Raw genomic sequence first — 57,671 nt, 5'->3', positions numbered from 1 at the left:
ACCAGATGAAGACGAGGTGGACAAGGAGTCTAACGCCGACCGAAAGCAAGTGGATGGCTGCGACCAAGAAGATGCTACCAAGATATACTGAAAGCCACAGTCCCCCATGGTTTCAGTATATCACAAGTCTGCAAATAAATCAGCCTTGTATACGCCATCCGCCAACATTTTCTTGAAGCTATCCTTTACAGCTGCGACATCTTCGTGATAGGTCATGCCGTACCAGGTGTCGTTGGTCTTCAGAACCTTCACGGACATCTTTCCCTGCTCCAACAGTTCACCGATGAAGATTGGAATCAGATACTCGGCTTTCTGAGGATTGCTCGGTACTTCTTTCTCGAAGAACTCTTTGAATCCGTCCTCCAACACATCCAGAAAATCAGGAGTCAATCCCCACATATTCATGGATACCAGAGAATTCACATCAACAATTACACCGTCTGCCTCTGCTCCATCAGCAGTCTTTACGATGTTCTTGGTTTCCACAACCTCAGTCAAGTTTCCATTCTCATCCATCTTGCAGATACCGCGAGTCACGCCGCCATTATCGGACAATGTGTTCTTCAGTACAAAACCTGCCATACAGGACTTGCCGCCATTTACCAAATACTCGTGGACTGCTTTGAAACCTTCTTTGCCATAGTAATCATCTGCGTTGATCACAATGAACGGGGTATCAATCACTTCCTTCGCTGCAAGCACAGCCTGACCAGTTCCCCACGGCTTTGTCCGGCCTTCCGGAAGTTCTCCCGGAATATCGTTGATATCCTGAAATGCGTAGTTCACAGTTACATCATGAAAAGAGCAAATGGAGGCAATGCGATGAACTCCTTCTCGATATCCTTACGGATGATAAATACCACATGATTGAAACCAGCTTCAATCGCATCATGGATTGAATAGTCCATGATGATATGGTTTGCATCATCGACCGGCTCCAACTGTTTTATTCCTGTTCCAAATCGGCTGCCGATTCCGGCTGCCATGATAAGTAATGTTGTTTTCATAATCTCTCCTTAATGTGCTCGTGCTGCTTTAATTGGGCATACCTTAATGCACTGATAGCAGCGAACACATTTACTTTCATCTATCTGTGGATATTCAAAGCCTTCTTCGTCTTCCACCATAGATATAGCTTCTTTCGGGCAGATGGCATAACAGGCCGTGCAACCACAGCATTCTTCTTTTCTTTTATATATTACTGGAATTTCTCTTTCCACCTTTTACCACCAACTTCTTGATTTTTTTCTTAATCTTTCTCAAGAATGATTTAGCATCATTCTTGAACCCAATGCCACCGTATTTCTTGGCAACATACTCAAATGACTTGTTTTCAAAGTCACTCCAAAACTGATCTCTATTTTCCGGTTTCGGAAATGGAGCTTTAAGAGGCGGCTGCAAACTATCTTCCAGCTTTGTCGGCTTCCAAATCAGCATCTCTTTTACTTTTTCAAAATCCCTTTCACCAGCTTCATTATTTACCAACACCAGCGAAACACCTTTGTTATCATCAAATTCAGGAGCTGCTTTTTCGATACCCCAGTAGTCCGCAATTGTAATATCACCGGGATGCATCACCGACTTATAAGGGCATTCATAGCAACTTGGCCGTAATATTGTATGTCCATAGAAGAGCTCTTTGAATACCCGGCTGCTTGTAAATTTTCCATTTTCAAAATGAAACGTTTCCACATGGTCATGCCATCCAAAATCTTTTTTATTACGAAAGTCTACGCTTGCAATTTTAGAATGGTTTTTCTTCTCTTGCCAACACAGATATGCGTCCCATACTTTTTTACTTGGCACTCCGTGACAGACGATATCCACACAGAACAAATTATCATACTCTTTTCCAAGGTATTTTTTCAATCCTGCCACCTGACAAGAAGTTCCAGAAAAAAGCACACTTCTCTGTGCGTCAAGATCTACCTTCACATTTTTGAATGTATCACCCAACCTACTCTGAATATATTTAGAGCCTCTCATCCGATTGCGTTCTTCCGTACTATCAGCGCGAATATGTACGGCATTGAAATCATCCGTCAAAACACATCCGTAAATTACACCGCCGATGGACAATACTTGATCAGACAGGGCCGTAAAAATACCACCCGATCTGGAAGCTGCTCTTGTTGCTTCATCTTTATGTTTTACTGCATATACTTTAGGCTGCTTCCAGTTCATTATGCTGCCCTCCTTTCGGAGTAATCAGCATAACAGGGACTACTTTCTGTGTACCCCCCCCCCTCAAAATTTTGAGGAGTTTATTCTTTACTTTTGTTTTCATTGGAACTGTTCCATATTTCTTCATAACGAAATCAATTCCTTTCCTTTGATAATTGCTCCAGAACTCTTCTCTTTGTTCAGATTTCTTGGTCGGTGCTTCAAGGTTCGCCTGCCAACATTGTGTTGTGTTGCTTAATCTATAATCCAAATCTCCTTGAATTTTTTCAAACAGTTCTTCTCCTCGATTTGTATGAATCAAGAATAGCGAATTGCCGTTAGGGTCATAGAAGTCTGGAATCGTATCCTCAATATGCCAGAAATCGCCAATGGTCATATCTGTTTTTCTTTCTGTGGTGGCATACGGACATTCATAACAGGACGGTCGCAATGCACACCGATTATAAAACACTTTCACATAATCTTTAATCGGCTTCTCTGCTCCATTAACTTTCACATAAGCTGTTGGGGATTTCCAACCATTTCGCTTATCTTTGAATGTGAGATAAGTTATCTTGCCATCCTTCTTCTGAATCAACTCTGCATATTCTCTCCACAGCTTTGGGCTTGGTGAGCCATGACAGATAATATCTACTATGTACACTCGGTCACGGATTTCTTTTATTTCGCTGAACTTCCGAAATCCATCAGCCTGGCACCCCATGCCGATAAAGAGTAACTCTTTTTCTGGGTTCTCCATCAGCCAACGATAGGCTTCCCGATAAATATCACCGGGCTTGCTCTGCATATATTTTGAACTTTTTGCTCTTTCACGTTGCTTTTCATCCAGAATCATCTGAAATTCAGTCATATGATTCTCATAGTTATAGATTGCTGCCACCACTGCATTGTCATTTTTCAGGAAAAAGTCAGAAAGTGCAGTAAATGCGCCGCCAGAAGAACTGCTCATCAAGGCAGATTTGTCTTTTAACCTTCCTGCATATACTATTGTATCTATCAAATCCACCATAAGCTGTTCCTCCTGTGTATTATTTGCTTTTTATTGCCATCTTGACCTTTTGTAGAATGATAAGAAATACAAGTGTTGCACAATAAACCACAATCGGTGCAATGCATCTGTAAATCGATTTTATGCCGAGTTTACCAGTTACGATTGAAAAGACCGTAATAAAAATCGGATGAATAATATAAAGCCATGTGGAATATTTTCTTCCAATTACAGTCAATTCCTTATTATTCCAATTGCTCTTGAGAGCATACACAAAGAGACAGATTGCCAAGGAAGTCGTACTCAGGTAATGATCTCTTGTTGCATTCAATCCAGCACTCACCAAAACAAATCTTTCTGCAAGACTGGTTATTGTAAAAACTACAATCAGCACCTGAAGTATTTTTCTATTCCATTTTTCAGAGCACCGTTTTTCTCTGATGAGGTTTCCAATACAAAAATACGGTATTCCTACACATAGGAAATTTCTGACCAGTATGTACGGAAACTCCTGATGAAAAATGAGCAGCGAATACTTTCCAAACGCTAGGTCTGCAATAAGCAGTACCGGCGTCAGATAGTAGAGCAACTTTCTGCAGTTCGGCTTGTCCACCAGTAAAACAATCACTAGCACATAAAGAATTGCTCCTAAATACCAAAGGTGTCCAGCCAATGGTGATTCATTCAAAGCTAAAAACTCAATTATGTTTTTACCAGTAAAAATAGACCGAATATAGGCTACTATGTTCTCCCCTCTGAGGACATTGAGTGCAATATTCCAGATAAAGAAAATCATATTTGCTTCTATAATCAAGCCGCCTATTTTCTTGATTTGATGCTTTTCCTTATGCCGTGCAACAGTATCCGAATAGAAGTACCCCGTAATCATAAAGAAAACGGGAACTGCTACTCTGGTCAGTGTCGTAAAATATGCACCGACTTTTCCTGGAAACGGAACATGAATACAAACAATTAAGAAAGCGCATAATGCTTTCAAAATGTCAATATTATCTGCTCTGCTCTGCTCTGCTCTGCTCTGCTCTGCTCTGCTCTGCTCTGCTCTGCTCTGCTCTGCTCTGCTCTGCTCTGCTCTCAAAATTGTCGCTCCTTTTCTTATTCATTTCAACTCCTTATTTTCCAAGACGACTTTTTACTAAATTCACGCCAGATTTCAGCATGTCCACATTCGTCAGCATTGCATAAATTGCTGTGATGCAGAGTGCAACAAACTGGATTATCTTATTCCCGCAGTAGTATGTTCCAATCAGCATGCCACCAATGAGAACACTACCGACAATAATTGGCTTCCGAATCTTCATATGTACGGTCTTGTTTACATCAATATAACGAATGACAAACATCGAAAGGAATGCAACCAATGTGGAAACAGAAGCTGCAAACACCTGAATCTTGTTAATTAAAATCAGGTCTACTGTAATATTGATAATTGCCGCTGAAATAGAGGTATAAGCTATCTTCTTTGCATTTTTTTGAGCCACATAAACGCAACTATATAATCCAACCAATACCCGGAAAAGCATCGCATACATCAAAATCAAGATCTGATTATACGCAGCATCATACTTTGTATTAATCAGTATCGGAAATATAAACGGCATGCATGCAACAATACCGAAGCATGCCGCTGCAAACAGCTTAAAGAGTGATGTCATCGTTTCTGTTAAAAACTCATCTCTATCTTCGTCGCCGTAGTGCAAAGATACTGTCTCAGTCCAGGACAAATTCAAAATATTATAGAAGTTAATAAATACATTAGGGAACTTATTTGCTATAGAATAAATACCATTAGCCGCAGTTCCTAAAAAGTGTGCAATTATTGTTCTGTCTGATGCATTTACAACCCACCAAGCCAAGTTGTTCGGAATCAGTGGGATAGAATAAGTACTGACTCTTTTGAATACTTTTGGCTGAATACGCTTAACAGAAAAATATTCCCATGCCTTAGACGCAACCACCAAGTATAACAGAGTCAGAAATTGCGCAACCAGGGTGGACATAAACAGTCCTTGAAGCCCCATTTTCAAAAAGACCAACGCAATTACATTTAAAACTGTTGTTGCTGAAGCTGATATAAATGAAGCAATTGTGTATTTGACACTATATCCCAATCCTCTAACAAATTGAAGGAACAATGCCGTGTAGACATGCAACACTACATACAACAACAAAAAGTATGCATTTTCAATTTTCAAAAATGGCTCTACGCAAATGAAAAGAATGATATAAACAATGCTTTGTACTGTACTAGACAGCAACAATGTAGAAAACAGCTTTTCCTGTTCTTCTTTGTTTCCACGGTGATCCAGCATAAATCGGAATAATCCCTGATCCAGCTGCCAGTTTACCAATGGAAGTAATAATGTTGAATATGTTACTAATAAATCAAACGTGCCATACTCTTCCGTTGACAAAATTGCCGTATATAAAGGAAGAAGGAAAAAACTGATGCACTGTGTGCACAGCTTTCCCACTGTAAGTATGGCCGTATTTTTTGCTAATTCTGTTTTACGACTCATTAGTTAGTGTCTCCTATAACAAGTTCTGCCTTAATATAGTTACGCAATATCAAGGCAGAACTAACTTATTTTAATATTCTGTCAATGTAATCCAGTGACTTTTTACGTTCATTATTCAATAGTGAATTCACTGCATTCCATTCAATTTCTGGTATAAGCGTTTCATTTTCAGTTTTTCCTTTTACAAGCCCGCATTTATGCAACTTAAAAATGTCAAGAATATTAAGAACCCTGTCTTTTCTTTCAATTTCCGTTTCCACATAAAAAGGCGTGTTCAAAATAATGGAAAAAGCTGTAGCATGAAACGAATTCGTTACAACACATTTTGCACCTGCGATCCATTGTAAGAATTCTGCTGGACCGACAGCTCCAATGTGCTTCACATCACGATATTTAAACCATGTTTCCTGATCCCACAGCATTAAGAGCTCATACCCTGTTTCTTTGCTTAGTTTTTTTGCAAATCTCAATGCTGGTTCAGCTGTTTTACTATATCCCATCTTAAAGAAAAGGATATAATCTTTTTTTACTGGCTTTGCAGCTAATTGCATCCAGCTATTTTTCGGTGTAAGAAAAACTGGATCTAACACCACTTCTATGTTTTTTTCTTTCATTCTCTGTTCAAGAGCCGTTTTTGACGCGCTTTCTCGCACAGAAATATGTCTAAATTCTTGGAGGCACTGAATCATCTTATTTGATTCTTTCAATGAAAAATCTGCGCCACCCGTACTTGCTGCATATGCCACTTTTTTTACAGAGGCATCAATTTCCGGCAAGAAATAATGCATATCATATTTTGTAAGATTATAGTTCCAAACCTGATCTGAGCCTACAACAATTTCATCAAGGGAATTGCAAATATTCTTAAAGTCATTTTCACTCAAACACTGTTTTGAGCAAACTATGTTTTCTTCCCTGAAAGCTTGGAATTTTAAATTACGTTTAATTTTATCCGGAATCCGCAAGGCACTTTTAATAATTGCTTTTGGATGGTTATCTTTGAATGGACTGATTGAGTAATCTTTACGAATAAACTCCGGCTCATAGTCTATCAGCTCACATTCCACGTTTCCGCGTTCCATAATTGTTTTTTGCAAGGACACAGCCTGCAGTAATGCTCCAAAATTGTTTGCAGAATGAAAAGTTAATATACCAACCCTGTTCATACGATTGCACCTGCAAATTCTTTTTCACATCTATCCAACACAGCCGCAATTACCTGATCCATGTCGTAGTACTTATACTCGCCAAGACGACCGCCAAAAATCACCTTGTTTTCTGCGTCTGCCAGTTTCTTGTACTCAGCATAAAGCAAGCCGTTCTTAGCATCATTAACCGGATAATACGGCTCATCTCCCGATTTCCACTCGCTGCTGTACTCACGGCTAATAATGGTCTTCGGCAAATCATTACCGTCCTCGTCCTTACCAAACTCAAACCATTTATGCTCAATGATGCGAGTCCACGGAGTTTCACGGTCGGTATAGTTCACCGCGGCGTTCCCCTGAAAATTAGACTTGTCCAAGGTTTCCGTTTCAAAGCGAACAGAACGGTATTCCAGCGTACCCAGCTTATAGTCAAAATAAGCATCAATCGGTCCAGTGTATACAACCTTATCAGCCAATGCATCCAACTCATCCTTGTTCTCCAGATAGTCTGTGTTCAAACGAACCTCGATGCCATCCAGCAGATTAGCAATCATCTTGGTATAGCCGCCAACAGGAATTCCCTGATAAAGAGCATTGAAGTAGTTGTTATCGAAAGTAAGACGAACAGGAAGGCGCTTGATAATAAAGGATGGTAACTCCTTGCAGTCGCGTCCCCACTGCTTTTCAGTGTAGCCCTTAATGAGCTTCTCGTAGATGTCACGACCAACTAGCGAGATGGCCTGTTCTTCGAGATTCTGCGGCTCACCAGTAATCTCCTTGCGCTGTTCCTCGATTTTGGCGGCAGCTTCCTCCGGAGTCACAACACCCCACATTTTATTAAAGGTATACATGTTGAAGGGCAGCGAGTACAGCTCGCCCTTATAGTTAGCCACAGGACTGTTGGTAAAGCGATTGAATTCTGCAAACAGGGTGATGTAATTCCATACTTTTTTGTTGTTAGTATGGAAAATGTGGGCACCGTACTTGTGAACGTTGATGCCCCCAACATTCTCTGTATAAATATTACCTGCAATGTTCGGACGCTTATCTACTACTAAAACAGATTTTCCATGAGCCTTGGCTTCATGTGCAAAAATAGCTCCGTAAAGGCCAGAGCCGACTACTAAGTAATCATACGTATTTTTCATCCCTTGTTCTTCCCTTCTTTACCACATTAATATAAAACGACAATGATGCTGCAACGCATATTATATAAAAATGGAATGTACGATCATAAATCATATTACCCGTCAGTCCGTAAATTAAACAAAAAATTTGAATTGCAAATGAAGTCACTAAAACTGGTCGATATGCGTTGTATTCCTCATCATAATTCAATAGCTGAATGTTCTTAAATGTAATTATAACCGAACTCACTGCAGAGATAACAAAAATTGAAAATCCAATTATTCCGGTTTCGGCCAACAACTCCAAATATATATTATGACACCCTGTCGTTGCATCTACTATTGAAGATGCCAAACTTGAGTAGCGAATTCCAAACCAGCCAATTCCCATTATTGGATGTTCCAAAAATGTTTGCCATGCATATGTCCACATTGAAATTCGAGTCAGACTTGATGAATCCGTTCCAACATTTTGAATCTTTAAAAGTGTATCTCCCAATTGCGGAATCATTTCAGTAATAACTGGCCCAACAATTAATAAAATCACCACCACGAGCATCAATCTAAATGTTTTTTGAAAAACTTTTGCCGGATTAATTGCATAATAAGTCAGAATTACTGCTGCAATTCCAAACATCAAATGTGCTCTTTTTGTTGTAAGAAGTAATGCTCCTATTGAAATTACTGCTAAAATAGCTATAATCCTTTTTTTCTTTTTTTCTACATCAGATAGCAGGCTTGCTATTAAAGCAAGACAAACTATCGTAATATATGTACCATTTTGTGAATAGTGATCCGCAATGCCTGCTCTATATCCATATGCGCCATAATATGTTCCCGGCTGGTATGCTTTATAGGTCAACCCTATAAATTTTTCATATAAACCATTATTCAAAAAAAACAGCCATGTAAAAAGCACATTGAAGCACCCAACTAGAACTATTAATTGAGGAATATTTTTTATCCACTGTTCACTATACATCCCCACAAATACTATTGAAAGACATAAAACAATTCTTAAAGTGTTCAAATGTGTTCCTGCGGCAAGTTCCTTATTGTTAACAAGAACAACAGCAATATATAATATCCACAATAAGTAAATGTCCTGTTTCTTAATCTTTCTATTTAAATATACAAAAGCTCCTAATGACGACAGCCCAAGAACTGTAAACCTAATATCAGAGATTAAAACCTTTGATAACAAAGCCCAGTAGTTTGCTTCTATAAGAATTAAAATCACTGTAAACTCTGCCAATGTATTTCTACTAATTTTCAAGTTCACTGTTGTTCACCACCTCACCATCTTTTCAGGTTATATAAAGGAATAATAAATCCTGTTTTATACATTAATAATTTTAGCTTGTATTTGCCTTTTATATGACTTAAGTTCAATGCTTCAGTCCAAACACTACTTTGCATTAGTTTTCGGATGGATTTCATTTTTTCCTGCATCGTCAAATTCAGTTCTTCCGCAAGATAATATTTAAAAACAATCTGCTTTAATTTTATGAACAGCCAATCTCTATATGCATTGCAAATTTCTTCTTCATCTACTCTGCTAATAATAGGCGTTATTTTCTTTATTGCCTTTGTAATAGCTTTTTCTATACTAGAACTAAATTTGTTCATCACACTATATTCATTCTGAATATAATAATACCAATAATTATCTACAATACAGATTCTTGCATTCTCAATTAATTTAAGCGCCCAGAGTGTATCTTCCGCAATTGAAAGTTCCTTATCAAAAGGGATTTTCAATGCCGTTTCTTTTCTAATCAAATGTGCCCAGCATCCCTCAAAATTAAACATCCATCCATCTTGGTTTCTTCCCCAGCTGCCGCAATTTTTCTTAAATATATGTTTTGCGTACTCTTGACGTAATTTCTCATCATCCAAACATAGCATTCTCCCTGTTCCGGGGTTTACTATAACGTCCATATTTTTAGCGTCACTTCTGTTAGTCTGCAGGATTCTTCCAATTGCCACATCACTATTTGTTTCAGTTATTGTTTGATATGCACTTTCCAGCGCATTGGAAGTAAACAAATCATCCGCATCGGCAAATAACACATAATTTCCATTTGCCTTTTTTACTCCATAATTTCTAGCTTCGGAAACGCCTTCATTACATTTATGATAAACACTAATCTTTTTGTCTTTAACTGCGAGATCATCTAAACACTCGGCTATAGCAATCTTGCTGCCATCATCGACAATAATAATCTCATAATCCGTAAAAGTTTGAGTCTTTATGCTTTCCAGACAGCTCTTAACATCCTGTATTTCGGTATTATATACAGGTATAATAACACTGATTTCCATATTTTATTTCCTTAAGTCATTTTCAAACAACCTTTTATTAAGGTATGGACGCGATGAATGCAATCCAACTATCTTAGCTGGTGCCCCCGCAACCGTTACACCGTTTTCTGTTACAGATTTATTCACGACTGAATTTGCCCCAATTATAACATCATTTGCAACTTGGATTTCTTCAAACACCTTAGCTCCTGTACATATGTATACATTGTCCCCAATAGTCGGTCCCCCCCCTTGAATCTCCAATATTTACGCCTTCTTGAATTCTACAATTTTTACCGATTCGTGCTCTTCCATTAACCGTAATCGTACCCCAATGAGATATATAAAGTCCTTCCCTAAATGTATTAATAGGTATTGAAAATCCAAGCCTTACGCTACTCCGATGAAAACGGAATCTAATCCACTCTTTGTATATTTTCCAAAACAAGCCATTCTTACAATTAGTAATGTACTCTCTCTTGCGAAGCAACCGCTCCCAGCGCCACACATCATCTGTTCCCAATCGAGGTCTTTTAACATTGTCTGGAATTCCTAATGCTAATTTGTCCTGTTCTAAATAGTATTTATAATCTTGCAAAGACTGTATCATTTTGTTCTCCCAGCGCCATTCCTATTTGCTCGCAATGATTTGTTCGTCCGTTGTACCATAGTAAGAATTTATTGTTTTCTTCATCAAGTACAATTGAAGGTTTATACACTGCATGACTATCCCACTTTCCTCGTTCTGGACTAAGAATTGGGTTACTTTTTGAATAGATCCAATTTGAAATTCCATCATCGGAATATGCAAGACAAATTCTGGCTACATTAATATTTTGATATGCTATGTAAGCCATGCAATACCGTCCATCCTTCATCCTAACCACATCGCAGGCTCCTACTTTGGCTTTCTGATATAAAAAATCAGCATTTGATGACATGACTGGTATTGGGTTTTTCTTCCAATGTATTCCATCGGTGCTTTCTGCATAGGCAATCACATCCGGTTCATAGCTTTCTCCTGCTGCATACCACATTTTAAACATATTACTGCAGTCATCATACATCACACACGGGTTCATGACAGATTTCTTTTCAAATTCCAGTTCAGGTTTAATAACTGGATTGATTTCATATCTGTCGTACTTTCTCCCGTCTGCACTTGTCGCAAGCCCAATGTAACTTTTACCCTCGCTTTGACCTGTATACCATAAATACCAACGACTATTCCGATGCAAAAAACACGCGCGATTCACATCTTTTTCCCATTCGCTAGTTGGTATTCCAGTTATCGCCACACCTATCTTTTTCCATAAAGTACCTTCAATAGACTCATAAAGCTCAACTGATTTAGTACGCCGATTTGAAACACCCATCATATACTTTCCATTAATTCGTCGAACAAATGGGTCAAATAAGCTCCCACCGTGTTCATCACTTAGCACGGGATTATTCTCAAACTTATTCCAGCCTATTCCTGTTCCATCAAAATCGTACGCATGCTTTTGATTTATAGTTCTCGTTATTTTTTTTTCAATTCGACTTAATAAATCATTGTGCATTTTATTTGTCCTCAGCAATTTGTCTAATCACATGAATATAATTTTGAGTAAAATATTCAACTGTGAAATTATTATCAAATATCTCTCGATTACACTTGCCTAGTTTTTCGATATCTAATTTATTCATTTTCTTCAAATGGTTAATAGATTTAATAGCATCTTCAACCGTATCATAAAAAGATAAGCCACTTTTTTCAAATTTTTTGAAATATTTATTACCACCTGTGTTGCTCAATACCACAGGAACTCCCAGTGAAAGTACTTCAAGCAAAACCAAGTCAAAATAAGTTTCATGATTGGGAAGAACAAAAACATCTGAAGCAGCAATTAAAGAATGCGGATCATTCGTCCAACCCACCTCAATCCAGTGTGAATTATCCAATCCTTTCATCGGTTCCTCTTTGCCAGCAATCAAAAAATATGTATTCTGGTTATTGAGAAGTTTTTCTCCCATCTTCTTTAAATCTGCATAACCCTTAATTTCATTATGTCTTCCAACATAAGAAACCACAAACGCATCTTCCGGTATATGATATTTTTTTCTATATTCGGCTCTCGTAATTCTTGCACTGCATCCAACTATACCCGTTGGTAAATACAAGATTTTTTTATTTTTTCGAATGGAAGCATACTCGTTCCAAGTATGATAATAAGGCTCTTCAGCCTCCTCACAAGGAAAAACAACATAATCTGCACGTTTAAATGCAAATTCATCCATTTCAATTAATCGATCAATCGGTCTTTTCAGTAACCGGTAATCTATCGGATTCAACTTTCCAATTCGTTCCTGATTATACACACACGGAGAATGTGAGGTTAAAATCACTTTTCCGGTATAGGTTTCCAGAAATTCTCTATTACGATACATATCTTCTGTCCAATGAAAGTGTATCATATCGTATTCTTTCATTGTGCTATCTACAGGTATTTTCTTTTTTAATAATTGTGTGTCTTTTAAAGCTCTCCGCAACTCGAGAATTCGCTTTGGCATTTTCTTTTTAAGCCCAGTGTTTTCTTCGAGTGTCATAGAGCCATTATTATAAAAGTCTATCTCCAAGTCACTATCTTTATAATTAAAATCCTTCAACCCATTCCAAAGATTATAAAGATATCCAGCTGGTCCTCCAGATGGTTTGAGTTTCCTTTCCGGAAAATAAATTAAAAGCTTCTTCATTTCCTTACCTTTCTTATTGCCAAATTACAACTTCTGTACGGCATTTTTGTCCAAACAATTTGTGTGTTCTTTCTACTGCACCTAAAAGTTTCATCGCTTCATCAAAGCTTCCGCCATTATTCAGCATCCAATTAGCAGTTTTCCCCGAAAATTTTATTCCATTTTTCTTTCCAATTGGCAGATATTTATACAGTTGCATTATCGCTTTATTAGACTCGCAAAATACCGTTCCAAAATTTGGTGCACTGTTATCTTGCTTCTTTTTACATAATTCTAAACGTTCTTTTCTTAGGGCCTCACTAGTTTCTAAGGATGTCTTATTAAATTTGAATCTAACAGCCAATACGATTGCATCACTATGCTGAAAATTTGACATTCTATAAGAGAATTTACAATCTACTTTCTCCATCCAGTAAACCTGTCCCCTGCAGAATACTTTAACACTCTCAATATAGTCACTGATGCACTTATTAAAACTCTTTCCTCGTCCCGCATTCATGACTACAGCACCACCAACTAATCCCGGGACAGAGTACAAATACTCTATACCACCATATCCATCAGCGTTGATTGTCTTAATTAATTTCTGTAATCTGACAGAAGCTCCTACAATATAAGTACCATTTCCTTTATCTTCAATTGTCGAGCTGAATTCTCTAAGATTTACAACACTATCAAACACACGCGTATTGATAATAATGTTTGACCCACCCCCTATAAAGTACTGAGGATGCTTGTCTTGAATCAAATTTATGAGTTCATCTTCTGTTTCAGGAGTGTATAATTTACTGGCCGTGCCTCCCATTTTAAATGTCGTCAATTTTTTTAGGTCCGCATTGTTATCTATTTTCATTAATCCACACTCTTTCTTCGATCTGCAATTACTTCACCAAGTGTTACAAAAAAACTCTCGGCACATCTTCTCTCTTTATCCAATCCACAAGAAATTCTATTTTTAATTGTTGACGACATCTTCATACTCAAGCACTCATCTATTTTATTCATGAGCATGGTCCAATCTACACTCTCCGAGTTTACGGTTGAAAAATAAAAATCAGACAACTTCATTCTTTCAAGTGCATCAGATATCTTATTGGGCATCCCATCTATTGATTTCTCAGCACTGACAGCTATAACAGGGGTTCTATTAAGTAATGAAAACATTGTACCGTGAAAATATTTTGATATTGTCAGCTGAAACAATCCAAATATGATACTCCACTCTTGTGGTGTCAAATCAGCAACATACGGAATGTCTGCATATTTATTGTAAGAGTATAATGATACTGTTTGATACTTTTCTCCGTATTTTTCCTTAATCTTTTTTGCAAGTTGTGCTCTAAAGTTTCCATTCAAATTCGACATCATAAATGCAATTGTCGGCTTATTTGGATCAAAACGATACTTCTTTTTCAGTTTGTCAATCAATGCTTTTCTATCAATTGGACTCAAATCTCCCGCAAGTAACGACGGATCACAATTATGATATACTTTAAGTTCAGGTGCTGCATACTTCACAAGCATCTCTGTCTGAGCATCTCTAACTCCAATATATTTAAACGCGCTAAATGATTTTTTTAAATACTCCTTTTCACTTGACGCAATATCTGAAAAGCTTGAAACAGCAAGGCCATTGCACGAGGCTGCATATGACATAAGTGTACTTGATTCACACCCTATTAAAAAATACGGATTAGGAATTCCTCTTTTGCTAAAATTCCATACCGCATCGCTTCCACTAATCAAAATGTCGTACTTTCCATTTATATTCTTCATCACCATTTCATAATCATCAGATATTATTTTTTTATCCGATAATGGAAGTTCGTCCCACCCCTTTTGGAAAGCCTTATACATTTCAATTCTTTCTCTTAAATGAATCAGACTCTCTTTTCCTCTATAAAGGGTAATCATCTTATAGTAGCGATTCATCTTTTTTGACATATAGTCTACAATTTCCACACTCACATCTGGAAATCTTTTTTTTATCTCTTCCGCAAGATAGTAAGCTTGCATCACTGCACCATAATTTAAACTTCTATGATAAGTTAGTATTCCAACTTTGACCATGTTTTCATTCCTCTCGGTTCCAAGCAAATTCTCATTGAACAATAAATGTATCTGATTTTGTGGTAAATTTTTGAAGAGCTTTTTTAGTTATAGCCATTCCCTTATAAATGGGATTTTTTGTATACGACTCAAAACGATTGGCATAATATTTCATATTTTCTTGACCGGACAAATCAGAAAGAACATTTAATAGCGCAATGTCCAAATCATGGTAAGCTGGACTCGCAATCGTTCCAACCAAATCATACATTGACCAATAACCGCAATCATATTTATCTATTTTTGTTGCCATTGTTTTGCAGGATTTATCGAAAATCCCTTTAATCTTTACATTTCCTGTCGCAATATAATAATCATATAAGCCAAACAATGCAAAAGCCCAACCATTTAACACCGAGCTAACTTTTCCGTTTTCTGGAGGATATTTTTCAAAGGAAATATCCTCACCTTTCTCAATCATCGTTCCTCCATTTATTACAGGCGTAACCATAAAATCAATAGCCTTTTTTGCGCTATTCAAAAATCTTTGATTACCAGTCTTCAAATATGCACGGAGCATTATAGAAGCACCTTGTCCCTGTGCCATACAGGAACTGTTATCCCTATAACTACCCATTGATGATCTTGCATCCCATTTCCCACTAACTTCTTGCCTATCATAAAGATACTCCGCTAATTTAAGAAATATCTGTAATTTATCGTAGTCATTATTAAGAAGGAATAAGTCGTAGCACCCCAAAGCATATTGCGAAATTGTAACCAATGAGTATACTTTTTCTCCTGATGACATCAAATTGTACGGGATACCATTAGAATCAAGTAAAGTCGCTGGTGTCACTTTATTAGTCAAATCATTATAGTATCCTTTAATTTCATTTTTTTTGTAACAACGACCAATGCCTTGTTGAACCGCTGCTGCACTTGTTCCTAAAATAATTTTCGTCCAGCGTTTTAACATTGGAATAATCTGTTTTTTTTCCATAATTCCCTCAACTATTATTGCTTATCTCATAAATCTTTTTTGCGAAATCTGTATAGTTTTTTTCAGCGTTATATTTTTTCTCCCAGAGCTCGCGTGCAGCAATCCTACGCTTGCGATACGCCTCTTCCGATTCGTTCAAAAGCAATTCTATTTTTTTCTGTAGTGCCCCTTTTTCGAAGTCTTTGTCTAATAAGAATCCATTTTTCTGTTCTTTATCAATTATTTCCGCAGATCCGCCTACATCTGTGGCTATTACAGGAATACCAAAACTACTAGCCTCCATTAGACTAACCGGAAGCCCTTCTGAATAGCTTACATTAACAAATACATCAACCTTATTTGATTTATAATAATCATAGACCTGTTGATTCTGCATTCCACCCAGAAATTCGAAATCAATGTTCTTCAGTTTTTCCTTTGCATATTCCCTAATTGAATCATAATACTTTGTCTTTCCTTCTACTCCCCCACCGATATGCGTCCAAAGGATTCTTTTATCGCCTTTTTTCACAAGCGCTAAGTCATCTATTAATCGTTCAAGTCCCTTTACTTTTACCACACGTGAACATGACACTATGTGAAACTCCCCATTACCGCGCTTTGGTGAGAGTCCATAATCCCTTGTTCCAAGATAAGCAGTTTCAATCACAGATTCAATATCTTGATATCTTGTTTTTAAATGCATTGTCCCATTATCTGAGCATGGAAAAACATAATCTACTTTATTTAAAAGGTATTTTCTAAAAGGCAAATAATTTATTTTATTAGCATCTTCATATATGTCATATCTATGTGCTCGCGAAATCACTGTTATTTTCCCAGAATAATTCATTTCCTTTTTTATGTACTCTTTTAGCCTTACAGCAACCGTAGCATTAGCAAAGAACCAATAACTATATATAACAATCTGATCATAGTCAGAAAAATTTTGCTGCTTCAAGATTTCTATCGCTTCATTTTCCAGCCTAACACACCTTGATTCAAAGTTACATAAAAAGCATCGCTGTATTAAATCGAGTTTTCTTGTTGCATATTCTTCAGATTCACTTGTATCCGGTTTTAATAAATGTAAAGGTGAAGCAAACAAGTCTTTCAGACGCATGCTTTTTCTGCTTCCCGTTGCAGTAATATAAGCTTCTGTTTTTTCTGGCAATGCTCTTGTCATCGCCTCCCCCTTACTGACATCTTGAGCCAAAACCATTATTTTATCATAATACGGAGTATGCTTATTAATCTCGCTCTCTAAAAAAGGCTCCCCGAAGGCATATGGATATTTTCTTGTCAAGATAATCAGTAATTTTCTCATTCTTATTAGTTCCCCTTAATGTATATTCGCTTCCACACTGCAAGAAAAGCATATCTCACAAAACAGTAACAGCTAAATGGCAGTGACAGCTTTTCAATATCTCTATACAAGCTCCAAACGCCTTTTACTGCTTTAATCTTATTACTACTCAAAGAGTTTTCTGCTCTACGATATTCTGCAAGGACTTCATCCAGCCCATAGCACTTGTATCCAGCTTTTAATACCTGAAGCCATGTTGCCGCATCCTGTCTCCGACGAATATCTGGCATAACAAGATATTTTTTATCAACAATACTTGTATCTACCATAATACCAACTGTCTGTAACAAGTTATTCGTCAAGAATCCCACATAATCTACTGACGGTAGCATGTGTACTTCTTTGTTTAGTGTATTTCCCTCATCATCAATAACCTCGTAGGATGCGCAGGAAAAACCACACTTATGCTCATTCATAAATTGAATTTGTTTTTCAAGTTTTGACGGTTTCCATATATCATCCGCATCCAAATAAGCAACATATCTTCCCGTAGCCTCATTAAGCGACCGATTTCTTGCCTTTGCAGCGCCGCCATTTGTATTCTGCTTCAAAATACGTACACGCGGATCTTTTTTTGAAATTTCCTGTACAATCTTAACAGTATTATCTGTAGAACAATCATCTACAATAATCATTTCCCAGTTCGAATAAGTTTGATTTTGAACAGATTCGATTGTCTTTTTTATATACTTTTCACTATTCCATGAAGGAGTTATAATTGAAATTTTATCTTGCATGTTCTCTCCACACTCTACTTATTAATCTCTACCAAACAAATCTCTGGTGTAAACCTTATCCTTCACATCATCCAGACACTTGTCATAGCGGTTTGCTATGATGGCGTGGCTCATTTCCTTGAACTTATCCAGATCATTAACCACTACTGATCCAAAGAAAGTCTCACCATCTTTCAGGGTCGGCTCGTAGATGATAACCGTTGCACCCTTTGCCTTGATGCGCTTCATAATACCCTGGATAGAACTCTGACGGAAGTTATCGCTGTTGCTCTTCATGGTCAAGCGGTACACACCGATGGTCACAGATTTTTCCTGTTCCTTATCGTACTCGTTATCCTCGTCATAACCATAATAACCAGCCAGCTTTAGGACTCGGTCAGCGATGAAATCTTTACGAGTTCTGTTGCTCTCGACAATAGCTTCGATCAGATTCTCCGGCACATCTGCATAGTTAGCCAGCAGCTGCTTGGTATCCTTGGGCAGACAGTAGCCGCCGTAACCGAAGGACGGATTATTGTAGTGGCTGCCAATACGAGGGTCAAGGCATACACCGTCGATAATCTGCTGGGTGTTCAAGCCCTTGCTCTCTGCATAGGTGTCTAATTCATTGAAATAAGCAACACGCAGAGCCAGATATGTATTGGCAAACAGTTTGACTGCCTCTGCCTCGGTGAAGCCCATGAACAGGGTGTCGATGTTCTCCTTGATAGCACCTTCCTGCAGCAGACCAGCAAACTCGTGTGCCGCCTCAACCAGACGCTCATCGTTCAGATCAGTGCCAACGATGATACGAGAAGGATAAAGATTATCGTACAGTGCTTTGCTTTCTCTTAAAAATTCCGGGCTGAAGATGATGTTCTTGCTGTTGAACTTCTCACGCACGGAAGCGGTGTAGCCCACAGGGATCGTGGACTTAATAACCATGATGGCGTTCGGGTTATATTCCATGACCAGCTTAATCACAGCTTCGACCGCAGATGTGTCAAAATGCTGGGTGTGGCTATCGTAGTTGGTAGGTGCAGCGATTACAACAAAGTCCGCATCGGAGTATGCAGCCTTTGCATCCAGCGTTGCGGTCAGGTTCAATTCTTTCTCTGCAAGGTATTTTTCAATATAATCATCCTGAATCGGAGACTTTCGATTGTTAATCAGCTCAACTTTCTCCGGAACAATATCAACTGCGGTTACCTGGTGGTGCTGGGAAAGCAAGGTGGCAATGGATAATCCCACATAACCAGTGCCCGCAACGGCGATTTTGTAATTCTTCATGTTATTTCCTCCTCCGTCCCTCATCGGGCATATCCTCTAATTTTCTATGTACACATCCATATGGATGGCATTTCTCTCTAATTTCCACTGTGTGATAACCACACTCGGCTAAGTGTTTTCTTATACTGTCGTATCCAACTACCCCAGCAATCATATTTCCCTTGTTTTCTACTTCATAAAACATCCGTTGAGTACACTCGTCTCTATTTCTCTATAGCCGAAGTGTTGCTTTATATAATCGACCCCGTATACCCTGCAATGACGTTTTTTCTAAGTGTTGGATTGTTGAATCGAACCTTGTCGGCGCATGAGTTTTGTTAAAACTGTATATATCATCCAGTCCAATTCTCACCATTCATTGTTCGTTATGAACAAATCATTCACTTTAACCACTCAAAACATGTAATTATCATCACCATCCGTGCTCTACTCAACAGCTGTTTTATGAAGTAGAAATCATCTGTTTTTCTCTATTTTTCATGACTCAACAAACCGTTATGATGTAGGTGTCATTAGTGGGTCAGATAGTGTACTCAGCAGCAGTTTCAGACGTTAATGATAAACTCATATATTTTTGTTGTTTTCTCCTGTTTTCCGCCATTTCCTCATAACTTCTGAAAAAGTTGTGCCAATTTTGTGTCACAGTGGTCAAAAGTTCAGCGTTCTGTATAGATTTTTGGCATTTGCAGTTCATATAGCTGTAAAATACAACCAATTTCAGTGCCCTATATAGTGTGCAAAACAGGTTCTTTTTGGCGATACTACGTCAATACGGTTTGTTGAGTAGACATTTGTAGGAGCCGCGATTACTACAAAATCAGCATCGCTGTATGCTTCCTTTGCATCCAGAGTTGCTGTTAGATCCAACTCTTTTTCTGCCAGATACTTCTCAATGTACTCGTCTTGAATCGGAGATTTCTTATTGTTAATTAACTCCATTTTTTCAGGAATAATATCTACCGCAGTCACCTTATGGTGCTGGCTAAGAAGCGTAGCAATGGAAAGGCCAACATATCCCGTTCCAGCAACAGCAATCTTTAAATTTTTAAATTCTCTCATTTCTCTATCCCTCTAATTCTTATTTATAAAACTCAGCGTACCACTCAGCGAAATTCCGCAGACCAGTCCGCAGACTTGTGCTTGGTTTGTAGTCGAAGTCCCGCTCCAACGCACTAGTATCTGCGTAGGTCACAAGTACATCGCCCGGCTGCATCGGAACAAGTTCCTTGTGCGCCTCGAAGTCGTAGTCTTCTGGCAGCACTTTTGCTCTTACTAACTCTTCAGAAAGGATCTGCACGAAGTCCAGCAGATTCTCCGGGTTTTGATTGCCGATGTTATAAACTGCATATGGCGGAATCGGCAAACCATCTTCACCATTCTTTTTGTCCGGTGCTTTCTTCATTACACGGACAACACCCTCAACGATGTCATCCACATAAGTAAAGTCACGCTTGCAATTGCCATAGTTGAAGATTTTGATTGTTTCGCCCTTGACCAGCTTATTGGTGAATCCGAAGTACGCCATATCCGGTCGTCCAGCAGGTCCATAGACCGTAAAGAATCTCAGTCCGGTGGACGGGATGTTGTACAGCTTAGAGTAAGCATGGGCCATCAGCTCATTAGATTTCTTGGTGGCTGCATACAAAGATACGGGGTTATCCACCTTATCATCTGTACTGTACGGAACCTTTTTGTTTGAACCATAAACACTGGAAGAAGAAGCATACACCAGATGCTCCACTCCTGTCTGTCCGTTGTCATAAGAATGCCGGCAGGCTTCGAGGATATTAAAGAAACCCACCAGATTAGATTCCACATAAGCATCCGGATTGGTGATGGAGTAGCGTACACCAGCCTGTGCCGCAAGGTTCACCACTACAGCCGGTTTATACTTTTCAAACAGATCTGTAATTAAAGCCTTATCAGCAATGTTACCATTCACAAAAGTGAATGTAGAATACTTATCCAGCTCATTGAGACGGAACTCCTTCAATGCCACATCGTAGTAAGTATTCATGTTATCAATACCGATCACTGTAGCCGAAGGAACTTCCTCATAGATTCTTTTCACCAGATTTGAGCCAATGAAGCCAGCTGCACCAGTGACTAAAATCGTCTTATTTTTCAAATCTATTGTACTCATTTCTATCTCCTCCATCCAATTCTTTCCACAAAAACAAATCCCGCAACAGAGTATGCGCCTTTGCATTCTATGTTGCGGTCAAGTTCAGTCTTTTCTCTGTAAGTTTTTTCGATACCGTTCCCCCCGGTGCATGTTCTTATCTTAATTCATCAAACTATTTTTCGATGTCGGGCGGCTTCCGGTCTTATCCGGAAGCGCCCGCGCCGTTGCTTGCCATGCCAAGATGTAGATATAAACAACTGTAGTCACCACCGACAGTCCCGCTTCTGTCCGGTACAGGTACCAGATCCGTCCTGCAGCTTAACCCCGTTTATTTCTCCGTCTTCAAAATCCGTGACAGTTCTGCCACGTTTTTGGACGAATCCATAGCTGCATAGGTTACGATCACTTCGCCATTTCCGGTTTCTGTCACCTTTTCAATCAGTAAGGAGGCTGTCACATCCCCGTCATGGGAATCGTAAGCGGTTACGCCTTCCAGCAGCTGATCGGTATCTGTGCCGATTGTATAGGTCTGCTTGGTATCCGGCAGTGTGATCACCGGCGCTGTCCGGTCCATTTGTAAGTAGAAGAATGTGCAAAGCGCAATTAAAGCTGCATCTGCAATAAAAAATCCGATGGTCAGACCTTTTGTACTCATTTTGCATCCTCCTTTTCTCCCGTGTTCTGTTCCGGTACAGCAGTTTCTGTCTCAGCAGCTGTCGCGTCGGTTTTGGAGCCCGCATCCAGCGGCAGTTCACCCTGTGCTTCGTCTGCACCATCCTGTCCGTGGCCGTAATAGTTGCCATAGTAATGGCCATAATATTTTCCATAATAAGGATTCTTATTGGTGTTGACCTTGTTCAGGACACATCCAAGAATCCGGCAGCCTACCTTGTCCAGCTGTTCTTTTACATTCTGAGCAAATTTGTAGCTGATGGCTCCGCTTTCGACAACGAGTACCGTTCCATCGCAGATCGCACCTGCAACCGCGCCGTCGATGACGCTGCCAAGGGGCGGGGTATCTACGATGACATAATCGTATTGCATCCGCAGCACTTCCAGCATATTTTTGAACGCATCGCCTCCCAGAAGCTCACTGGGGTTGGGCGGTACAGGTCCTGCAAAAATAATATCGAAATTGTTGACGTTGGTTCTGCAGCATACATCGTCCAGTTCCATCTGTCCGCTCAGGTAATGGGACAGTCCGTATTTTTCACGGTTTGCTTTATAACGGCCCCGCAGTACAGATTTTCGCAGATCTGCGTCAACCAGAATCGTCTTCTTGCCGCTTTCTGCAAGGGACAGGCATAACTGGAAGGAAACACTTGTCTTTCCTTCGTTTGGCGTACAGCTGGTCAGGGAAATCACTTTGACATTTTTTCCCGCAAAGCTCAGATTGGTACGCAATGTTTTATAGGCTTCTTTTGTTCTGAAATCCAGACGCTCGATGGAGCGAATTATTACGTTCTGCATATTTCCCTGTCACCTCACTTTCCGCTTGTCGCCTGTTTTTTATATTTTTTCTTTTTCTTCTTGCTTTCAGCTTCATTCAGCGGAATCATCGCAAGGGTGGAAATTCCAAGATATTTTTCCACATCCTCTTCCGTCTGAATCGTATCGTTCATCAGGTGGGAAAGGATGACGATGGCTGCTACAATCAGGATACCAAGCATTCCGCCCAGCGCCGTGTTCTTTCTGGCGGAGGGGCTCGCCTTATGGGTCGGTACGTTTGCAGTTTCTACGATATTCACTGTTTCGATATCCATAACGTTGCGGATATGGGTCGAGGCTGTTTCACGGATTGCATTAGCAATTTTCATCGCCGTAACCGGATTGCTGTCCGTCACCGCAATAGAGATCACTCGGGTGTCCGCAGGTGTGCTCACTGTAACCTTATCGCTTAACTGCTCATAACTTAACGGCAGATTCAACTGCTCGATTACCGCTTCCAGTACGAAACGGCTTTTGATCAGTTCCGAATAGTCCTTAACCAGCTGCGTGCCTGCCTGCAGGTCGCTGTAGGTTACATTTGCGTTGCTACTGTCCTGTTTGTTCAGGATATAGATTTTTGTTACAGACTGATACGTGGGCGTCATCAGGAATTTGCTTCCCCCAAAGGCCAAAAGTGCTGTAAACAGTCCCACTGCAATCATCAGCGGAAGCTTTCTCCAGAGTACCAAAAAAAGTTCTACCAGATCGATTTCGGTTTCCTCGTTGCTTCTCTGGTTTTGATTTTCCATGTCTCGTTCCCCTTTTTCTATTCGATGTCTTCCATATCTGTATTGTCCAGAATGTGTGCTGCGTTTTTGTAGAGCAGACGTGCCGCATATTCCGGGCTGCAGTGTCTTTGCAGCCATGAGGCTCCTTCCGCCATCGATACAGACCGTTCTCCCTCTACTCTGTGGGCGTCCGTTCCGATCAGATCTGCAAGCTCTTCTTTTATCAGGCTGCGTGCTGTGCGCTTTAGCTGTCCGCCCAGCAGTCCCGGAAGCTCTCCTGCGTTGATCTGGATCCGGCAGCCCATGTCCTTTAATTCTTCGACCCGGTTGAAATCCTTTACCACGTTCCGATAGCGCTCGGTGTGGGCGACAATCGGACGGTAGCCCTCGCAGAGCAGGTCATACAGGCAGTTCCGGATGTACGCCCATTCTTCGTCCGGTGAAAATTCTGTCAGAATATAATCTGATCCGGCAAGGGTTCCCGCCTTGCCCTGTTTTAACAGCTCGATGGTATCCATACAGCAAAAAATCTCACCACCGCTGTAAAGTCTGATGTCGATTCCGTTTTCTTTCGCAGCCTGCTGCAGCTTCTGTGTCCGTTCCAGTGCGGAAGCAGCGGTAATGCTGCGTCTGTTCGGTTTCTGATGCGGAGTCAGGATAACTGCTGCAACGCCCTGTTTTACTTCCTGGCGCAGCATCGCCAGGCTCTCTTCCAGATTTCTCGCGCCGTCATCCACCTCCGGTAAAATATGACAGTGAATATCTATGTACTGATTTTTCTTCTCCGGCATCTCAGGCCTCACCTCCGGAGTTTTTTTTGCTGTCCGAACTGCTTTTTACGGTCTCCGGTACTGTCTCGCATTCTGATGCAGCCTCCGCCTGTGCTGCCCGAAGTCCGTCGGCAAACAGCCACAGCATCCGCAGGCAGTAATCCTGTAGAATCTGAGGCATCCCGTTGAGTCCGCGCATCAGCTGTTCTTCCTGACTGACTGCGGATTTTTTCTCTTTCTCGCCATAAATCAGCGTATCCAGACTCACTCCATACAAGCGGGACAGGTTAATCAGTGTTTCCACACTCATGCCGCAGGTTCCCCGCTCGATATCCGCATAATATTTATTGACGACACCGAGCCGTTCTGCCACCAGCTCTCTGCTCCAGCCGAGCTCAACCCTACGGGAGCGCAGCCGCTCTCCGGCAGCGATCCGGTCATATGCCGGCTTCTCCTGCTTTCTCTTCATCTTGTCCCCCACTTGTTTCTTTCTGTTCATCCTAACGTATTTCTACTCTAACAATTATGTTTTTTGTCGAAATTACAAACTTCTTTCCAGTCACTTTATTATACCATCTAACGTCTTCTTTGCAAGCAGACAACGTAGCCAATATTTATGTCATTTTGATTAAATTTCTATGAAAAGTGTTAAAAATTGATAGAAAACCTCCTCTTGTATCTCGTATTTCGGATTCTTTCCTTTTCAATTGGCATGTTTTTCCTGGAATCCTGTTCGCCTGAATATACTCTGTTTTCCCCACTATTTTCCGGCTTTTACCCCCCCCCGATCAAAATTTAATCATTTTTACATTGTTATATCGTATATTCTTGTTCTCTATTTTTAATGTTCGTTAAAATGTGTATTTTTGTTTGTTTTATAGTTGGTTTTGCTCTTTCTGCAGTTTTTTTCATTTTATTGTACAGACGCTTTTTCGTATTTTTTAGTCCTGCATGACTTGTTTTTGTCCAATCCGACTAGTACAGCGTTTCGTAAATAACTATACCAATCGCGTAGGATGTGGATTCGAGTGTGCAGGTATAAAAACGCAGGCGTAGCGGGCTACGCTGAGGCTTTTATACCTGTGCAATCGGATTCACAGGCAAGTGAGTGGTATAGTTATTTCGAAAACGATGTACTAGTTTCTATTTTCACTTTTTTCTTTCCAACATGCACCTGTATTGCGCCGACCTCCGCCGTGGAATACCAGCGGATTCCCCGCTCTTCCAGGCGTTTCAGCGTTTCCGGCGCCGGATGCCCGTACCGGTTGTTTTTGCCGCAGGAAATCAGGACCAGCTCCGGCTGTGCCAAATCCAGCAGTGCTTCTCCCGTCGCGTTGGATGCGCCGTGGTGCCCGGCGTCGAGGATGGTGCAGCGGAGGGGATTTTGCGCAGCGGGCTGGGTTGATGGTGCGCACGGGAGTGCCTGCCCCTGCGCAGAGGGCTGGGTTGACGGTGCGCACGGAAATGCCTGCTCCTGCCCAGCGGGCTGGGGCTGCTCCACGGCGGGTCTCGCCTGCTCCACCAGCCAGTCTTCTCCGCTCTTTTCCAGATCTCCGGTCAGCAGCATCTGAAAATCGCCCTGTGACAGGCGCAGCACCAGCGACGCATCGTTGCGATCCTCCGGCACTTTTTTCGCATAGGGGTGCAGGCAGGAGATCTGCAGCGCGCCATCGGTCATGCGCTCTCCCGCAGAAAGGTATTCCACGGAGACCTCCGCCTCTTCGATCTGCTGCAGCAGCGTTTCCAGCACTTCATCCTTCAGCGCCACATCCGGCAGAAAAATGCGCCGGATTTTGACCCGGCTGCTTTTCGACCACTCCAACAGCTCCCCTACCGCGCTGATGTGGTCTTCGTCCCAGTGCGTGATGAAAATTCCTTCCACGCTCCGCGTCCCGATATATTTCAGCCATGGAATAATCTGGTACTGTCCGGTCTTTTTCTTCGACGTACTTCCGGCATCCACCAGATATACATGATGCTCCCGGGTTTCGATTCCAACGCACTCTCCCTGCCCGACGTCCAGCATCGTGACGTTCAGTTCGCCCGGCAGGCGGATCAGGAAAATCCCCATCAGACACACAGCTGCTGCAAGCCGGAGATGCGGACGGAGTTTTTTGCCTGACACAGCCAAAGCGATCAGTCCGATTGTATACACGGCCAGTGCCTGCCAGGTCGGATATCCGGTGTGCAGGATACTGCCCGGAAGCGCCGTTGTAAACCGGCACAGCTGCTCATAGCAGGAAAAAATCGCTTCGATGGCGGCGCAAAGAAGGTGCTGGGGAAGCTCCAGGCAGTGGGCAAGCGCAGTCAGACGGGCGACCAGCTGCAGTCCGATCAGGCACGGCAGCAAGATTCCCATCAGCGGAATGACTGCCAGATTCAGCAGTACCGACCACGGACTCCATTCATAAAAATGAATCAGCAGAAACGGCAGCATCGTCATGGTAATGCCCAGACCGGCAAGGATATTTTTGCGGAGGAGACGGCAGGTCCGGGCGATGACAGCCCGGGCAATATTCCATCCGGTAACTCCATTGGTGACTCGCAGTGAAGGTGCTGCGTCCTCCCAGCCATCCTGCAAAACCGGAATCATTACCGCAATCCCGAGCACTGCCGAAAAAGAAAGCTGGAAGCCTGCATCCAGAATCCGCTGTGGCTTGGGCACAAGTAGAAGCAACGCCGCCACCGCAAGGGAGGTTGGCAGATCGGGCGTGCGTTTGAGCAGTCCCGCCGCCAAAAACAGCAAAAACATGACAAGAGCGCGCCGGGTAGAAATGCCCATTCCGGTCAGCTGCGCGTATACAATCAGAATCCATGTGGAAATTCCGGCGCTCAAAGTAACCGGAAGCCGTACTTTTTTCAAAAGTCCGAACAGTCCTGCGCCGATCAGGGACAGGTGCAGTCCGGAAATTGCCAGCAGATGGCTGATTCCTGCGCCCTGGTATAGCGCTTTTACTTCGCTGTCCATTCCTTTTTTCCGTCCGAGCACCATGGCGGATGCGGTCGCACCGTTCTTTTCCCCCAGCAGCTTCCGGAACAATACCTCCGATTCGTAGCGCAGCTGTGAAAGAAATTCTTCCAGCCGTCCATAGTTTTTTGTCTGAGCGGTAATTTTTGTTTTTCTCAGCGCAAACAGGCAGTCTTTTCTCCGATAATAGGCTGCTGTGTCGAACTCTCCAGGATTCGTTGCCTGCAAAAATGGCGACACTTCACCGAAAACCCGAACATAGCTGCCTGCCTTTGGCAGCGCTTCGTCTTCCTGCAAATAGCACAACGCACTCGCGTTTTTCCCGAATATTTCCTGCATTTCATTGATTTGTGAGGTTGTTTTCTGAGAAGAAATAAGAATTGACATCTGGTCCGCATCTGCCGAACCGGATATCTGTGACAGGTTATCGGTCGTTTCCGCCGAATCCCCTGAAAAAACAAAAGATGAGGCATCTGCCTCGATAGAAAGGTCTTTTAAATAAAAGCTGGCGTTTTCCTGCGCTCCATCTACAGGCTGCCAGCAGTCTGTGACTTTACCCGTCAGGCACAGGGTTTCGCCATCCATGGTTTCCAGCCAGGTGTCAAGCTGTGTAAGCGAGGTGCGTCCGCCAATGGGTGCTTTCTCTGACGTGTCTGTGCCAGCGTCCGTTCCCACCCACTCCGGCAGCAGACGCGCTGCCAGATAGAGGGTCAGGAAAATCAGGATTGCCGCGCACAGCGGTCTTCTGCAGTTTTTTATGATTGTAATTCCTCCGTTTCGTAAACCAGATCAAGGTTCCGGTCAAACACGTTAGACAGTGAAATTTTTTCCCGGAAAATCATATCCGTATTCCCGTTTACCGCAATCTGCACCTTGTTGATGTTCGACAATTCTACCAGAGAGTTGACAATGGAATAGATCTGAACCTCTGCGGAAACATTGTAGGTCTGTGTCAGGAAACCGTTATCCAGGTTTACATAACATGTCCCATCCTTTACCGTCACGCCCAGCACCTTTGTCGCAGGGTTGATGACCGGGTAAAGCTCTTCGTTTTCTGCATCCGGTCCGGCAATCAGCCGCTCTACCACCAGCTTTTCCATGGAAATGTTGCTGCTGTATACAACCGGGTTTGTCTGGACACCGATCAGGCGCTCGCCGTCTTCATTGGTAAAATAAAGAAGCAGACGCGTTTTTTCGTATGCATTGATTTCATTTCCTGCGTTGTCGATAAACAGATCCGCCGTCATAGGACCGACCACGTTGCCAAGGCTGTCCGTCAGCGCTTCTCCGCCGACCGTCACCGAAACATAGGAAATTCCCTCCAGCTGCGTCATCGTGCGCACAATTGCAGCCCGAACCAGCACTTCTGAGGACGGAGACAGCTTTTTATATTCCACACTCATGTCCAGCACCAGCTGATCGTCTTTGACATTCCAGCTGTTAATCGCAAAACCGCTGATCGGCGAACGTAAAGACAGCTCTACCGGATTTTCCTTCAGTTGGGAAATACCCCATTCCGCCTGTTTGGAAAGAGTGTCGCCCTCCGGCTCTTTTTCCACTGCCGTGATTTTCGTTTCTTCTTTATTAATATAATAAACGCTGACCGTATTTGCAGGCGTCTCTTCTTTCTTCCCGCACCCGGCAAATATTCCGGTCAACAGCAGACAGCCCAAAAGCAGCGCAACCGCCCGCATTTTTCTGATCTCTGACATAATCTTCTCCAAATTTTCTGAAATCACTTGATGTAAGACAAGGGGATTTTCACCGTAAAGGTCGTGCCCTGTCCTTCCACGCTGCTCACTTTGATCGAACCACGGTGCAGCAGAATCGCATTTCTGGTGATGGCAAGTCCAAGGCCGGTGCCGCCGATTTCACGGGAATGCGATTTATCTACTCTGTAAAAACGTTCATAAATATGCTCGTAATCCTCCTCCGGGATACCGATGCCGGAGTCGGAAACCTCTACTGTAAAAAATTGATGATCCGCGTCCAGAAGCACCTTGACCCAGCCGTGTTCTTTATTGTATTTAATCGCATTTTCCACAAGGTTCGTGAAAATCTGAGATATTTTGACCTCGTCCACCTCTGCCGTAACCGGGCGCAGGCTTTCCAGAACCACCTCGATGTCCCGTTTGCGGGCGATGGGACGCAGGCGCTTTAGCGTCGTTTCCAACAGCTCATTGATATCCACTGCGGAAATGTCCATTGAGCCTTCGGTTTTGTCCATTTTTACAAGGGAAAGCAGATCGTTGATGATTTTATTTTCCCGCTCGATTTCCTCCGTAATGTCCTGCATAAACTCCTGATACAGCTCCACCGGCACGTCCGGCTGCTGATTCAGGGAATCCGCCAGCACCTTGATCGAGGTCATGGGTGTTTTCAGCTCGTGAGACACATTTGATACGAATTCCTGCCTGGAATCGTTGATGACCTTCATTCTGCCCAGCAGCTGGTTGAAGGCATCCACGATATGCTCGGTTTCCAGATAATCCGGTACGGAAATCGGCTCGTCCGTGAAACCGTCCTTGACCTCACTGATCGCCTGGGTTACGCGCTTAAAGGGCATAATCAGGATGTGCGAGAAGAAAAAGACGATGCCGATAATGATAATTCCCATCACGATTTCCAGAATCAGGGCTTTCCGGCTCAGGATGTCCAGCGTCGTCGCAATGCTGTCTGTCGATGCACTGGCCAGAATCACGCCGCGTACGATGCTCGTCTGCCCTTTTTCCCCGTCTACCGTCTCCGTAATCGGAACCGTCATCTCGATATAGCCGTTCGTCTTGTCGTAGCGGGTCGTACTTTCCCCGCGGAAGCACTTGATCACCTCCTCGGAAATCATCGTTTTCCCCTCGCTCATGGCGTAGGTGTCTTTCACAATGCGGAAATTGCTGTTGATAATCAGCACACGACCGTCATACAGGTTGGACATCTGCTCCAGCTCGGCATTGACAACATCGGAGGTTGGATTTTGCAGGTAGTTGTAATTGACCAGGTGATTTGCGATAATCCGGTACTGGGACGCGACGTCCGAGCCGCGCAGATTAACCGCACGTTCTTCGTAATTATTCAGAATGCCCAGCCGCATGATGTCGCTGGGCACGATTCCGATGATCAGCATCAGGAGGAAAATGTAGGCCTTCAGGCTGCGGAAGATCGGAATTTTATAAGTGAGCCGCCGGAATAATCCGGGGGTTTTGCTGCTTGTGTTCATGAATGCCTCCGGGGGAAGGGGTGTAAAAGGATGGGGCTGGCGTCCGGGACGCTGCCGACGGGAAACCGGACCTTTTGCTTCGCAAAAGCCCGGTTCGCGTTGCTCACCGGGTTACCGTCTGAAATCCGGCGAACTTTTCTGCAAGCAGAAAGTTCGCCATTTTTCATCCGTAGTCCGGTTCTGCTTATACGCGGAAGAAGTACCCCACTCCCCATTTGGTGTGGACGTAGCGGGGTTCGCTGGGGTTGGTTTCAATTTTTTCGCGGAGGCGGCGGATGTGGACGTCTACGGTTCGGACATCCCCGGGATAGTCTGCGCCCCAGACGAGGTTCAGCAGTTTTTCACGGCTGTAGACTTTACTCGGATTGCGGATCAGAAGCTCCAGCAGGTCGAATTCTTTTGCAGTGAGATTGACCTCTCTGCCGGAAATGCTGACGCGGCGGCTTTCGCAGTCCACGCGCATATCTCCGCTTTCCAAAATGCTTTCCGGCTTTGCGATCTGTCCTCTCGCAGAAGTACGGCGCATGATCGCCTTGATGCGCGCCTTTACCTCAAGGATGTTAAAGGGCTTGGTGATATAATCATCTGCACCATATTCCAGTCCCATGATTTTGTCCATGTCGTCGTTTTTGGCTGTGAGCATTACGATCGGAACATCCGAAAACTCCCGAATCTGCTGGCATACTTCGGTTCCGCTCAGTTTTGGCAGCATAATGTCGAGCAGAATCATATCAAATTTCTGCTCTTTCGCACACAGCAGTGCCTCTTCTCCGTCATATGCGCAGGTCACTTCCATTCCGTCCTGCTCCAGACTGAACCGGATTCCTTTTACAATCAGCTTTTCATCGTCCACAACCAAAACTTTCTTTGCCATGTTTCTCCCTTTTCCCGACCGGACAATCCGTTTCTCGCTGTTTGTCCGGATTCTTTCTGTCTATGATTAAACTGTAATTTTGTCTTTGATTTTTGAAAATGCAGCCTGCTTGATTCCGCTGATTTTCATGATATCCTCAATCTTTGCAAACGCTCCATGCTGCTCCCGATAGCTTATGATCGCCTTTGCCCGGCTTTCCCCGATTCCAGGCAGCGTCATGAGTGCAGCAACGTCCGCTGTGTTGAGGTTGACCAGACCGTTCTCCAAGGCCGGAGCGCTGTTGCTTCGCACATTTCTGTCTGTCGTTTGCATATCGCTGTCCGGCGAAGTCTGGATCCCGGCTTTCTTTTCTGTCTGTCCGTCAGCGCAGCTTTCCGATTTTGTCATGATATAAATCTGACAACCGTCCACGATTTCTTCCGCCAGGTTGCAGCATGCTTCATCCGCTTCCGGTAAAAAACCGCCTCCGGCCTCCACGGCGTCTATAATTCTGCTGCCTGCCGGAAGCTCATATACCCCCGGAGCGGATACTGCTCCACAGATATGCACCACAAGGGTTTTTGCTTCCTCTAAGGAAGCATCGGAGAGCTCTGTCCGATCTGTGCTTCCGGCACTTGGCTCAGCCTTGCGGTTTTGATCCGTGTCCCCGGCATTTGACTCAGCCTCGCGGTTTTGGTCTGTATTCCCGGCATTTGGTTCAGCCTCGCGGTTTTGGTCCGTGTCTTCGACCTTTGATTCTACTTTGCGGTTTCCATCCCCATAGGCTATGCTTTCCTTTTCCGACAAAAAGAGCTCTTCCCGCTGTGCCCCACAGGCCCCTAGCGTCGGGCATAGCGTTGCCCACAGAATTCCCCATAAAACCACTCTCCAAAGCCGGTCTGTTCTTTTTTTCTGTTTCCAGGATCTCAATTTTTCTCCTGCGGCGCGGCATGCCGCAGCAACTGTTTGAAATATCGGCATTTTATCCTCCATTCCGCAGGCGCTTTGCGCCGAAGGAACCGCGAGCAGAACTTCCAGTTCTGCGCTGCGATCCTGGCTACTTTGTGACGCCTGCGGCACAAAGAGCTGTGTGAAAAATAAGCGATCACGCTTATTTTTCACACCATCTCCTTTTCCATATTCGAAAAGGCCCCATTTCCTGCCGCATATCAGTATTGTATGTCAGAACCGGGTATTTGACAAGCCGGAAAGCTTTCCAAAAATGCTTCCGTCACAGCCCCTATTTCCTGTATTTTGCCAATACGGAAAGCATTTTCCCAACGTCCAGCGGTTTGGGCAGATGCTCATTCATTCCTTCCCGCTTCACCCGTTCTGCATCCTCCAAAAAGGCGTTGGCCGTCAAAGCAATGATGGGGATACTTTCGGCATCTGCACGGCCGCTGCTGCGGATCGCCCGCGCCGCTTCGTAGCCGTCCATTACCGGCATCATCAGATCGGTCAGGATCGCATCAAAGGTACCTGCCGGCTGCTCCAGATAGCGCTCCACCTCTTCTTTTCCATTATATGCCTTTGTGATCTGTACACCTGCATCTGTCAGAAAGGTTTCCGCGATCTCCATATTCAGCTCATTGTCCTCTGCAAGAAGCACACGCATTCCGGTAATATCCGCACTCTGATCCCCTTCTTCGATCTTCTTACATTCCTGTTCTTTGGGTCCTTCAAACAGGAGCGTGACCGTAAATGTGGTTCCAGCTCCCTTCTCGCTCTCCACCGTAATCGTTCCGCCCATCTTGTCGACCAGATGTCTGACGATGGACATTCCCAGTCCGGTTCCCTGGGTTACACTTTTCTCATCGGTATTTTCCCGTGAAAAGGGTTCATACAGGTGGGGAAGAAATGCTGTGCTCATGCCGATTCCGTTATCCGAAATTACGGTTCGGCAGGATATCCGGCTTTCCCCGATCGCCTTTATAGTCACCTGACACAGGACATGTCCGCCGGCATCCGTATATTTGATCGCATTCCCCAAAATATTGATAAAGATCTGTCTGACATGCAGAGGGCTTCCAAGCACACAGCCGGTTGCTTTACCTTCTGTCTGTTCCTCATACGTTAAACGGACTCCCTTATCTGCTGCCCGGGGTTCCACGATCGTGATAATTTCCCGCCAGAGCTCTTTTAAGCAAAAGGGTTCTTTTGTAAGCTGAAGGTTTTCTTCATCCAGCTTGTTAAACTCCAGTACATCGTTGATCAGCTCCAGCAGATGATTTGCCGCAACCTTTTCCTTTACACGGTTTGCATCCACCAGCGCTCTGTCCTCCCTGTGGCGGTCGCTGATTTCGATCATTCCGATAATGCCGTTTAACGGTGTCCGGATATCATGTGACATTCGGGACAAAAATCCGGTTTTTGCTGCATTTGCACGCTCTGCCGCCTCCTTTGCCTGCTTTAACTCCTCTTCATTTTTATCAATCGCAGCGACCGAGCGCTCCGTAATATAAAAAATGATCAAAAAAGAAAGCACCAGTACCAGAAACATGGTTGCTGCAACATAGATCAGATTTTGGTTCGCCTCTAAAATACCGTAGGAAACTGCAAGATTATATTCCCCATATTTTTCATAGACCAGATACTGCTTTCTGCCACTGATTTTCGCACTGGTCCGATACCGCTTTCCTTCCTGCAGTTTTCCTCCTTCCAGCCGATCGGAATCCTGCAGCTCATAGAGCAATACATCCTGCCGCGTGGTTGCTAGCATTTTTCCTGTGGTGGCATTTAGCAGAAAAATATTCATTCCGGAGGTGATCGGCATCTGCCGAACCAGATTTTCCACGCTGGCACTGTTCATTTTTGCAAGCAGTCGGCTGGGGGTAATGCCAATCTGGATCATGGCCGTGCCGGAAGAATTCCAGACGATGGCATACATCATCATTTTCCCTTCTGCAGTATTCGGCACCATATCCTGACACATGGAAAGCTTTTTATCTGTCAGCATGGGCTTAAAATATCCCATTTGCTCGCCGGAAGAAAAGCTGTAGCCAAAATACTCCGGATTGGTTCCTGCAACGATACAGCCGCTCGTATTGAAAATGTGGATTTCGTCCACACGCAGCTGTTTTGCGATCTTACGGTACTCCACTGTGGTCTGATATAGTCTTCCTTCCATTTCAAGGAGATTTGCCACCGTCTCTGCCCGCAGCGTATATTCTTCCTTCAGGGTTTCCAGAAGCGTCTGATAGCTTTCTTTATTTTCTTCGATCACATCCTCCAGCTGCTGCAGGATCATCTCGCTGGCGTTCCAGGCATTATGCCGATTGCTCAGCATCTGAAGAGAAACGCTTCCTATCCATATGATAATAAACGATGTCAGAATGATTCCGTAAATCCGTCTGGTCCGATTTCTATTTTTACTCATAAAGCGGCGCTCCCTTCGTGAACTGTACACTAAGTATAGCATTTTTTCGATGTTTTACATAGTGTCTTGTGTTTCTTTGCAGACAAGTCTATACTGACCTTGTGTAGTATTAAAAACGGAGGATTATTTTTCTTTATGAGTAAGCAGGCAGCACAAAACACAACAAATCAGATCACTGAAGGAGTCATCTGGAAGCAGCTTCTGATTTTCTTTTTCCCTATTTTATTTGGAACATTTTTTCAGCAGCTCTATAACACTGCGGATGCGATCATCGTCGGCAACTTTGTCGGTAAGGAAGCGCTTGCCTCTGTCGGGGGCTCTGCTTCCACGATTATCAACCTGCTCGTCGGATTTTTCGTCGGTCTTTCTTCCGGTGCAACTGTTATCATTTCCCAGTATTACGGCGCAGACAACCGGCGCAGGGTCAGTGATTCCGTTCATACCGCTATTGCACTGGCGATTGCAGGCGGCGTTGTAATTATGCTGATCGGTCTTGTTTCCGCACGCTTTGCCCTGACCGCGATGGGAACGCCGGACGACATCCTTTCCCTTTCCCTGACTTATATGAAAATTTATTATCTCGGCACGATTCCGTCCATGATCTACAACATGGGCTCCGGTATTCTGCGCGCTGTCGGCGATTCCAAACGGCCGCTCTATTTCCTGATCGCTTCCTGTCTGGTCAACATTGTGCTCGACCTTTTATTTGTCGCCGTGCTCGACATGGGCGTTGCCGGAGCTGCGATTGCGACGATTGCGTCCCAGTTTTTCTCCGCGATTCTGACCCTGATCGCCCTGCTGCGCACCCAGGATTCCTATCGCCTGATCGTTTCCAAAATCCGGTTTCACCGCGATCTTTTATTTGATATCATCAAAATCGGTCTGCCTGCCGGTCTGCAGTCCGCAATGTATTCGATTTCCAACCTGTTGATCCAGTCCTCCATCAACTCCTTCGGAACCGACACGATCGCCGCCTGGACCGCTTATGGAAAAGTGGACAGTATTTTCTGGATGATTATGGGTGCTTACGGCGTTTCCATCACGACCTTCGCCGGACAGAATTTCGGCGCCGGAAAATACGACCGTATCAAAAAAAGTGTCCGCATCTGTCTCGGTCTTGCTGCCGTGACCAGCCTTTTCCTCAGCTTTATCGTTTTGAATTTCGGCGGAACGATCCTGCTTTTATTCACACGCGATACCAATGTCATCAACATCTGCATCGGCATGATGCGTGTCGTTTCTCCCGCCTACATCACTTACATCTGCATCGAAATCCTTTCCGGTACCTGCCGCGGCTGCGGGGATTCCTTTTTCCCGATGCTGCTGACCTGCTTTGGGGTCTGTGTCCTGAGAATTCTCTGGATCACGATTGCCGTTCCCCTCAGACACGAGGTCGCAACAGTGGCATTTTCCTATCCACTGACCTGGACCATTACATCGATCTTGTTTATCCTCTATTATAAGCGTGGAAAATGGATGCAGAAGGATACCCTGCGCAATGCGCCCCAGGGGCAGGGTAAGAACGCGTAAGCGCTTCCGTAAAAAAATCCCGGCAGAGCCTTTTTTAGGGGCTTTGCCGGGATTTTCTGTTACAGAACTTTTAGCAATTGAATCAATTTTTGCGATTTCTTCGCTCTGTGATTCGTTTCTTTTACTGCAAATCTTTTAAATCCATTTTCCACTTCATAAAACTGCATCAGATGCTCTTCATTTTCTGCCTCCAGAAAAAATACCATGCCTCCGGTCATATACTGTAATTTCAGAATGGTATCAACAGCTGCCTGAAGCAACTGCTTTCCTGTAATTTTCCGATTTGCCCCATTTCTAAAATTTTTTCCCAGCTGAGCAATCAGATACGCAGAAAGTGTATATGTAAGTTCATTTTCCCGTTGCTCACTGACTCTGGCTATTTTACGTTTCGTCGTGTTACTGAACTTCTCCGCACTGGCGCAAATCGGTTTAATCGCCAGCGTAAAGTAGCCTACCAGCGAAGCATCCTGACTGTGGAATACCAAATACGTTACTGACTGATTCTTCTTTGTAAATTCTATCGCCTGTTCCTTTAAAAATCGTTCAACATCGGCGTTTTTACTGCAGGAAAATTCGGAGAGAAGTTCTTTCAATTCCTCCTCTCCAAATCTTCCATTTTCTGTTGCAGCCAAATACTCACGAATGTTTAACACTGTAACCTCGTTAAGCATTTACCTCTTTTCTCTTCGCCATAAACTTTCTGATGTCTTCTGCTCCGCGCAGATGGGTAATTCTCAACTCATTTTCCGTCTTTCTGCAGAGAGATTCCATATAGGAACTTTCAATCGCATCCGCAAACAATTCTGCCTGTTTTTCTCCAGAAACCAAAAAGTTCTTTTTAATACTCGAAGTTGCTATATTTAACACCTCCCCTTATAGTATGCCGCACCAATTATCATATCTCTATTATATGCGTTTAAAACATTTTTTCAATACAATCCAAGCTGTTTACTCTGCGATTTCCGCCGATGCTTCTGCAGCAGTTTCCTGCTTCAACACCTCCGCTGCCTGCTTTGCTCCGTCTGCGTTGATCGTGATATTGCGGTTCACTTTTGCATCATAGGTTCCTGCTTTTACAACTTCCGCAAGGTCGATGCCCACGGTTTCTTTCATGGTTTCAAACAGCTTTGTCATCACTGCCGGTACGTTTCCTGCTACCTGGTCCACACCGTTTGATCCGTCCGAACCGCCGATGATCGTGATCTTGTCGATCTGGGTCAGAGGCTCTGCGATCTTGCCTGCGATATCGGGCAGCACCTTGATCAGCATTTCCGCCATTGCCGCGTTGTTGTATTTCTGATAAGCCTGCGCACGTTTTTCCATCGCTTCCGCCTCCGCAACACCTTTGGCGCGAATCGCTTCTGCTTCCGCTTCGCCGACCATGCGGATACCTTTGGCTTCCTGTTCTTTAGAGAACAGATCTGCTTCCGCCTTCGCACGCTGCGCCTCTGCAGCCTTTTCCGTTTCAAATTTCTTTGCTTCCGCTTCTTTCTGGCGTTCAAACAGCTCTGCTTCCGCTTTCTGCTGACGTTCGAATTTCTCCGCTTCCGCTTTTTTCTTAACCTGTGCATCCAGCGATTTTTCCATCGTTTCTGCTTCACGCTGTTTTAAGAGCACCAGACGTTCCTCTTTTGCAATGTTGGCATTTGCCGCAGTTACTTCGATGGTCTTTCGCTGTTCCTCTTTCTGGATCTCATATGCCGCATCCGCTTCCGCTCGCTTGCTGTCCGCGTTTTTCTGAAGCTCTGCCTTCTGCATATCCAGCTCGTTGTTCTTGATGGCGATCTCTCTTTCGGAATTGATCCGCGCGTCGTTGGACTGACGATCCGCTTCCGCCTTTGCTACCGCGATTTCTTTTTCTGCCTCAGCCTTTGCAATCGCTGCCTTTTTCTTGATCTGGGAAATGTTGTCGATACCAAGGTCATCAATGACACCGTTGGAATCCGTAAAGTTCTGCACATTGAAGCTGACAACGTCCAGACCCATGGCAGCCAGGTCAGGCTCGGCATTTTCCTTTACCAGGTCCGCGAATTTCTGGCGGTCGCTGACCATTTCCTCCAGACGCATGCGGCCTACGATCTCACGCATGTTGCCTTCCAGAACCTCTCTCGCTACCTGCGCAATGTACTGGGTGTTCTGATTCAGGAAGTTTTCTGCTGCCTGCTTTAATTTTTCGGGCTCGCTGGAAACCTTGACGTTAACTGCTGCGTCCACCTGAATGTTGATGTAATCCGCCGTCGGCACCGCTGCTTCTGTCTTCACATCGATCGGGATCAGCTTTAAGCTCAGCTTGTCAAGACGTTCCAGAAACGGGATCTTGATACTCGATTTCCCGATAATGATCTTTTTGCGCAGGCCGGAAATAATAAATGCCGTGTCCGGAGGTGCTTTCACATACCCGGAAGCGATAATTCCAAGCAGCGCGATCACTGCGATTATGGCAACAACAGCTCCTAAACTAATTCCTGTAAACATACTCATTCTCCTTTTCTCCACCGGTCTGGTGGACTCGTAAAGTAAATAGCTTCGGTCGCTGTCAGGCGACTTTTCCGGAAAAGTGCTTTTCCCCCGGAGGGTTTTGTTTCCTATGGACACCCTTTCCAACGAAACAAAAAACGAGGCCTCTATTACAGCCTGACAGCTGCAATAAAAGTCTCGCGCGTTTCATTTAATACGGACATCTGCAGCAAATCGATTATCATCTGGCTGCTTGTCGGGGTGACGGTTTCAAACCACCTCTCGGTGCTGGCTACTCCCTTTTATTGTTGAAATAAATTATAGCACTTTTTTATATTTTGTCAACACCCTGTCGATATATCGTTCTATCAAAGAAATGTTTGCGTCAGACCGAATACATATTTTGAGGCACCGCATTTGGAGAATATCTGGGAATGATTTATGATTTCTATTGACATAAAAATCTGCTCTGCCTATAATAATAGTAGTAGGAAAAGCGTGCTTTTCCAGTGGGCTAACACTAAAATCTGATATGCTTGTCAATCCTGTGATTGACCGTTGGCGGACAACACTAAAATCCGATATTTTTACCGGTATTTTACCGGTCGTTGGCAGACAACATTAAAATTAGCCACAAAGAGGGAGTATATAGTACAATGGTGCTATTGCTCTCTCTTTCCATATCTATTATTTATGATCTTTCAGGAAAATCTATGTATATGTAGTCTAACCGTTATTCTTTATGGAGGATTTCCGAACTATTTATGAAGTTTACAAAAGAAGACGCACGTAAAAGAGTTCTGAATTGTGCGAAGCAATATCAACAAAACCTTTTGCATAAGAAGTTGCTTATCATTTTCAGAGAAAGACAGGATAATTCCATTCGGTTTATAGAGGTCATATTTCATGAGAGAAATTACCAACACCTGACCGGATTGGAAATGAAGGGATACAGCGATTTTTTTGTTTTTCAACTGTCAAAGACAGGATTGTAGCACTTTTTTATATTTTGTCAACACTCTGTCTCCCGCTGTCAGGGTTGTTTCATGAAGCGATAAATTCAAACATTTTTGGCTATTCAATTATTCTTCGTGAAACAACCCTGCTTATACAGGCAAGACATTTTATGCAACTTTTTTATGCTTCTTCCCGTTTATGCTATTGCTTTGCCAGAACATGAAAATAAAAAGGAATCTCCGGCGCACAGGAGCTGCACGTTCATCTAAGCTCCGGCCAGTACTTTACATTTGCTTCTATCAAATCGTCCAGTATTAACTTAGCAACCGCCGCGCTTGGAACTGTTTTAGACATGGTAATCGCCTGCCACATTTTTTGATAGCTTTTCTCAACCCAGGCGTCAACAACCAGCTTTTCCGCCGCTACCTGCTGCTCCATAAGCCCTTTTTCGAATACCGGTATTTTCCCGACCTTTAATGGTTCATATCCATTCTTCCCTACAATACAGGGAATCTCAATCATTGCGTCATAGGAAAAATTTTCAATCGCGCCATGATTGGGCACGATTAGCAACATTCTTTCCTGTGTGTTATATGCCAGCGCTCTTGCCAGATCAACAATATACTCCGCATGATTTCCCACTTCGAAGCCGCAATTTTCCACATTCTTTGTCTGAATAAGCCTTCGAGCCTCTTCAAACACCCGTTTTTCTCTCCCCTCCCTTACTTCATCTGTTCTTGTGTAATTTAAATCTGAGTGCTTCACCACATAGTCCGGGTATAAATAATACTTTAAATACGTATTTGGAATGAAATTCGGGTCAACCGCATAGACGTCTTTCGCCTTATTATAAGTATCCGTCCAGCTTTTATCATCTGTATGCCCATCTATTTGGGAAGTATTAAACCCGTTCTCTTTCACGTAGGCCTTAATTACCGGCATTAAATCCTTTCCGTTTTTATCCCTTATGTCACTCCACCAGCCAAAGTGATTCAGCCCAAAATACCTGGTAATCATCTCCTTTCGGGATTTCAGCCCGCAGATGACAGCCATTCGTGCCTCTATTCCAACGGGCATATCACAGATATTGATGATTCTTGCGTCCGGCCTGAGCCGGTTTGTTGCTTCCGCAACGATTGCCGCGGGATTCGAATAATTCAGCATCCACGCATGCGGAGAGTACGTTTCCATATAATCGATTAACTCGATTACAGGTCCGATGGAACGCATTCCATATGCCAGACCTCCCGGTCCGCAGGTTTCCTGCCCTACCACACCATATTTCAGCGGTATTTTTTCATCCTTTCCGCGCATCTCATACTTACCAACGCGGATATGTGCCATTACAAAATCGACATCAGTAAATGCGGTTTCCGGATCAGTTGTATATGAAAATTCAATTTCAGGAGCCTTATGCTCAATAAGCACGCCACATGCTTCGCCAATTATTTTCTGCCTCTCCTCATCGTTGTCATAGAACTTTATTTTTCTGATGGGAAACTGCTCTCTTTTTTCTAACAATAAGAGCAGAATTTCCGGAGTAAACGTACTTCCGCCCCCGGCAATCAGAATTGAAAATTTTTTCATTATCCCTCCTCCTTTTTTAACATAGGATCATTTTTATCAAAGCCATAAAAATAAGTAAGCAAAAACGTTACTACACACGCAATAAGAGCGCTGATAAAGAACAGGATAAAATTCTTAGTCCCGCCCTGGAAGAAGGAAAGCGCGTTTCCTATAAGGGGAAAGCTGGGTCCCAGATAGTAAACTACATCGGTAAAAGCCGCAAATAACCCGCCGCAAATTCCTCCGACCGCCAATGCGATTAATGTCTTTTTATATTTCATACCGATTCCGTAAAGCACCGGCTCACTGACACCTCCCACATTGTGGGTGATAAATAACTGGAATACATTCATTCGTTCTTTTTTATTTTTGATTTTCAGTAAAGCAGCCAGCTCCAACCCCAACAACGCCTGGTTTGTAAGCGTCGCCGGAAGAACAGTCGTGTCATAACCTAAGGAATATAAATTAGGAAGGATAACCGCATATAAGATCGGCATATGCATACCGGTCAAGATCAGGAACGGCCACAAGCCGCCTATGATTCCCACCAATAACGGGGCGCTGTCAAGCATTAAAATAACCTGGGCAATCCCCTCACCGATTAAAGTTCCCAACGGGCAGAATAAACATAATTCCAGCGGTAACATGATAAACATTTCAATAAACGGCTTAATTGATGTAGACAACATCTGCGGAATAACCTTACTGATCAGCATATCTACATATTTTAAGGCAAAAACACTTAACAGGATCGGAAAAATTGTCGTTCCATAGGTTCCGAGCTTACATGGTATTCCCAGTATTGTAAACGCTTCGCTTGTAGTTGCAATTTCAACAAATTCCGGAACAAGCATCATTCCGCCAAGATACATTCCTAAAATAACGTTAAGCCCGAGTTTTTTCGCGGCGGTGTAGCCCAAATAAATCGGTAGGAAATAAAAACATGCATTATACGCAAAGTTAAACGTTATATACAAATCACTTGTCGTTTCCCATATCGCTAACACATCCGGACCGCATACTACGGCAACCGTTTTAAATAAACCTGCGGCACAATACGCCGGAATCATCGGTGACATGACAGCGGACATAAATTCAAATAACTGGGCAAAAAACTGTTTTATCCCTTTTTTTTCTTTTGGAGCGTCCAGATTCTCGGCAATTTCCTCCTGAGTTCCAAATCCCCCGATTTCTACCACCTTTTTATAAAGCTCAGGAACAGCCTGCCCGATAATGATTTGATATTGTCCCCCTGACGTGACAACCCCTAAAACACCCTGGATCTTTTCAATTTCTTCCGTATTTGGAATACTTGAATCCTTTAATTGAAAGCGCAAACGGGTAACACAATGATATACATTAATAACATTATCCTTGCCGCCTACCTTTTCCAGTAAAGTAACAGCTAACTTATGATAGTTTTGATTCATTGAATTTTGCAGGAAAGACCCCCCTTTCCTGATTCCTCCTCTCATTTTTTTTACAATCATTGAGGATATGCAACCACCCCACCCGGTATAAATGGAATACAGGTTCCTTTAAGCTCTATGCAGTCAAATCAGAAAATGAAATTAACTCAATCCCGTTTTCTAAAATAAAGTCCTTCATTTCTGTTGAAAGGTAGAATTCAAGATCTCTCATTCTCTCCAAGCTGCAGGACGATAATTTTAACAGATCAGCATCAACAAAGCCCGGGTGGCAGACAAGCGCCACATACTCAAATCCCTTTAGATATTCCAGGTTGTCAAAAAATAATTTCATCGGATCGCGGTTCAACTGTTCCATTGCATGAAACTCTTTTCCTCTGGTTGACAGATTCATTAATTCGTCATTTTTTATCGGCGCGTCACGAAAGTCTATGATATTATATTTTTTGTACAGATCATCACAAAACGGAACTCCTGTCTCAGCTGATAACGTCCGGTACGCTTCCTCCATAGAGCCGGTTTGAATGGAATGCCCACACAGATAGGCAGGCGCTTTCCCGCATAAATCAACAAAACGCTGATACTGTGCCGCTATTTCTTTATATACTTCATGAAACGGTAATAACTCATTCTGCCCTTCTTTCGTAGCCCATTTTGGATCATTCACTCTGATTTTTGAGCTGATAAAACGGCCATTTTCATCAACCAAATGTGGAATTTCCCTGTAATCTGATACGCAGGGACCGCAAACCAGATTAAAGTCTATTCCAAAACAGCAGGTTTCCCTTTCTTTTACAAATTGTGCCGCCCATGGGGCGATCTCCATATTCGTAAACATGCCCGAGCTTGTTAAAATCCCATGATCAAATGCTTCGATGATTCCATACGTAACACTTTTTGTAATTCCATAATCATCACCTTTAACCAAAAGCTTCATTTTTCTTCCTCCTTTATTGCAGATACATCGTTTTCGTAAAACAGCCTTTTAAATGAAAGCTCAAATTGCCTGTATTCAATTTTCAAGGAGCACTTAGCAAACCGAACGGCAGAAAAATATTGACATGTCAGTATTTCTCAGTACACTGATGACGCATAAGGATTACAGTGCGATACAGCTAATGTACGGTTCCTGCAAAAATAAAACCCCAGCACTCTCATGCTGAGGTAATGCCCTTGCGGTTACAATCCTCTCGTGTACATAACCGAGTAACATGTATCATAAGATACAGCAATTCGTTACTTGTACAGCTTTTCTTAAATTCTTTATATAAATATTGATCAATATTATATACGCAGTTATAGATATCGGGATAAGTATTTTTCATATTATCATACAGTTCATCAATATTACCGTCCATAAATTCTTCATTATTTTCTTTTCTTAGGACATAATATTTCAAGTGAATTTTAAACCTGAAATAATTGAAGTCATTTTTATCAAGAACAATGCCAAAATAATCCTCTATAATTTTTGTTACGTTTTTAATGATTCGGGTAATTTGACTCTGGTGCTGCTGATCATCCTGATTCGTTTTTCCTTCCAGTGCATTCAGCAAATGCATGGTTATACTTGTAACCTCCCCTTTATCCAGGCATACCTGATATTTTGCATTAATATTTTTGACGATCCATTTTGCCAGCTTTGTCAAGTGGGGATATTCAAACTCAATTTCATAAGAATAAGGTAGCGATATTTGCATTCCCTTACGATATCTGGTAACTGCAAAATTGATATGATCTGCAAGGATAAACACCAGATTAGGATTCAGATTACCGCCAATTTTACTCTCTATGGCATCAACGATACGGCTTGTAAAAAGGAACATGTTCTCCGGAATCTCCGACAACAAATTGTAATATCGGTAATCTATATCATAAAATGAACGCTCTATTTTTGACATATCATTAATACTATAAGGGAGTTCTCCAAAGCCGATACCCTTGCCAAACAAGACTACCTCGTGCCCGTTTCCGTCAACACCAATGGCTACATTATTATTGATTTTTTTGACAATCATCATAGCAATACCTTCTTACCCTTTCATTAGTACTCCCTTTTATCACTACGATTTCTTCCTGCGTATCAAGCTGTTTTCAACAGCGTCCTGTAAGTTGCTTTGAAAAACCAAGCAATAAATGTTTATAAAATAAAAAAACTCTTTGCGCACCCATCCCCTTAGGTGATGCCTCAAAGAGTTACAATCCCTTGTTACATGTAAATGATATCACTATTTAAAACAGTTGTCAACCGGATTTTTTCTCCTGTAGCGCCTGACAGCGAAAAGGGATGCCGCCCGACAAAACAGCAGCTTCAAATCCCTGTTTGTCGATCCGGCATCCCTTCTCTTCTTTTCCATTTGCCTGCATGCGGTCAGTGGGACTCGAACCCACACGGTTGCCCATTGGCACCTAAAACCAACGCGTCTGCCAATTCCGCCATGACCGCTCACCGCTTCGGCAGCCGGTTGTTTCGACTGCCGAAGGTTTCTCTTTCGTATAACTTAATTATTATATCGAACTTTTGAAACTTCTGTCAAGCATTTTACGGCATCAGCTCATAGATTCCACGATTCTTGTTGTCGCGCACGGACAGCCAAAGGTAATTGTTATCATCGTCCACATCCTGGCAGACCGGTACCTCCTTGCGGTTCGAACCGGCTCCGTAGGGGCTCCAGATTCCCGCGTCCGCAAAGCCGTTCCACTCTTCCTGATTGCCGTCCCAATTTAACGTCGTCAGGTACATTTCTCCGCTGTAGAAGCCGCTGCGGAACGTTCCGATCACATTCTGGATGTAGCGCTCCTTTTTGGCAGCCTTGCTCATATCCAGCTCGTAATGCTCCTGTCCTTCACCGTCCGGCAGGTCGTTTTTCCATTCTCCGGCATACATATGCTCGCGGTACGCGCGGTCCGACGTGGTGTCATCGTCATAATAAACGTAAAAGCGCACCCACTTGCCGTTGCCTTCGCGTTTGCCATTCGACCACTCACCGTAGTAATAGGCGTTATCCGCATAGCAGGCGATTCCGGTTCCGTCCGGCTGTCCCGCGCTGCTGCGCTCGCCATAATAATAAAAGCTGTTTGCATCCGAAATATCCGACGACATCCTCATATACCAGGGCAGCATCGCCAGATCCTCCACCGCGTCCATATTATCCTGTTCCCAGTAACCGGACATCTCCAGAAGCATCTCTTCGTTTGTCTTGTTCGCACTCTCCGCGCCGGATAACGGATCGTTTCCGCTCACCGTCCGGAGGTTGCCCTCCTGCTTGGCACCCTGACTTTCCTTCCCTTTGCCTGCGGGAAGTTTGCTGTCCGGATGCTCTGTCAGCGTCTCATCCTCCTGCTGTCCCCTTTCCGCCGTCTGCTTTTTCCCCGCCGTTGTTTCTTCCGTCTGATCCGCTGCGTCCTTCGTCTCTGATTCTGCAGACTCTGCCTGTTCCTCGCTGTACCATATCTGCGTGCTTTCCGTTTCTGCGATCTCTGCCCGTGTCTCCCTGCGCTGATGCAGCCGTACTGCGCACAGCGCGATGATAATTACCAGAAAAAGAGCAATCGCCGCCACCGGGATCAGATCCCTTTTTTTATCGTCCATGTCCGCATTTCCTCCAGTTGGTTTATTGTAACATAGGCTTTCTTTTTTTCCTATTTAAACTTTATTAAGAAAAACGAAAGCTTTTTCTGTTTCTTATATATATGCGTTTTCCTCCCTTGACATCCCTCAAAGTCCTGACTATTATGGAACAGAAAACGAATTTACCTTACACGAAAAGAGGAGTTTTATGAAAAAATGGATTGTCTGGCTGAAAAAAAACAGTCCCTGGATTTTTCTGCTGATCGGCCCTGTTCTGAATTTTTATCTGCTGGAATGGTACACGCATAATCCGTTCCAGACCATGAAACCGTATATACAGGGGATGAATCTGGCGCTGTTTGAATTTGCAGCACTGTTTTTATTTGCACTGACCGGCAGGATCAGCCGCGCACTCGGCATCGAAACCGCCTTCTGCGCCGTTTACGGTCTTGCAAACTACTTCGTCCTGGAATTTCGCGGCGCGCCCATCCAGCCGTGGGACATTCTTTCGATCTCGACTGCTGCCAGCGTCGCGGACAACTACGAATACAAATTGAACCGCACCGCAGTAATCGTGCTGATCTGTTTTGTCCTGCTTCTGGTTCTGGAATTTTTCCTGAAAAAAGGCTTTCCGAAAAAAAATAAAAAAGCCCGGATTGCCCGCGTCTGCCTCGCACTTTCCTGCGGTCTTTTATGCTTTGGCTACACGAAAATGCTGCACAGCGAGGACATCGTCGAACAGAAGCTTCACCTTTACAACAAGCTTTTCACTCCGACGACGATTCAATTTAAAAATGGTACTGTAACTGCGTTTTTAATGGAGCTTCAGTACATTTCTGTCGATAAGCCCTCCGGTTACAGCGCAGAAAACGCCAAGGAGCTGCTGGCATCCTATGATACCGGCTCTCAGGAATCCGATGGAACACCTTCGGACAATGCACAAAAGCCGAACATTATCGTCATCATGAACGAGGCGTTTTCCGATCCGTCCGTGCTCGGCGATTTTACAACGAACGAGGATTATATGCCCTTCGTGCACAGCCTGCTCGACGGCGCGGATAACACGATTTCCGGTCACTTAAATGTCTCCGTTAAGGGCGGCAACACTGCCAACACAGAATTTGAATACCTGACCGGCGCTTCAATGGCGTTTCTTCCTTATGGAAGTATCCCGTATCAGCAGTATGTGAAAAAAGAGACGCCTTCGATGGCCTCCTATCTTTCCTCCCTCGGCTACTACACGATTGCGATGCACCCGTACCGCGCCGCCGGCTGGGACAGAAATCTCGTTTATCCCAAGCTCGGCTTCGACGAGATGCACTTTCAGGAGTTTTTCACAGATTCTCCGCTTGTGCGCAAATATGTCAGTGACGAGGGCAACTATGAAAAGATCATAAAGCTCTACGAGGAAAAAGATGCGGACACGCCGCTGTTTTTATTCAACGTGACGATGCAGAACCATTCCTCCTACAGCGACTGGGCGGATTACGACAACTTTTCTCCCGATATCACGGTAGAAGGCTCGGATTCCAAGTTGCTTCCGGCGTACCTGTCCTTGATCAGGCTGTCTGACAGCGCCATCCAGAACCTGGTTTCTTACTTTGAAGCACAGGAGGAACCTACCATGATCGTCTTTTTCGGAGATCATCAGCCTGCCGATTCCGTCGTACGTCCGGTCTGGAAATTAAACGGCAAAGATGACGCGGACTTAACCGACGAGGAAGAGGCGCTGCGCTACAAGGTTCCGTTCTTTATCTGGGCAAACTTCAATATCGAAACGGAAAACGATCTGGAAATCAGCGCAAACTATCTTGCGGCAAAGACGCTGGACGCCGCCGGGCTTCCAAAATCCGCTTACGATAACTTCCTGTCGCAGCTGCGCACGGAAGTACCCGTCATTTCAGCCAACCATGTAACGCTGTCCGACGGAACCTTTACCACTGCATCCAAGCAAAAAGATCTGCTTTATGATTATCAGACCCTGCAGTATTACCTGCTTTTTGACTAAACCGCGGAGGATTTCCTTTTTTATGAAAAAAAAGATCTGTTTCTTTTCCTTCCTGCTGCCGTTTCTTTCCATGATGGCGATTTTTATCGGCAACGGCATTTATCCCTTCGGAGATCAGAGCTTCATGCACTCCGACATGTACCATCAGTACGTCCCCTTTCTGGAAGAATTTGTCCGGAAAGTGCGCGACGGCGAACCGCTCTACTACTCCTGGCGCATCGGTATGGGCTCCAATTACCTGTCTCTTTACGGCTACTACAGTGCAAGCCCGTTCAACTGGCTGATGCTCCTTTTGCCCGAAAAATATTTAATCGAATTTATGAGCTACATGGTCGTTTTCAAAATCGGTCTGTGCGGCTTCACCTTTTCCTGGCTTTTGACAGAAAAATTCCACACAAACGACCTTTCTGTCCTGTTCTTTTCCACATTTTATGCGATGTCCGGCTTCGTTGCCGCATATAACTGGAACGTCATGTGGATGGATACCCTCGTCCTCGCTCCGTTGATCGTTCTCGGTCTGGAAAAGCTGGTCTTCGAAAAAAAATACAGCCTCTACTGCATCACCCTCGGGCTGTGCATTTTATCGAACTATTACCTTTCCATCATGGTCTGCATCTTCCTGTGCCTGTACTTTCTCGTGCTCGTACCGAACCTGTTTGGCTCTGATGGCTGGAAAGCGTTCCGCGCAAGGCTGCTTGGCGCAATCGGACGTTTTGCTTTATTTTCCCTGTTGGCTGGCGGTCTCGCCGCTGTGCTGCTGATCCCGGAAATCGCTGCCCTGCATGCGACTGAATTTTCCGAATTCAACTTTCCGGAAAAGATCAACTGGTACTTTTCCTTCTTCGACGTAATCGCGCGGCATGCGACCGGTGTATCCCGGGAAACCGGTCTGGATCACTGGCCGAATATTTTCTGCTCCAGCGCAGTCTTTTTCCTGATTCCGCTCTATATCGTCAACCGAAAAATCCCTCTGAAGGAAAAGCTCGGCAGACTGGTATTATGCGCCTTTTTCATCGTCAGCTTCTCGGTCAATACCCTGAATTTCATCTGGCACGGTTTCAACTACCCGGATTCGCTTCCGGCACGTCAGTCCTTTTTGTACATCCTGCTCGTGCTGCTGATGTGCTATGAGGCGTTTTCAAAGCTCGACGGCTTTACCATGCGCGAGCTGTTTGTCTCCCTCGCCTGCGGGCTCGGTTATCTTTTACTGGCAGGAAAGCTCGTGGAGGACGACGCCTTTACCCAGGGCACCTTTGTGCTGAGCGCCTGCCTGCTTGCTGCCTACGTGCTGCTGCTCTATGCCTGGAAAAAAGGGAAAGAAAAACAGCCTGCAGACAGCCTCCCGTATCAGCGCGCGATTGCAATCGCCGTGCTGGCGCTGGTCGCTTTTGAATCCACCTACAACATGGCGCTGACGAGCGTTTCCACCACCAGCCGCAGCAGCTATCTGGAAAGCATTCCCGCCTACCGGGAGTTAGTTGCTCGTAATGAAGAAAAAGATTCCGATTTTTACCGCTACGAAAAGCTCAGCCGCGTCACCAAAAATGACGGTGCGCTGGCAGGCTATCCGACAGCGTCGCTGTTTTCTTCCACCTCCAACGCGGCGGTTCAGGACTGGTACGACCGCATGGGCATGAGCGAAAGCAAGGTATTTTACTGCTTTGACGGTCAGACGCCGCTTTCCGCAGCGCTTTTAAATGTCCGCTACCTGTTTTCCCGCTCCGATGCAGAGGATTCCAGCCTCTACACGCTGATCGACGAGCAGGACGGCGTTTACCTGTACCAAAACAACTATACGCTGCCTGCGGGATTTATCCTGCAGGATGGACAGGATCTTTCTTCCTCTGATTTTTCTGAAGAGACCTCCGACCCGTTCGAGGTACAGAATCAGATGGCGGCTTCTGTTTCAACCTCCGATCCGCTCTTTGTTCCCATCGAATCAGAGGAATCCGGCAATCAGGCTTTCTTTGATGTATACACGGAGGGGCATTACTACGCTTACTGTAAAAGCTCCAAAATCGATACCGTTTCGATCTCTTCCGCCAGCGTCAACAAAACGTATAAAAAAGTCAAATATGACTATATTCTCGATCTCGGCCGTCACGAAACCGGCGACCATGTAACGCTGACCAACGACGGAGATAGCGTGCTGAATGCCGTTGTCGTGCGCCTGGATGAAGCGGTTTTGTCCCGCACACTGCAGACGCTCTCTGAGCAGCCCTTTACGGTAGATTCTTATGATTCCAGCCATCTGACCGGACATGTCGACGTCACCAAAGCCGGTCGGCTGATTTTATCCATCGCAAACGAACCCGGCTGGACGATGAAGATGGACGGAGAAGCCGCAGACTACGACGTGTATGATGGTGTATTTCTATCCGTTCCGCTGACGGAGGGCAGCCACACGATTGAGCTTTCCTACCGCCCTGCAGGTCTGACCACCGGTCTGATCGTCAGCCTGATCTGCCTGCTTGTGTTTATCGGAATCGGAGTTGCTCAGAAGCGTTTGGGAAAAAAATCCTGACACCCGGCTGATTTTATGCTATAATTTTTAACTGGTGCAGCGTTTCGTACCTGCACCATAAGACGTTTGAGTCCTGATTCCCTGAGCTTCTGTCAGAAGCCAACGTCCGTTACACTTTTTTACAGATTCCTAAGATTATTGAAATATGCCGCCCTGCGGCAGAAAAGAGGTAATATGGAACACTTAATCATCCCGGAGAATTATTCCTCCGCCCTGAACCTGCACGATACCCAGATCGGTATTAAGACGGTGAAGGACTTTTTCCAGAGTCTTCTGGTCCGTCATTTAAACCTTCTGCGTGTCTCTGCTCCGTTATTCGTCGATCCCGCTTCCGGCATGAACGATAACTTAAACGGTTATGAGCGCCCGGTTTCCTTCGGCATTCTCGAGCAGAACGATTACCGCGCAGAGGTTGTACAGTCCCTTGCAAAATGGAAACGCTACGCGCTCAAGGAATACGGATTTTCTCTCGGCGAAGGTCTTTACACGGATATGAACGCCATCCGCCGCGACGAAACGACTGACAACATCCATTCCATTTTCGTCGATCAGTGGGACTGGGAAAAGGTCATCGACAAAAAGGACCGCAACCTGGAAACCTTAAAAGCAACCGTCCGCGACGTTTACAAGGCGCTGCGCAAAACGGAAATGTACATGGCGATCCAGTATGATTACATCGAAGAGATTCTGCCCCGTGAGATTTTCTTCATCACCACCCAGGAGCTTGCAGACATGTTCCCGGACAACACGCCCAAGGAGCGTGAATATTTCATCACCAAAGCAAAGGGCGCTGTCTGCATCATGCAGATCGGCGATAAGCTCGAAAACGGCGAGCCCCACGACGGCCGTGCACCCGACTACGATGACTGGGCATTAAACGCCGACATCCTCGTTTACTATCCTGTTCTGGACATCGCCCTGGAGCTGTCCTCTATGGGTATCCGCGTGGACAAAGAGGCTCTGCTGTCCCAGCTGGAAAAAGCCGGCTGTCCCGAGCGCGCAGAACTTCCGTTCCAGAAAGCAATCCTCAACGAAGAGCTGCCTTACACCATCGGCGGCGGTATCGGTCAGTCCCGTATCTGTATGTTCTTCCTGCGCAAGGCGCACATCGGAGAAGTACAGTGCTCCATCTGGCCAGAGGAAATCCGCAAAGAAGCGGAAGCCCACGGAATCCAGCTGCTGTAAACAATAGAATGCACGCTTTGCGAGCATTCTATTGTCATGAACAATAGAATGTACGCTCTGCGAGCATTCTATTGTCATGAATAAGGATAAGCGGCTGCGCGTTGTCCTGTTATAGAATGCACGCTCCGTGAACCTTCCATTGTCATAAAAGAGCGAGAAAGCTGTATCGTACAGCTTCCTCGCTCTTTTTGGTCAGCACATCACACAAAGGATCTTCTTCTCGTCGCAATGCAGGCGCTGTCACCAGCTAATCTTAACTTCTTCTCTGCTCATCCTTTTTGCCGCAATGCCGTCTTTCCCTGCAGCATCCACAATAAAAACAGGCTTCCTGCTGACAGCACCAAAAACAGCACACAGGACGGAACGCTTAAAAATACGCCGCCAAAGGGCAACAGCTCTAACATCACATACACAAACAGGTTCGCAACGCTGTGGAACAGCATCGGCGCTGCAATCGTTCCATACCATTCATACACCAGCGCCAGCAGGCAGCCGATTACGGTCGCATAGACCGCCTGAACAAGATTTCCATGGAACAGACCGAACGCCAGTCCGGAAAGCACCACCGCATACGGCACTTTCAACACCTTGCGCAGCTGTCCATAGACCACGCCGCGGAAAACGATCTCTTCGCCCAGCGGCGCAAGAATGCCGTAGGAAATGATTCCCAGCCACACCGGCGTATCGAACTGCATCTCCGAAACCCTCTGAAAGGTCGGAGAGAACCGATACAATTCTGTCAATGTCAGAACTCCGTTCATGCCGATTGCAATTGCCGCCGCCAAAATCACCATCGGAACGATGGACAGTTTATCGATTTCTTTTGTTGAATGGAACCGGATCTTTTTGTGCCAGATTCCGTAACAGATTATAAATGCACCGAACGTCGAGAGTGCGCTAGCCACATTCAGCCAGAAATTGTAGGAAGAGCCCTCCAGCTCCTGCAGCCCGATGGCATACACTACCGATACCGCCGTCAAAATTGCGCTGCTGATTAGGAGACTGATTACATAATAGGCAAACATCGCCAGTGCGCTGGTTCCAACTGCACTCCAGAACTGCCCGGATTTGGTCTTCGTTTTGGCAGCGCTGCCGCGGTAGCGCTCTGAAAGGGTATTCGAGCCAGTCGCCGTGCTGGTTCCTGCCTGCGCGCTGCTTCCTGCCTGCGCGCTGCTTCCTGCCTGCGCGCTGTTTCCTGCCTGCGTGCCACTTCCTGCCTGCGTGCTGCTTCCTGCCTGTGTGCCGCCCAGCAGTACGCTTCGCAGTCCTTCCACATCCCGGACAATGATCTCCGCACCGGCATTTTCCAGCTCTCCCGGCTGTGCATACCCATATGACACCGCGATGCAGTGTGCACCGATCGCTTTCGCACCCTCCACATCGAAGCTGCGGTCGCCGATCATCACCATCTTATCCGGATCGCTTTCGCCCCGCGCTGCAAGCTGGGACAGCACCTCTGCAACCACTTCTTCTTTGTGCACTCTTCTTCCGTCCAGCTCGCTTCCGACCACGATGTCGAAATATTCCCGGATTCCGAAATGCACCAGAATATCCTCCACATAAACGGTCGGTTTGCTCGATGCAATCGCCAGCGTCGCCCCGGATGCCTTCAGATCATGCAAAAGCGCTCCCATTCCGGGATACAGCACATTTTCGTATTTGCCGGTTACAGAAAACCGCTCCCGGTACTTCTCAACTGCCTCCTGCGCCTGCTCCGCCGTAAAGTTATAATATTTCATAAAGCTCTCTGCAAGCGGCGGTCCGATAAACGGCTCCAGCCGATCCAGCTCCGGTTCTTCAATCCCAAAGCTTCTGAGCGCATACTGCACACAACCGCAAATTCCCTGTTTCGGATCGCTGATCGTTCCGTCCAGGTCAAATAAAATACAGGAAAACATAACAGTCTCCTTTCATTTCTCTTCTGTTCTGCAGACAAACGCCTGCAGTCTTTCCTTATAGTGTACCAGAAAGCGCACGAAAAGGTTATGAAATTTTTGTGAAATAGAATTTTCCGTTTCCTGCATTCATAAGTTGTAACAAAAATTCGGCAGGAGCCTTCATGATCCGAGATTTCGTTCATCTGATTCAAAATAAACTGCGCCACTATGCCGTTTTTCCCTCCCTGCACAGCCTCTCCCGCTCGTCTGCATTCCAGACCGCCCTGTTTTTGCTCGGCGTCCTCGCCTTTGCCCGCGCGTGCATTTTTCTCGCCCCTCCGTCTGTAACAACACTGGCGTCCGCCTCTGTAAACGGCACGTTTATGCCTATTTGCCGTGTCGAAACCGACCAGAAAAAAGTCGCGCTGACCTTCAACTGTACCTACAGTGCACAAGACATGCAGCAGCTTTTGGAAATTCTGAAAGAAAAAAATGTGCACGCCACCTTTTTCGTTTCCGACGCCTGGGCAAAAAGCTATCCGGAGCTGCTCTGTACGATTCACAACGCCGGACATGATATCGGCGGTCTGTGGACAACGCAGGCATCCCTTTCCATCCGGGAACAGACGCTCACACTGGAAAATCTCACACAGCGAATTGATCGCCTTACCGATTCTGAAACGACGTTGTTTCGTTTTGAAGATGGAAACTATGACAACTCTGCTATCCGGCTCATCCAAGAATCCGGCGGTTATCCGGTGCAGTGGAACATCAATTCCATGGACTGGAAAGACTACGGGGCACAGGACATCCTCCATCGGATTTTAAACAGTCGCCAACTCCAAAACGGCTCTATCCTCCTGTTCCATGCCGGAACTGTTTATACCGCACAGGCGCTTCCCGACCTGATCGACAATCTGGAGGATCAGGGCTATCAGCCAGTTCCCATCTCCGAGCTGATCTGGAAGCACTCCTATTATATGGATGCAGACGGCGTGCAGATTCCGAAGACGGAACCGTAAACGATAGAATGCACGCAGAGCGTGCATTCTATTGTTTCTTTTCTTCTTTTTTATCTTCTTTTTTCACTTCCAGCATAGACGTACAGTACGGACAGCGGGTTGCCTCTGCCGCAACCTTGCTTCTGCAATAAGGGCACATTTTCACAGCAGGTTTTTCCGGCTCCTTCTTTTTGCCAAGACCAGCCAGCGCATTCATCCCTTTTACCATCAGGAAAATAATCACTGCCATTATGATGAAATTGATCACTGCGGTCAAAAATGCACCATAGCGGATTTCCACATCCCCGACCATCACAGACAGATACGTCAGATCCGTATTGGCAAACAGACCGATCAGCGGTGAAATCACATCGTTTACCAGCGAATTGATGATCGCCTGAAACGCAGCACCAATGATAACGCCGACTGCCAGATCCATGACATTTCCTCTCAGCGCAAATTCCTTAAATTCCTGCAACAGTTTTTTCATAGTGGTATCCTTTCTTTTGTTATGTTATACTTTGGGACATGAAACGAAGAAATTTATCCCATTTAAAACTTACAATCTTTTTGATCCTGCTAGCTGTCCTGATTTTTGCAGCGGCAGCCCTGATCCTGAAAACCATAAAAAACGCTTCCACTCAGGCGCTCTCCTGGTCGGAAGCTGTTGAAGCCGTTTCCTCAGAACCTGTCAAAAATGTACAGCCATCCTTAAGTGTCCCCACGCAGATTACCAAAATCGGTGACGATTATTTTCTGGTGGACTGCTATCACAATCAGATTCTGACCTCGAAAACGCCGGATGCTCCACTTACCGACTGGTATGTGATGACCGATCAGATCAACCGCGGGCACACCATCGCAGGGGACGGCACCGTTTATCTTGCAGATGACACCGAAAACAACCGCGTCCTCATCTTTGAAAAACAGGACGGACAGTTTTACCTTACCCAGCTTTTCAACGAAATCGGCACTCGCCCGCATTACGTCGTCTATGATGAAACGGAAAAACGTTTTTATGTACTCAGCTCCATGACCGGACAATTGTACGTCTTTTACCGTCCCGATCCGGACAGCTCATCTGTCGCCCTCGAAAAAATCCTCTCTGTGCCAGAGCTGGATCAGATTTATGTCCGCTCCTTTACAATCGACGGCGACGACCTGTACTTTGTTTCCGGCAATCAGTCGATTCTGCGCACCCGCAAAAAAGACCTGAAAATCCTGGAACGTTTCCCGGTTCCTGCCGAAATCTCCGGCATGATCCAGCTGACGCACATTCAGGACTGGTTTTACATCACCGTTTCCACCGACCTTACCGGCAATCAGGATTATGCGACCATCCTGCGCGTGCAGGATTTAAACGATCTTTCTTCCGGCAGCTGGGAGGATATTTATGACAACTTTGCCGGAGGCGGAACGCCTTATTATATCTCTTCCTTTGACGGACATTATTATCTGACGGAGCACAGGATTCCCGGACACAGCGTCTGGCAGTTCGATGTCATCGACAACGCACTGACAGACATCCGCGCCCTGTTTTAGGACTCATCGACCGTTTCTGATCGTCTTGCGTTTCGAATGCCCATGTTTCGTACTTTGCTTTTTAGTATATCATCTGTTTCAACTTTCCTGTACAATCCTTTTATCGCGTTCCCGCTTTGAAAAAACGCAACCGCAATAATCCTGACGGTACAGGTCGTACTGGCGGCTTAACTCGATGGACCTTAAATAGCCGCCCTTTTTCTTAAAATCCGACGGCAGGCACGCCACATGATATTCCTCCGCCAGTCGGCTGCCGATTTCGTTGAGTTTCTGCGCATTTTTCAGCGGACTGATCGTCAGCGTTGTTGTAAAAAAATCATAACCGCCCTCTGCCGCCAACCTCGCCGCTTCCCGCAGCCGCAGCTCGTAGCAGATAAAGCAGCGCTCTCCGCCCTCCGGACAGTCCTCCAGCCCTTTCGTCGCCTCGAAAAATTTTTCCGGCTCGTAAGCGCCCTCCAAAAGTGCGATCTGGTTCAGCATTTCAGACCCTTTCGCCTCTTCATTCAGCGTGCTCACCAGACGTTTTAATTCCTCCACCCGATGCCGGTATTCCTCCAAAAAGCTGATGTTTGGATTGTAATAAAATACCGTCACGTCGAAATACTGCCGCAAATATTCCAGACAGTAGCTGGAGCACGGCGCACAGCAGCTGTGCAAAAACAGCCGCCGGTGATGATCCGGAAGCTTATCGATCAGGTGTTCCAGTTCTTTTTGATAGTTAATTTTGTTCATTTCTCCTCTTATTCACATGCAGAAAAATTTTATATTTTAACCATTTTCTTCTGCATCGGAATCTTCTGATTTACTTTTTCTGCCGAACTTTTTTACATACTCCTGCGCTTCTGCCAGAGAAATGTTCAGCTTTTTCTGTAATCTTGCAAGAATCTCTTCTTCTGAAATCCCAAATTCATATCCAGTCTCAATAATTCCTTTTGCTTCTCCTTCTGCTATCCCCTCACGCCTCGTCTCTTCAAACACGGTGCACATATCAGCATCTGCCACTCAAAATGTGTTTAAATATACTCAAACACATCGAGAAATTGAAGTCCTTGCGGATACTTCTTACTGCTTCATTGT

The 57,671-nt window shown here is 44.5% G+C and carries 50 protein-coding genes, 1 tRNA gene and 1 pseudogene; 7 read left to right on the top strand and 45 right to left on the bottom strand.

What is annotated here, in order from left to right; genetic code table 11:
• Positions 1-120: 120 nt before the first annotated feature.
• The 32 genes and pseudogenes from OCV62_RS14570 to OCV62_RS14415 all read right to left on the bottom strand — a co-directional run bounded on the left by OCV62_RS14570 (position 121) and on the right by OCV62_RS14415 (position 34,949).
• Positions 121-1,007: pseudogene (locus OCV62_RS14570) on the bottom strand (sugar phosphate nucleotidyltransferase).
• Between the two features lie 9 nt (positions 1,008-1,016).
• Positions 1,017-1,220, bottom strand: coding sequence for a 4Fe-4S binding protein (locus tag OCV62_RS14565; RefSeq protein ID WP_262587545.1), 204 nt, complete (start codon positions 1,218-1,220; stop codon positions 1,017-1,019).
• On the bottom strand, positions 1,192-2,184 hold the full coding sequence (locus tag OCV62_RS14560; protein WP_262587543.1) for a Coenzyme F420 hydrogenase/dehydrogenase, beta subunit C-terminal domain: 993 nt from the start codon (positions 2,182-2,184) through the stop codon (positions 1,192-1,194). The genes OCV62_RS14565 and OCV62_RS14560 overlap by 29 nt, the downstream gene beginning before the upstream one ends.
• Entirely contained in the window at positions 2,165-3,193 is a 1,029-nt protein-coding gene (locus tag OCV62_RS14555) for a Coenzyme F420 hydrogenase/dehydrogenase, beta subunit C-terminal domain (RefSeq protein WP_262587541.1), read from the bottom strand. The genes OCV62_RS14560 and OCV62_RS14555 overlap by 20 nt, the downstream gene beginning before the upstream one ends.
• 19 nt (positions 3,194-3,212) lie before the next feature.
• On the bottom strand, positions 3,213-4,268 hold the full coding sequence (locus OCV62_RS14550; protein ID WP_262587539.1) for an acyltransferase family protein: 1,056 nt from the start codon (positions 4,266-4,268) through the stop codon (positions 3,213-3,215).
• Between the two features lie 34 nt (positions 4,269-4,302).
• Positions 4,303-5,709, bottom strand: a complete 1,407-nt coding sequence (locus OCV62_RS14545) for a lipopolysaccharide biosynthesis protein (RefSeq protein ID WP_262587537.1) — start codon at positions 5,707-5,709, stop codon at positions 4,303-4,305.
• A gap of 65 nt (positions 5,710-5,774) precedes the next feature.
• Positions 5,775-6,875, bottom strand: a complete 1,101-nt coding sequence (locus tag OCV62_RS14540; protein ID WP_262587535.1) for a polysaccharide pyruvyl transferase family protein — start codon at positions 6,873-6,875, stop codon at positions 5,775-5,777.
• The gene (gene glf, locus OCV62_RS14535; RefSeq protein ID WP_262587533.1) at positions 6,872-8,005 is read right to left on the bottom strand and encodes a UDP-galactopyranose mutase; all 1,134 of its coding nucleotides are present in this window, start codon (positions 8,003-8,005) and stop codon (positions 6,872-6,874) included. The genes OCV62_RS14540 and glf overlap by 4 nt, the downstream gene beginning before the upstream one ends.
• Complete coding sequence (locus OCV62_RS14530) at positions 7,989-9,266, bottom strand: O-antigen ligase family protein (protein ID WP_262587531.1); 1,278 nt, start codon at positions 9,264-9,266, stop codon at positions 7,989-7,991. Before OCV62_RS14530 ends, glf begins: the two co-directional genes overlap by 17 nt.
• Positions 9,267-9,280: 14 nt before the next feature.
• Positions 9,281-10,309: a glycosyltransferase family 2 protein gene (locus OCV62_RS14525; protein WP_262587529.1), complete on the bottom strand. Its 1,029-nt coding sequence runs from the start codon at positions 10,307-10,309 to the stop codon at positions 9,281-9,283.
• Between the two features lie 3 nt (positions 10,310-10,312).
• Positions 10,313-10,489 carry a hypothetical protein gene (locus OCV62_RS14520; RefSeq protein WP_262587527.1) on the bottom strand — a complete coding sequence of 59 codons (177 nt, stop codon included), beginning with the start codon at positions 10,487-10,489 and terminating at the stop codon, positions 10,313-10,315.
• A 383-nt stretch (positions 10,490-10,872) separates the two neighbouring features.
• A complete protein-coding gene (locus OCV62_RS14515; RefSeq protein ID WP_262587525.1) occupies positions 10,873-11,850 on the bottom strand; it encodes a glycoside hydrolase family protein in 978 nt (325 codons plus the stop codon).
• A 1-nt stretch (position 11,851) separates the two neighbouring features.
• Positions 11,852-13,024, bottom strand: a complete 1,173-nt coding sequence (locus tag OCV62_RS14510; protein WP_262587523.1) for a glycosyltransferase family 4 protein — start codon at positions 13,022-13,024, stop codon at positions 11,852-11,854.
• Between the two features lie 13 nt (positions 13,025-13,037).
• Positions 13,038-13,877, bottom strand: coding sequence for a UDP-N-acetylmuramate dehydrogenase (locus tag OCV62_RS14505; RefSeq protein ID WP_262587521.1), 840 nt, complete (start codon positions 13,875-13,877; stop codon positions 13,038-13,040).
• Positions 13,877-15,094: a polysaccharide pyruvyl transferase family protein gene (locus OCV62_RS14500; protein WP_262587519.1), complete on the bottom strand. Its 1,218-nt coding sequence runs from the start codon at positions 15,092-15,094 to the stop codon at positions 13,877-13,879. The genes OCV62_RS14505 and OCV62_RS14500 overlap by 1 nt, the downstream gene beginning before the upstream one ends.
• A gap of 31 nt (positions 15,095-15,125) precedes the next feature.
• Positions 15,126-16,076, bottom strand: a complete 951-nt coding sequence (locus OCV62_RS14495) for a D-glucuronyl C5-epimerase family protein (protein ID WP_262587517.1) — start codon at positions 16,074-16,076, stop codon at positions 15,126-15,128.
• A gap of 7 nt (positions 16,077-16,083) precedes the next feature.
• Positions 16,084-17,382, bottom strand: coding sequence for a glycosyltransferase (locus tag OCV62_RS14490; protein WP_262587515.1), 1,299 nt, complete (start codon positions 17,380-17,382; stop codon positions 16,084-16,086).
• Positions 17,383-17,387: 5 nt separating this feature from the next.
• Entirely contained in the window at positions 17,388-18,158 is a 771-nt protein-coding gene (locus OCV62_RS14485; RefSeq protein ID WP_262587514.1) for a glycosyltransferase family 2 protein, read from the bottom strand.
• Between the two features lie 21 nt (positions 18,159-18,179).
• The gene (locus OCV62_RS14480) at positions 18,180-19,427 is read right to left on the bottom strand and encodes a nucleotide sugar dehydrogenase (RefSeq protein WP_262587512.1); all 1,248 of its coding nucleotides are present in this window, start codon (positions 19,425-19,427) and stop codon (positions 18,180-18,182) included.
• 717 nt (positions 19,428-20,144) lie between these two features.
• The gene (locus OCV62_RS14475; protein WP_262587511.1) at positions 20,145-20,486 is read right to left on the bottom strand and encodes a family 4 glycosyl hydrolase; all 342 of its coding nucleotides are present in this window, start codon (positions 20,484-20,486) and stop codon (positions 20,145-20,147) included.
• Positions 20,487-20,505: 19 nt separating this feature from the next.
• The gene (locus OCV62_RS14470; protein WP_317258852.1) at positions 20,506-21,570 is read right to left on the bottom strand and encodes an NAD-dependent epimerase/dehydratase family protein; all 1,065 of its coding nucleotides are present in this window, start codon (positions 21,568-21,570) and stop codon (positions 20,506-20,508) included.
• Between the two features lie 310 nt (positions 21,571-21,880).
• Entirely contained in the window at positions 21,881-22,207 is a 327-nt protein-coding gene (locus OCV62_RS14465; protein WP_262587509.1) for a hypothetical protein, read from the bottom strand.
• Positions 22,204-23,022, bottom strand: coding sequence for a CpsD/CapB family tyrosine-protein kinase (locus OCV62_RS14460; RefSeq protein WP_262587507.1), 819 nt, complete (start codon positions 23,020-23,022; stop codon positions 22,204-22,206). Before OCV62_RS14460 ends, OCV62_RS14465 begins: the two co-directional genes overlap by 4 nt.
• A gap of 14 nt (positions 23,023-23,036) precedes the next feature.
• Positions 23,037-23,789, bottom strand: coding sequence for a YveK family protein (locus OCV62_RS14455; RefSeq protein ID WP_262587505.1), 753 nt, complete (start codon positions 23,787-23,789; stop codon positions 23,037-23,039).
• Between the two features lie 17 nt (positions 23,790-23,806).
• Positions 23,807-24,559 carry a CpsB/CapC family capsule biosynthesis tyrosine phosphatase gene (locus tag OCV62_RS14450; protein WP_262587503.1) on the bottom strand — a complete coding sequence of 251 codons (753 nt, stop codon included), beginning with the start codon at positions 24,557-24,559 and terminating at the stop codon, positions 23,807-23,809.
• Between the two features lies 1 nt (position 24,560).
• Positions 24,561-25,037 carry a helix-turn-helix domain-containing protein gene (locus OCV62_RS14445; RefSeq protein WP_262587501.1) on the bottom strand — a complete coding sequence of 159 codons (477 nt, stop codon included), beginning with the start codon at positions 25,035-25,037 and terminating at the stop codon, positions 24,561-24,563.
• Between the two features lie 618 nt (positions 25,038-25,655).
• Positions 25,656-28,181 (bottom strand): ComEC/Rec2 family competence protein, encoded by a 2,526-nt coding sequence (locus OCV62_RS14440; protein WP_262587499.1) that lies wholly within the window; start codon positions 28,179-28,181, stop codon positions 25,656-25,658.
• A gap of 80 nt (positions 28,182-28,261) precedes the next feature.
• The gene (locus OCV62_RS14435; RefSeq protein ID WP_262587498.1) at positions 28,262-29,218 is read right to left on the bottom strand and encodes a GerMN domain-containing protein; all 957 of its coding nucleotides are present in this window, start codon (positions 29,216-29,218) and stop codon (positions 28,262-28,264) included.
• 23 nt (positions 29,219-29,241) lie between these two features.
• On the bottom strand, positions 29,242-30,720 hold the full coding sequence (locus OCV62_RS14430; protein WP_262587496.1) for a sensor histidine kinase: 1,479 nt from the start codon (positions 30,718-30,720) through the stop codon (positions 29,242-29,244).
• Between the two features lie 184 nt (positions 30,721-30,904).
• The gene (locus OCV62_RS14425) at positions 30,905-31,594 is read right to left on the bottom strand and encodes a response regulator transcription factor (protein ID WP_117961987.1); all 690 of its coding nucleotides are present in this window, start codon (positions 31,592-31,594) and stop codon (positions 30,905-30,907) included.
• Between the two features lie 66 nt (positions 31,595-31,660).
• The gene (locus tag OCV62_RS14420; protein ID WP_262587494.1) at positions 31,661-32,566 is read right to left on the bottom strand and encodes a helix-hairpin-helix domain-containing protein; all 906 of its coding nucleotides are present in this window, start codon (positions 32,564-32,566) and stop codon (positions 31,661-31,663) included.
• A 247-nt stretch (positions 32,567-32,813) separates the two neighbouring features.
• Complete coding sequence (locus OCV62_RS14415) at positions 32,814-34,949, bottom strand: ATP-binding response regulator (RefSeq protein ID WP_262587492.1); 2,136 nt, start codon at positions 34,947-34,949, stop codon at positions 32,814-32,816.
• Between the two features lie 135 nt (positions 34,950-35,084).
• Between OCV62_RS14415 and OCV62_RS14410 the strand changes: the two genes are divergently transcribed.
• On the top strand, positions 35,085-36,479 hold the full coding sequence (locus OCV62_RS14410) for an MATE family efflux transporter (protein ID WP_262587491.1): 1,395 nt from the start codon (positions 35,085-35,087) through the stop codon (positions 36,477-36,479).
• Between the two features lie 59 nt (positions 36,480-36,538).
• Here OCV62_RS14410 and OCV62_RS14405 read toward each other — a convergent pair whose 3' ends face one another.
• Both OCV62_RS14405 and OCV62_RS14395 read right to left on the bottom strand, forming a co-directional pair.
• A complete protein-coding gene (locus OCV62_RS14405) occupies positions 36,539-37,150 on the bottom strand; it encodes a GNAT family acetyltransferase (RefSeq protein ID WP_262587489.1) in 612 nt (203 codons plus the stop codon).
• Positions 37,151-37,427: 277 nt separating this feature from the next.
• Entirely contained in the window at positions 37,428-38,954 is a 1,527-nt protein-coding gene (locus tag OCV62_RS14395) for a flotillin family protein (RefSeq protein WP_021915269.1), read from the bottom strand.
• Between the two features lie 746 nt (positions 38,955-39,700).
• On the opposite strand from OCV62_RS14395, the gene OCV62_RS18725 reads away from it, so the two are divergent.
• Positions 39,701-39,931, top strand: a complete 231-nt coding sequence (locus tag OCV62_RS18725) for a PBECR4 domain-containing protein (protein WP_021915271.1) — start codon at positions 39,701-39,703, stop codon at positions 39,929-39,931.
• Positions 39,932-40,154: 223 nt separating this feature from the next.
• Here the strand turns inward: OCV62_RS18725 and OCV62_RS14390 are convergent, their stop codons facing one another.
• The 7 genes from OCV62_RS14390 to OCV62_RS14360 all read right to left on the bottom strand — a co-directional run bounded on the left by OCV62_RS14390 (position 40,155) and on the right by OCV62_RS14360 (position 46,478).
• Entirely contained in the window at positions 40,155-41,480 is a 1,326-nt protein-coding gene (locus OCV62_RS14390; RefSeq protein WP_021915272.1) for a 6-phospho-alpha-glucosidase, read from the bottom strand.
• Positions 41,480-42,889, bottom strand: coding sequence for a PTS transporter subunit EIIC (locus tag OCV62_RS14385; protein ID WP_262587484.1), 1,410 nt, complete (start codon positions 42,887-42,889; stop codon positions 41,480-41,482). The genes OCV62_RS14390 and OCV62_RS14385 overlap by 1 nt, the downstream gene beginning before the upstream one ends.
• 115 nt (positions 42,890-43,004) lie before the next feature.
• The gene (locus OCV62_RS14380) at positions 43,005-43,823 is read right to left on the bottom strand and encodes a ChbG/HpnK family deacetylase (RefSeq protein WP_021915274.1); all 819 of its coding nucleotides are present in this window, start codon (positions 43,821-43,823) and stop codon (positions 43,005-43,007) included.
• A 217-nt stretch (positions 43,824-44,040) separates the two neighbouring features.
• On the bottom strand, positions 44,041-44,907 hold the full coding sequence (locus tag OCV62_RS14375; RefSeq protein ID WP_262587481.1) for a PRD domain-containing protein: 867 nt from the start codon (positions 44,905-44,907) through the stop codon (positions 44,041-44,043).
• A gap of 223 nt (positions 44,908-45,130) precedes the next feature.
• Complete coding sequence (locus OCV62_RS14370) at positions 45,131-45,289, bottom strand: hypothetical protein (RefSeq protein ID WP_262587480.1); 159 nt, start codon at positions 45,287-45,289, stop codon at positions 45,131-45,133.
• A tRNA-Leu gene (locus OCV62_RS14365) sits at positions 45,253-45,332 on the bottom strand. The genes OCV62_RS14370 and OCV62_RS14365 overlap by 37 nt, the downstream gene beginning before the upstream one ends.
• Before the next feature lie 96 nt (positions 45,333-45,428).
• The gene (locus OCV62_RS14360; protein ID WP_118496402.1) at positions 45,429-46,478 is read right to left on the bottom strand and encodes an MORN repeat-containing protein; all 1,050 of its coding nucleotides are present in this window, start codon (positions 46,476-46,478) and stop codon (positions 45,429-45,431) included.
• A 187-nt stretch (positions 46,479-46,665) separates the two neighbouring features.
• Here OCV62_RS14360 and OCV62_RS14355 point away from each other — a divergent pair, with 187 nt between their 5' ends.
• The 3 genes from OCV62_RS14355 (at position 46,666) to asnA (ending at position 52,174) form a co-directional block, all read left to right on the top strand.
• Entirely contained in the window at positions 46,666-48,465 is a 1,800-nt protein-coding gene (locus tag OCV62_RS14355) for an LTA synthase family protein (protein WP_262587478.1), read from the top strand.
• A 22-nt stretch (positions 48,466-48,487) separates the two neighbouring features.
• Complete coding sequence (locus OCV62_RS14350; protein WP_262587476.1) at positions 48,488-50,989, top strand: YfhO family protein; 2,502 nt, start codon at positions 48,488-48,490, stop codon at positions 50,987-50,989.
• A gap of 174 nt (positions 50,990-51,163) precedes the next feature.
• Complete coding sequence (gene asnA / locus OCV62_RS14345; RefSeq protein ID WP_262587474.1) at positions 51,164-52,174, top strand: aspartate--ammonia ligase; 1,011 nt, start codon at positions 51,164-51,166, stop codon at positions 52,172-52,174.
• 269 nt (positions 52,175-52,443) lie between these two features.
• On the opposite strand, the gene OCV62_RS18180 is transcribed toward asnA, so the two are convergent.
• Positions 52,444-54,072, bottom strand: a complete 1,629-nt coding sequence (locus tag OCV62_RS18180; RefSeq protein WP_317258851.1) for an HAD hydrolase-like protein — start codon at positions 54,070-54,072, stop codon at positions 52,444-52,446.
• A 161-nt stretch (positions 54,073-54,233) separates the two neighbouring features.
• Here OCV62_RS18180 and OCV62_RS14330 point away from each other — a divergent pair, with 161 nt between their 5' ends.
• Positions 54,234-55,073, top strand: coding sequence for a polysaccharide deacetylase family protein (locus OCV62_RS14330; RefSeq protein WP_262587472.1), 840 nt, complete (start codon positions 54,234-54,236; stop codon positions 55,071-55,073).
• Positions 55,074-55,101: 28 nt separating this feature from the next.
• Here the strand turns inward: OCV62_RS14330 and mscL are convergent, their stop codons facing one another.
• Positions 55,102-55,542 carry a large conductance mechanosensitive channel protein MscL gene (mscL, locus tag OCV62_RS14325; protein ID WP_118763406.1) on the bottom strand — a complete coding sequence of 147 codons (441 nt, stop codon included), beginning with the start codon at positions 55,540-55,542 and terminating at the stop codon, positions 55,102-55,104.
• Positions 55,543-55,580: 38 nt separating this feature from the next.
• Between mscL and OCV62_RS14320 the strand changes: the two genes are divergently transcribed.
• On the top strand, positions 55,581-56,594 hold the full coding sequence (locus OCV62_RS14320; RefSeq protein WP_262587469.1) for an NHL repeat-containing protein: 1,014 nt from the start codon (positions 55,581-55,583) through the stop codon (positions 56,592-56,594).
• A 78-nt stretch (positions 56,595-56,672) separates the two neighbouring features.
• On the opposite strand, the gene OCV62_RS14315 is transcribed toward OCV62_RS14320, so the two are convergent.
• A complete protein-coding gene (locus tag OCV62_RS14315; protein WP_118496387.1) occupies positions 56,673-57,326 on the bottom strand; it encodes an epoxyqueuosine reductase QueH in 654 nt (217 codons plus the stop codon).
• Positions 57,327-57,362: 36 nt separating this feature from the next.
• The gene (locus OCV62_RS14310) at positions 57,363-57,581 is read right to left on the bottom strand and encodes a hypothetical protein (protein ID WP_262587466.1); all 219 of its coding nucleotides are present in this window, start codon (positions 57,579-57,581) and stop codon (positions 57,363-57,365) included.
• Between the last annotated feature and the right edge of the window lie 90 nt (positions 57,582-57,671).

The sequence above is a fragment of the Gallintestinimicrobium propionicum genome (assembly GCF_025567525.1).
Lineage (GTDB): Bacteria > Bacillota > Clostridia > Lachnospirales > Lachnospiraceae > Gallintestinimicrobium > Gallintestinimicrobium propionicum.
The sequence above is the reverse complement of the archived record's forward strand: the minus strand, read 5'-3'. Positions and strand labels throughout refer to the sequence as shown.

Coding starts and splice junctions, on each gene's coding strand:
- OCV62_RS14490 (WP_262587515.1), bottom strand. CDS start 17,382: ATGAGAAAATTACTGATTATCTTGACAAGAAAATATCCATATGCCTTC.
- OCV62_RS14555 (WP_262587541.1), bottom strand. CDS start 3,193: ATGGTGGATTTGATAGATACAATAGTATATGCAGGAAGGTTAAAAGAC.
- OCV62_RS14435 (WP_262587498.1), bottom strand. CDS start 29,218: ATGTCAGAGATCAGAAAAATGCGGGCGGTTGCGCTGCTTTTGGGCTGT.
- mscL (WP_118763406.1), bottom strand. CDS start 55,542: ATGAAAAAACTGTTGCAGGAATTTAAGGAATTTGCGCTGAGAGGAAAT.
- OCV62_RS14470 (WP_317258852.1), bottom strand. CDS start 21,570: ATGAGTACAATAGATTTGAAAAATAAGACGATTTTAGTCACTGGTGCA.
- OCV62_RS14395 (WP_021915269.1), bottom strand. CDS start 38,954: ATGTTTACAGGAATTAGTTTAGGAGCTGTTGTTGCCATAATCGCAGTG.
- OCV62_RS14315 (WP_118496387.1), bottom strand. CDS start 57,326: ATGAACAAAATTAACTATCAAAAAGAACTGGAACACCTGATCGATAAG.
- OCV62_RS18180 (WP_317258851.1), bottom strand. CDS start 54,072: ATGTTTTCCTGTATTTTATTTGACCTGGACGGAACGATCAGCGATCCG.
- OCV62_RS14525 (WP_262587529.1), bottom strand. CDS start 10,309: ATGGAAATCAGTGTTATTATACCTGTATATAATACCGAAATACAGGAT.
- OCV62_RS14515 (WP_262587525.1), bottom strand. CDS start 11,850: ATGCACAATGATTTATTAAGTCGAATTGAAAAAAAAATAACGAGAACT.
- OCV62_RS14545 (WP_262587537.1), bottom strand. CDS start 5,709: ATGAGTCGTAAAACAGAATTAGCAAAAAATACGGCCATACTTACAGTG.
- OCV62_RS14430 (WP_262587496.1), bottom strand. CDS start 30,720: ATGAACACAAGCAGCAAAACCCCCGGATTATTCCGGCGGCTCACTTAT.
- OCV62_RS14450 (WP_262587503.1), bottom strand. CDS start 24,559: ATGCCGGAGAAGAAAAATCAGTACATAGATATTCACTGTCATATTTTA.
- OCV62_RS14385 (WP_262587484.1), bottom strand. CDS start 42,889: ATGAATCAAAACTATCATAAGTTAGCTGTTACTTTACTGGAAAAGGTA.
- OCV62_RS14370 (WP_262587480.1), bottom strand. CDS start 45,289: ATGGGCAACCGTGTGGGTTCGAGTCCCACTGACCGCATGCAGGCAAAT.
- OCV62_RS14445 (WP_262587501.1), bottom strand. CDS start 25,037: ATGAACAGAAAGAAACAAGTGGGGGACAAGATGAAGAGAAAGCAGGAG.
- OCV62_RS14500 (WP_262587519.1), bottom strand. CDS start 15,094: ATGGTCAAAGTTGGAATACTAACTTATCATAGAAGTTTAAATTATGGT.
- OCV62_RS14350 (WP_262587476.1), top strand. CDS start 48,488: ATGAAAAAAAAGATCTGTTTCTTTTCCTTCCTGCTGCCGTTTCTTTCC.
- OCV62_RS14355 (WP_262587478.1), top strand. CDS start 46,666: ATGAAAAAATGGATTGTCTGGCTGAAAAAAAACAGTCCCTGGATTTTT.
- OCV62_RS14495 (WP_262587517.1), bottom strand. CDS start 16,076: ATGGAAAAAAAACAGATTATTCCAATGTTAAAACGCTGGACGAAAATT.
- OCV62_RS14425 (WP_117961987.1), bottom strand. CDS start 31,594: ATGGCAAAGAAAGTTTTGGTTGTGGACGATGAAAAGCTGATTGTAAAA.
- OCV62_RS14320 (WP_262587469.1), top strand. CDS start 55,581: ATGAAACGAAGAAATTTATCCCATTTAAAACTTACAATCTTTTTGATC.
- OCV62_RS14360 (WP_118496402.1), bottom strand. CDS start 46,478: ATGGACGATAAAAAAAGGGATCTGATCCCGGTGGCGGCGATTGCTCTT.
- asnA (WP_262587474.1), top strand. CDS start 51,164: ATGGAACACTTAATCATCCCGGAGAATTATTCCTCCGCCCTGAACCTG.
- OCV62_RS14455 (WP_262587505.1), bottom strand. CDS start 23,789: ATGGAAAATCAAAACCAGAGAAGCAACGAGGAAACCGAAATCGATCTG.
- OCV62_RS14420 (WP_262587494.1), bottom strand. CDS start 32,566: ATGGAGGATAAAATGCCGATATTTCAAACAGTTGCTGCGGCATGCCGC.
- OCV62_RS14475 (WP_262587511.1), bottom strand. CDS start 20,486: ATGAGAGAATTTAAAAATTTAAAGATTGCTGTTGCTGGAACGGGATAT.
- OCV62_RS14330 (WP_262587472.1), top strand. CDS start 54,234: ATGATCCGAGATTTCGTTCATCTGATTCAAAATAAACTGCGCCACTAT.
- OCV62_RS14310 (WP_262587466.1), bottom strand. CDS start 57,581: ATGTGCACCGTGTTTGAAGAGACGAGGCGTGAGGGGATAGCAGAAGGA.
- OCV62_RS14390 (WP_021915272.1), bottom strand. CDS start 41,480: ATGAAAAAATTTTCAATTCTGATTGCCGGGGGCGGAAGTACGTTTACT.
- OCV62_RS14485 (WP_262587514.1), bottom strand. CDS start 18,158: ATGCAAGATAAAATTTCAATTATAACTCCTTCATGGAATAGTGAAAAG.
- OCV62_RS14510 (WP_262587523.1), bottom strand. CDS start 13,024: ATGAAGAAGCTTTTAATTTATTTTCCGGAAAGGAAACTCAAACCATCT.
- OCV62_RS18725 (WP_021915271.1), top strand. CDS start 39,701: ATGAAGTTTACAAAAGAAGACGCACGTAAAAGAGTTCTGAATTGTGCG.
- OCV62_RS14505 (WP_262587521.1), bottom strand. CDS start 13,877: ATGAAAATAGATAACAATGCGGACCTAAAAAAATTGACGACATTTAAA.
- OCV62_RS14415 (WP_262587492.1), bottom strand. CDS start 34,949: ATGAGTAAAAATAGAAATCGGACCAGACGGATTTACGGAATCATTCTG.
- glf (WP_262587533.1), bottom strand. CDS start 8,005: ATGAAAAATACGTATGATTACTTAGTAGTCGGCTCTGGCCTTTACGGA.
- OCV62_RS14410 (WP_262587491.1), top strand. CDS start 35,085: ATGAGTAAGCAGGCAGCACAAAACACAACAAATCAGATCACTGAAGGA.
- OCV62_RS14405 (WP_262587489.1), bottom strand. CDS start 37,150: ATGCTTAACGAGGTTACAGTGTTAAACATTCGTGAGTATTTGGCTGCA.
- OCV62_RS14465 (WP_262587509.1), bottom strand. CDS start 22,207: ATGAGTACAAAAGGTCTGACCATCGGATTTTTTATTGCAGATGCAGCT.
- OCV62_RS14380 (WP_021915274.1), bottom strand. CDS start 43,823: ATGAAGCTTTTGGTTAAAGGTGATGATTATGGAATTACAAAAAGTGTT.
- OCV62_RS14540 (WP_262587535.1), bottom strand. CDS start 6,875: ATGAACAGGGTTGGTATATTAACTTTTCATTCTGCAAACAATTTTGGA.
- OCV62_RS14460 (WP_262587507.1), bottom strand. CDS start 23,022: ATGCAGAACGTAATAATTCGCTCCATCGAGCGTCTGGATTTCAGAACA.
- OCV62_RS14480 (WP_262587512.1), bottom strand. CDS start 19,427: ATGAAGAATTACAAAATCGCCGTTGCGGGCACTGGTTATGTGGGATTA.
- OCV62_RS14560 (WP_262587543.1), bottom strand. CDS start 2,184: ATGAACTGGAAGCAGCCTAAAGTATATGCAGTAAAACATAAAGATGAA.
- OCV62_RS14375 (WP_262587481.1), bottom strand. CDS start 44,907: ATGATGATTGTCAAAAAAATCAATAATAATGTAGCCATTGGTGTTGAC.